At 64.9% G+C, this 56,932-nt stretch carries 48 protein-coding genes (1 of these 48 running past the window's edge); 26 read left to right on the top strand and 22 right to left on the bottom strand.

Annotation, left to right across the window (positions count from 1 at the left end):
- Both LQ232_RS08295 and LQ232_RS08290 read right to left on the bottom strand, forming a co-directional pair.
- A protein-coding gene (locus LQ232_RS08295; RefSeq protein WP_230179853.1) for a potassium channel family protein crosses the window boundary here: on the bottom strand, positions 1-72 show its beginning. It extends 666 nt beyond the left edge of the window; 72 of the gene's 738 nt are visible here — the first part of the coding sequence; its start codon is at positions 70-72; its stop codon lies off the left edge, out of view.
- Between the two features lie 78 nt (positions 73-150).
- Entirely contained in the window at positions 151-1,134 is a 984-nt protein-coding gene (locus LQ232_RS08290; protein WP_230179852.1) for an SDR family oxidoreductase, read from the bottom strand.
- Positions 1,135-1,288: 154 nt separating this feature from the next.
- Between LQ232_RS08290 and LQ232_RS08285 the strand changes: the two genes are divergently transcribed.
- On the top strand, positions 1,289-2,809 hold the full coding sequence (locus tag LQ232_RS08285; protein WP_230179851.1) for a phosphatidylserine/phosphatidylglycerophosphate/cardiolipin synthase family protein: 1,521 nt from the start codon (positions 1,289-1,291) through the stop codon (positions 2,807-2,809).
- Positions 2,810-2,811: 2 nt separating this feature from the next.
- Here the strand turns inward: LQ232_RS08285 and LQ232_RS08280 are convergent, their stop codons facing one another.
- Positions 2,812-3,273: a hypothetical protein gene (locus LQ232_RS08280; protein ID WP_230179850.1), complete on the bottom strand. Its 462-nt coding sequence runs from the start codon at positions 3,271-3,273 to the stop codon at positions 2,812-2,814.
- 174 nt (positions 3,274-3,447) lie between these two features.
- Positions 3,448-3,633 (bottom strand): hypothetical protein, encoded by a 186-nt coding sequence (locus tag LQ232_RS08275; RefSeq protein ID WP_230179849.1) that lies wholly within the window; start codon positions 3,631-3,633, stop codon positions 3,448-3,450.
- A gap of 166 nt (positions 3,634-3,799) precedes the next feature.
- Between LQ232_RS08275 and LQ232_RS08270 the strand changes: the two genes are divergently transcribed.
- The 4 genes from LQ232_RS08270 (at position 3,800) to LQ232_RS08255 (ending at position 7,692) form a co-directional block, all read left to right on the top strand.
- Positions 3,800-5,665, top strand: coding sequence for a DUF3857 and transglutaminase domain-containing protein (locus LQ232_RS08270; RefSeq protein ID WP_230179848.1), 1,866 nt, complete (start codon positions 3,800-3,802; stop codon positions 5,663-5,665).
- Between the two features lie 65 nt (positions 5,666-5,730).
- Entirely contained in the window at positions 5,731-6,015 is a 285-nt protein-coding gene (locus LQ232_RS08265) for a hypothetical protein (protein ID WP_230179847.1), read from the top strand.
- A gap of 72 nt (positions 6,016-6,087) precedes the next feature.
- Complete coding sequence (locus LQ232_RS08260; protein WP_230179846.1) at positions 6,088-7,005, top strand: MBL fold metallo-hydrolase; 918 nt, start codon at positions 6,088-6,090, stop codon at positions 7,003-7,005.
- Between the two features lie 33 nt (positions 7,006-7,038).
- Positions 7,039-7,692 (top strand): TetR/AcrR family transcriptional regulator, encoded by a 654-nt coding sequence (locus tag LQ232_RS08255; protein ID WP_230179845.1) that lies wholly within the window; start codon positions 7,039-7,041, stop codon positions 7,690-7,692.
- A 690-nt stretch (positions 7,693-8,382) separates the two neighbouring features.
- Here LQ232_RS08255 and LQ232_RS08250 read toward each other — a convergent pair.
- Positions 8,383-9,288 carry a LysR family transcriptional regulator gene (locus LQ232_RS08250; RefSeq protein ID WP_230179844.1) on the bottom strand — a complete coding sequence of 302 codons (906 nt, stop codon included), beginning with the start codon at positions 9,286-9,288 and terminating at the stop codon, positions 8,383-8,385.
- 71 nt (positions 9,289-9,359) lie between these two features.
- On the opposite strand from LQ232_RS08250, the gene LQ232_RS08245 reads away from it, so the two are divergent.
- From LQ232_RS08245 to LQ232_RS08230, 4 genes are all read left to right on the top strand, one after another.
- The gene (locus tag LQ232_RS08245; protein WP_230179843.1) at positions 9,360-9,974 is read left to right on the top strand and encodes an HD domain-containing protein; all 615 of its coding nucleotides are present in this window, start codon (positions 9,360-9,362) and stop codon (positions 9,972-9,974) included.
- A gap of 2 nt (positions 9,975-9,976) precedes the next feature.
- Positions 9,977-10,477 carry an SET domain-containing protein gene (locus tag LQ232_RS08240; RefSeq protein ID WP_230179842.1) on the top strand — a complete coding sequence of 167 codons (501 nt, stop codon included), beginning with the start codon at positions 9,977-9,979 and terminating at the stop codon, positions 10,475-10,477.
- Between the two features lie 146 nt (positions 10,478-10,623).
- Positions 10,624-12,501: an ATP-binding protein gene (locus LQ232_RS08235; protein WP_230179841.1), complete on the top strand. Its 1,878-nt coding sequence runs from the start codon at positions 10,624-10,626 to the stop codon at positions 12,499-12,501.
- Positions 12,502-12,547: 46 nt separating this feature from the next.
- On the top strand, positions 12,548-13,582 hold the full coding sequence (locus tag LQ232_RS08230; protein ID WP_230179840.1) for a putative solute-binding protein: 1,035 nt from the start codon (positions 12,548-12,550) through the stop codon (positions 13,580-13,582).
- Positions 13,583-13,651: 69 nt separating this feature from the next.
- Here LQ232_RS08230 and LQ232_RS08225 read toward each other — a convergent pair whose 3' ends face one another.
- Positions 13,652-14,053, bottom strand: a complete 402-nt coding sequence (locus LQ232_RS08225; RefSeq protein ID WP_230179839.1) for a hypothetical protein — start codon at positions 14,051-14,053, stop codon at positions 13,652-13,654.
- Positions 14,054-14,808: 755 nt separating this feature from the next.
- On the opposite strand from LQ232_RS08225, the gene priA reads away from it, so the two are divergent.
- Positions 14,809-16,908 (top strand): primosomal protein N', encoded by a 2,100-nt coding sequence (priA, locus tag LQ232_RS08220; RefSeq protein ID WP_230179838.1) that lies wholly within the window; start codon positions 14,809-14,811, stop codon positions 16,906-16,908.
- Between the two features lie 18 nt (positions 16,909-16,926).
- Here the strand turns inward: priA and LQ232_RS08215 are convergent, their stop codons facing one another.
- Positions 16,927-17,754 (bottom strand): HDOD domain-containing protein, encoded by an 828-nt coding sequence (locus LQ232_RS08215; protein WP_230179837.1) that lies wholly within the window; start codon positions 17,752-17,754, stop codon positions 16,927-16,929.
- Positions 17,755-17,969: 215 nt separating this feature from the next.
- Between LQ232_RS08215 and LQ232_RS08210 the strand changes: the two genes are divergently transcribed.
- The 6 genes from LQ232_RS08210 (at position 17,970) to cynS (ending at position 22,560) form a co-directional block, all read left to right on the top strand.
- Entirely contained in the window at positions 17,970-18,671 is a 702-nt protein-coding gene (locus LQ232_RS08210) for a hypothetical protein (RefSeq protein WP_230179836.1), read from the top strand.
- A 74-nt stretch (positions 18,672-18,745) separates the two neighbouring features.
- Positions 18,746-19,693 (top strand): alpha/beta hydrolase, encoded by a 948-nt coding sequence (locus LQ232_RS08205; protein ID WP_230179835.1) that lies wholly within the window; start codon positions 18,746-18,748, stop codon positions 19,691-19,693.
- 35 nt (positions 19,694-19,728) lie between these two features.
- Complete coding sequence (locus LQ232_RS08200) at positions 19,729-20,931, top strand: PAS domain-containing sensor histidine kinase (protein WP_230179834.1); 1,203 nt, start codon at positions 19,729-19,731, stop codon at positions 20,929-20,931.
- Positions 20,928-21,596, top strand: coding sequence for a response regulator transcription factor (locus tag LQ232_RS08195; protein ID WP_230179833.1), 669 nt, complete (start codon positions 20,928-20,930; stop codon positions 21,594-21,596). The genes LQ232_RS08200 and LQ232_RS08195 overlap by 4 nt, the downstream gene beginning before the upstream one ends.
- 82 nt (positions 21,597-21,678) lie before the next feature.
- Positions 21,679-22,095, top strand: coding sequence for a nuclear transport factor 2 family protein (locus tag LQ232_RS08190; protein ID WP_230179832.1), 417 nt, complete (start codon positions 21,679-21,681; stop codon positions 22,093-22,095).
- A gap of 21 nt (positions 22,096-22,116) precedes the next feature.
- Positions 22,117-22,560 (top strand): cyanase, encoded by a 444-nt coding sequence (gene cynS / locus LQ232_RS08185; RefSeq protein WP_230179831.1) that lies wholly within the window; start codon positions 22,117-22,119, stop codon positions 22,558-22,560.
- A gap of 4 nt (positions 22,561-22,564) precedes the next feature.
- Here the strand turns inward: cynS and LQ232_RS08180 are convergent, their stop codons facing one another.
- The 3 genes from LQ232_RS08180 to apaG all read right to left on the bottom strand — a co-directional run bounded on the left by LQ232_RS08180 (position 22,565) and on the right by apaG (position 26,355).
- A complete protein-coding gene (locus LQ232_RS08180; protein WP_230179830.1) occupies positions 22,565-23,728 on the bottom strand; it encodes a murein transglycosylase A in 1,164 nt (387 codons plus the stop codon).
- Positions 23,729-23,873: 145 nt separating this feature from the next.
- Complete coding sequence (locus tag LQ232_RS08170; RefSeq protein ID WP_230179828.1) at positions 23,874-25,895, bottom strand: site-specific recombinase; 2,022 nt, start codon at positions 25,893-25,895, stop codon at positions 23,874-23,876.
- Positions 25,896-25,980: 85 nt separating this feature from the next.
- Positions 25,981-26,355, bottom strand: coding sequence for a Co2+/Mg2+ efflux protein ApaG (apaG, locus tag LQ232_RS08165; protein ID WP_230179827.1), 375 nt, complete (start codon positions 26,353-26,355; stop codon positions 25,981-25,983).
- 140 nt (positions 26,356-26,495) lie between these two features.
- Between apaG and LQ232_RS08160 the strand changes: the two genes are divergently transcribed.
- Positions 26,496-26,840 carry a hypothetical protein gene (locus tag LQ232_RS08160; protein WP_230179826.1) on the top strand — a complete coding sequence of 115 codons (345 nt, stop codon included), beginning with the start codon at positions 26,496-26,498 and terminating at the stop codon, positions 26,838-26,840.
- On the opposite strand, the gene LQ232_RS08155 is transcribed toward LQ232_RS08160, so the two are convergent.
- Positions 26,788-27,813: a PEP-CTERM sorting domain-containing protein gene (locus tag LQ232_RS08155; RefSeq protein ID WP_230179825.1), complete on the bottom strand. Its 1,026-nt coding sequence runs from the start codon at positions 27,811-27,813 to the stop codon at positions 26,788-26,790. The genes LQ232_RS08160 and LQ232_RS08155 overlap by 53 nt on opposite strands.
- A 119-nt stretch (positions 27,814-27,932) precedes the next feature.
- On the opposite strand from LQ232_RS08155, the gene LQ232_RS08150 reads away from it, so the two are divergent.
- Both LQ232_RS08150 and LQ232_RS08145 read left to right on the top strand, forming a co-directional pair.
- Positions 27,933-28,634 carry a glutathione S-transferase family protein gene (locus LQ232_RS08150; RefSeq protein WP_230179824.1) on the top strand — a complete coding sequence of 234 codons (702 nt, stop codon included), beginning with the start codon at positions 27,933-27,935 and terminating at the stop codon, positions 28,632-28,634.
- Positions 28,635-28,783: 149 nt separating this feature from the next.
- Entirely contained in the window at positions 28,784-29,908 is a 1,125-nt protein-coding gene (locus tag LQ232_RS08145) for an SUMF1/EgtB/PvdO family nonheme iron enzyme (RefSeq protein ID WP_230179823.1), read from the top strand.
- Between the two features lie 7 nt (positions 29,909-29,915).
- On the opposite strand, the gene LQ232_RS08140 is transcribed toward LQ232_RS08145, so the two are convergent.
- Both LQ232_RS08140 and LQ232_RS08135 read right to left on the bottom strand, forming a co-directional pair.
- A complete protein-coding gene (locus LQ232_RS08140) occupies positions 29,916-32,318 on the bottom strand; it encodes a hypothetical protein (RefSeq protein WP_230179822.1) in 2,403 nt (800 codons plus the stop codon).
- 137 nt (positions 32,319-32,455) lie between these two features.
- On the bottom strand, positions 32,456-35,500 hold the full coding sequence (locus LQ232_RS08135; protein WP_230179821.1) for a type VI secretion system Vgr family protein: 3,045 nt from the start codon (positions 35,498-35,500) through the stop codon (positions 32,456-32,458).
- A 265-nt stretch (positions 35,501-35,765) separates the two neighbouring features.
- On the opposite strand from LQ232_RS08135, the gene rpe reads away from it, so the two are divergent.
- Entirely contained in the window at positions 35,766-36,449 is a 684-nt protein-coding gene (gene rpe, locus LQ232_RS08130; protein ID WP_230179820.1) for a ribulose-phosphate 3-epimerase, read from the top strand.
- A 71-nt stretch (positions 36,450-36,520) separates the two neighbouring features.
- Positions 36,521-37,678 carry a pyridoxal phosphate-dependent aminotransferase gene (locus tag LQ232_RS08125; protein ID WP_230179819.1) on the top strand — a complete coding sequence of 386 codons (1,158 nt, stop codon included), beginning with the start codon at positions 36,521-36,523 and terminating at the stop codon, positions 37,676-37,678.
- Here LQ232_RS08125 and LQ232_RS08120 read toward each other — a convergent pair.
- A complete protein-coding gene (locus LQ232_RS08120) occupies positions 37,668-38,261 on the bottom strand; it encodes a Crp/Fnr family transcriptional regulator (RefSeq protein WP_230179818.1) in 594 nt (197 codons plus the stop codon). The two genes, LQ232_RS08125 and LQ232_RS08120, sit on opposite strands and share 11 nt — an antisense overlap.
- A 61-nt stretch (positions 38,262-38,322) precedes the next feature.
- Between LQ232_RS08120 and LQ232_RS08115 the strand changes: the two genes are divergently transcribed.
- Positions 38,323-39,768: an aldehyde dehydrogenase family protein gene (locus tag LQ232_RS08115; protein WP_230179817.1), complete on the top strand. Its 1,446-nt coding sequence runs from the start codon at positions 38,323-38,325 to the stop codon at positions 39,766-39,768.
- A 4-nt stretch (positions 39,769-39,772) separates the two neighbouring features.
- Here LQ232_RS08115 and LQ232_RS08110 read toward each other — a convergent pair whose 3' ends face one another.
- From LQ232_RS08110 to LQ232_RS08100, 3 genes are all read right to left on the bottom strand, one after another.
- Complete coding sequence (locus LQ232_RS08110; RefSeq protein ID WP_230179816.1) at positions 39,773-42,361, bottom strand: response regulator; 2,589 nt, start codon at positions 42,359-42,361, stop codon at positions 39,773-39,775.
- Positions 42,362-42,459: 98 nt separating this feature from the next.
- Positions 42,460-43,788 carry an Hsp70 family protein gene (locus tag LQ232_RS08105; RefSeq protein ID WP_230179815.1) on the bottom strand — a complete coding sequence of 443 codons (1,329 nt, stop codon included), beginning with the start codon at positions 43,786-43,788 and terminating at the stop codon, positions 42,460-42,462.
- 45 nt (positions 43,789-43,833) lie between these two features.
- Positions 43,834-44,838: an AraC family transcriptional regulator gene (locus tag LQ232_RS08100; protein WP_230179814.1), complete on the bottom strand. Its 1,005-nt coding sequence runs from the start codon at positions 44,836-44,838 to the stop codon at positions 43,834-43,836.
- Positions 44,839-44,999: 161 nt separating this feature from the next.
- On the opposite strand from LQ232_RS08100, the gene LQ232_RS08095 reads away from it, so the two are divergent.
- On the top strand, positions 45,000-46,547 hold the full coding sequence (locus LQ232_RS08095) for an NAD(P)/FAD-dependent oxidoreductase (protein WP_230179813.1): 1,548 nt from the start codon (positions 45,000-45,002) through the stop codon (positions 46,545-46,547).
- On the opposite strand, the gene LQ232_RS08090 is transcribed toward LQ232_RS08095, so the two are convergent.
- The 3 genes from LQ232_RS08090 to LQ232_RS08080 are packed head-to-tail and all read right to left on the bottom strand — an operon-like array spanning position 46,523 to position 50,800.
- The gene (locus LQ232_RS08090) at positions 46,523-47,608 is read right to left on the bottom strand and encodes a lipocalin-like domain-containing protein (RefSeq protein WP_230179812.1); all 1,086 of its coding nucleotides are present in this window, start codon (positions 47,606-47,608) and stop codon (positions 46,523-46,525) included. The two genes, LQ232_RS08095 and LQ232_RS08090, sit on opposite strands and share 25 nt — an antisense overlap.
- Positions 47,608-50,148, bottom strand: coding sequence for an ABC transporter permease (locus LQ232_RS08085; protein WP_230179811.1), 2,541 nt, complete (start codon positions 50,146-50,148; stop codon positions 47,608-47,610). Before LQ232_RS08085 ends, LQ232_RS08090 begins: the two co-directional genes overlap by 1 nt.
- Complete coding sequence (locus tag LQ232_RS08080; RefSeq protein WP_230179810.1) at positions 50,138-50,800, bottom strand: ABC transporter ATP-binding protein; 663 nt, start codon at positions 50,798-50,800, stop codon at positions 50,138-50,140. Before LQ232_RS08080 ends, LQ232_RS08085 begins: the two co-directional genes overlap by 11 nt.
- A gap of 64 nt (positions 50,801-50,864) precedes the next feature.
- On the opposite strand from LQ232_RS08080, the gene minC reads away from it, so the two are divergent.
- The 3 genes from minC to minE are packed head-to-tail and all read left to right on the top strand — an operon-like array spanning position 50,865 to position 52,736.
- Positions 50,865-51,635 (top strand): septum site-determining protein MinC, encoded by a 771-nt coding sequence (gene minC / locus LQ232_RS08075; RefSeq protein ID WP_230179809.1) that lies wholly within the window; start codon positions 50,865-50,867, stop codon positions 51,633-51,635.
- Positions 51,636-51,655: 20 nt separating this feature from the next.
- On the top strand, positions 51,656-52,471 hold the full coding sequence (minD, locus tag LQ232_RS08070; protein WP_230179808.1) for a septum site-determining protein MinD: 816 nt from the start codon (positions 51,656-51,658) through the stop codon (positions 52,469-52,471).
- Between the two features lie 4 nt (positions 52,472-52,475).
- Positions 52,476-52,736 (top strand): cell division topological specificity factor MinE, encoded by a 261-nt coding sequence (gene minE / locus LQ232_RS08065; RefSeq protein ID WP_230179807.1) that lies wholly within the window; start codon positions 52,476-52,478, stop codon positions 52,734-52,736.
- 18 nt (positions 52,737-52,754) lie between these two features.
- On the opposite strand, the gene LQ232_RS08060 is transcribed toward minE, so the two are convergent.
- Both LQ232_RS08060 and alaC read right to left on the bottom strand, forming a co-directional pair.
- The gene (locus LQ232_RS08060; RefSeq protein WP_230180689.1) at positions 52,755-55,460 is read right to left on the bottom strand and encodes a bifunctional acetate--CoA ligase family protein/GNAT family N-acetyltransferase; all 2,706 of its coding nucleotides are present in this window, start codon (positions 55,458-55,460) and stop codon (positions 52,755-52,757) included.
- Between the two features lie 160 nt (positions 55,461-55,620).
- Positions 55,621-56,841, bottom strand: a complete 1,221-nt coding sequence (alaC, locus tag LQ232_RS08055) for an alanine transaminase (protein WP_230179806.1) — start codon at positions 56,839-56,841, stop codon at positions 55,621-55,623.
- Between the last annotated feature and the right edge of the window lie 91 nt (positions 56,842-56,932).

Genomic DNA, 56,932 nt, shown 5'->3' with positions numbered 1-56,932 from the left:
GGTGGCCAGCAGGGCCAGCAATTCACCGCGCCGCCAGGGGCTGAGAGACGAAAAGGTGACAAAGGGGCCCATGCCTCAGCTTAAGCAGCCCACACATGGACGGGCTTGATCCGCGTCAAGCGTGGCGCATGGGCCCCAATGCGTTTTTATTCATCCGCCCTGGCGTTTGCGCGACATGGCCCACCACCCCGCGCCCAGCAAGGCCAGGCCTGCAGCCACGGGCAACACCACATCGCGCGCCTGGAGACCGCGGTAGCGGCCATCGATGCTGGCCGGCGCGCTTGATGGTTCGAACAGGTTGCCAGCGGTTTTGCGCACGGGCACGGCTTTGCGCCAGTAAGCCCGGATGCTGCGCGCCATCAGGCTGGACACGAGGTTGGGCGCCAAGCCGTGCCCCCATTTCACGGCCGAAGCCGCGGCCCCCACGGTCACCGAATCGCGAGGCTGCCAGGCCAGGCGCACCATGGCCCGGGCGACGCGCCGGGGATCGGCCAGCGGCCCGGCTGGTTTGATCTCTCGACCGGTGTAGTTGCCAGCGTGCGACAAGCCGGGCGTGTCCAGCATGGCCGGGAACACATCGCACACATGGATGCCCTCGTGCTGGCTCAACTCGCCGCGAAGGGATTGTGAAAAGCCGACCAGACCGAACTTGCTGGCGCTGTAGGCCGCCGAGTAAGGCGCCGGCGCCCACGAGCCGATGGACAGGGTGTTGATCAATACACCGGCCCGGCGCTCCTTGAAATGCGGCAACACCGCATAAGCGCCGTTGATGTAGCCCAGCAGGTTGGTGCGGATGACGCGCTCGTGCGCGGCGATGGGCGTGTCGGTGAAGTCGCCTACGGCGCCCACGCCCGCATTGTTGACCCACACATCAATGCCACCAAAGCGCTCGATGGCTTGCGCCGCCAGCGTCTTCATCGCCTGCGGGTCGCCCACATCGGTCAGGACCACGTCGGCCTCCACGCCAAGGGCTCGGCATTGGCGGGCCACATCGTCCAGGGCATCTTGCCGGCGTGCCGCGAGGACGACATGTGCCCCGGCTTCGGCAAAGGCCAGTGCGGCTGCGCGGCCCACGCCGCTGGAGGCGCCAGTGATGACCACGGTTTTCTGGCTCAAAGGGTGTGCATGCTTCATGGAATCTCCTTTTTTCTGGGCGCGGGGGTTTCCAGACTGGTCAGCAATCGGCGCGCCTGCACCATTTCAGCGCACGGTTGGGGTCCGTTCTGCTACGCTGACCATTGCACATGACTCAGCGGTAAACCGAATGATTTCACTCACTGGCCGATGGATGCGACACCTGTTGTGCTCGCTGAGCGTGGCCACCTTGACCACAGGCTGTGCGACCCTGCCCGAGCCCGTGCCCCGCGCCGACACCCACGCCCTGGCCGACTACAACACCACCGACCTGGGCCGCTTGACGACCACCAGCGCCCCCGGCCCCGACGTGTCGGGACTGCGCCTTCTGGCATCGGGCGATGACGCCCTGGGCTCCCTGGCCGCCCTGGCCGACAACGCCCGCCACACGCTGGACCTGCAGTACTACCTGATCCACAGCGATGGCTCGTCGCGCGCCTTGATGCAGAGGGTGCGTGCGGCCGCCGACCGGGGTGTGCATGTTCGGCTGCTGCTGGACGACCTGAACACGGCCGGGCAGGACAAGGGCCTGCTGCGCCTGACGGCCCACCCCAACATCGAGGTGCGCCTGTTCAACCCCTTCCCGGCGGGGCGGATCGGCACCATCAGCCGCTTGCTGGCGTCCATCACGGACATGAGCCGCATCAACCACCGGATGCACAACAAGATGTTCGTGGCCGACAACGCCCTGGCCATCACGGGTGGACGCAATCTGGGCGACGCCTACTTTGTGCAAAGCCCCGACAGCAACTTCCTGGACATCGACATCATCGTGGCGGGGCCGGCGGTGCGGGCCTTGTCCACCACGTTCGACCGGTTCTGGAATGACCCGATGGCCTACCCGGTGACCGCGGTGGTGGACCCGTCCATCTTGAGCGCCGCCGCTTCGTCGGCCGATGGGGCCAGCAAGCCCACCATCGTGCCGGCGGTGATCCCCGACACCGAATTCGCGCGCGACTTGAAGCAGGGCCGATTGAAACTGGTGTGGGCGCGTGCCACGGTGTTGGCCGACAAGCCTTCGAAGATCCAGAGCGAGGGCCAGCCCACCAAGGCTGAAGCCATCGCAGATGACGTTGACCGCATCATCCGCTCGGCCCGCCAGGAGTTGATCGTGATCTCGCCTTACTTCGTGCCCGGCGTGCGGGGCGTGGCGCTGTTCAAGGAGCTGCGGGACCGGGGTGTGAAAGTGCGCGTGCTGACCAACTCACTGGCCACCACCGATGCCCCTGCGGTGCACATTGGTTATGCCCGCTACCGGCCCCAGTTGCTGGCCATGGGCGTGGAGTTGCACGAGCTGCGGCCCTTGCTGAATGCCAAGCAGGCCAAGCTGGGTTCGTTCGGGTCCTCGCATGCGTCGCTGCATGCCAAGGTCGTGGTCGTGGACCGGGAGAGCGCCTTGGTCGGGTCCATGAACCTGGACCCGCGCTCAGCCCGGCTCAACTCGGAAATGGGCGTGTTGATGCGCAGCCCGGAGATCGCGCAACAACTGGCGCGCTTGTTCGAGGAGGTGAGCAAGGACAGCTACCACCTGTCTTTGAGCGAGGGGCAGCGGGTGCAATGGAACACCACGCCGCCCAACCCAGGCTTGCTGCGTCAAAGCGAACCCGAGGCCAGTGCGTGGCTCAAGTTCGGGCTCAAGCTGCTTTCGCCCTTTGCGCCCGAAGAGATGCTTTGACCTCAGTCGCGGCCGTGCTTGCCGTGGCCGTTCCCGTGACCATGGCCATTCCCATGACCGCGGTCATCGCGGTCGTTGTGGTCATGCCGATCGGGGCCATTGCGCCAGCCGGGGCGGCCATTGCCGGGGTGCTCATGCTGCCAGCGGTTGCGCACCCATTGTTCTTGCACGAAGTAGACGGGTTGGCCGCAAGCCTGGTAACGGCCGCAATAACGACGCCAGTTTTGCTGGTGAGCCGGGGGCACATACAGGTAGATGGGGCGGCGTTCATAGACCACGGCGGGCGGCGCGATGATCACGGGCTGTGGGTACACCAGCTGAGGCGGACCGTAGCCGTCGTTGCCAATGTCGATCCGGCCATACACACCAGGTTGGTTGATGCCGATGGACACCCCCACATTGGTTTCGGCCATCACGGGGGTCATGGCACACGCGGCCAGCGCCAGAGCAATCAGTTTTTTCATGTGGGTCTCCTACAGTCGTTCATGTTGTCTCAACGCGGCCGGGCGCCGTGCCGAGGACAGGGTCATCCCCTGATGCCAGCATCTTCACAGATTTTGACCATGGGGGCCAAGTAACAAGCGCACACAAAAAAAGCCGGAGTTCAATCCGGCTTTTTCCAGGTCATGCAATGCCGATCACTTGGACGCGGCAGCCGAAGCGGCGTGCGCGGGCACCTCGTGCTTGTGGGCCTTGCCGTCGTGCTTCTTGACAGCGGCGCCGCTGGCCGCCACGGCGGGTGCCGAGGCCTTGGCAGCGGGTTGTGCAAAAGAGGTGGCAGCGAAGGCGGTCAGCACGGCGGCGATGGCGAGGGTCTTGTTCATGGTCAGTCCTTGATGGGTTGAAGATGCAGGTTCAACGCGCCCTGCGCATGCCGCGTTGACGTGAAGAAAGGTAAACACTTGTCTCGGGCCCCGCACTGATCCCTAGCCCATGCGCCGGGCCAGTCGGTTAGATTGCGGGCTTGCACGGGCTCCAACGGAACACACTTTGAAATCCAATCATTTGCAAGCCATGGTTTTGGTGGGCACGCTGGCCATGTCCAGCGGCCTGTGGGCTGCCGAGGCCGCGTCGGCGCCAAGCCCCACCTCGCGCGTGACGCACTACGCCGTCAGCTACACCGTCAACCCCGATGGCACCTACCTGGAAGACCGGGCCTGGTCCATGGCCGCATCGACGCCTGAGCTGGTGGCCGGTGCCAGCCGGACTTCGGTCTCTTACGACCGCCAGTTGCAGAAGGTGAAGGTGATCGAGGCCTACACGCGCAAGGCCGATGGCCGGCGTCTGAAGGTGCCCAAGTCGGGCTTCAAGGACGCCCCCGATGCCACCTCGGGCCAGCAGGACCTTGGCATCGAATTCCCCAATGTCGAGGTGGGCGATACCGCGGTGCTGGCCTACCGCGTGACCACCCGCAAGCCTTGGTTGGCGGGGCATTTCTCGATCAACGAGAGCTTTCCCAAAACCGATTCTTACGGTGACGTGAGGATCAAGGTCGACGTGCCCGTCAGCATGTGGTCACAAGACCAGGCGCGTGATTTCCGCGAAGTGCGGCGCAGCGAGAAAGCCGGCCGCAAGGTGGTCGAATGGGCTTGGCGCAACGAGCAGCCGCTCAAGAGTGCACCGCCCAGGTTGTCGGGCCACGAGCAAGAGGACGAGGCCGGCGTGCTGTTCTCCACCTTCCGCAGCCAGGGCGATCTGGCCAAGGCCTATGGCGGGCCAGCCCAGGCGAAGGCCATCGTGACGCCCAAGGTGCGGCAACTGGCCGACCAGATCACACAGGACAGCCAGGCCAAGGCACCGGCCGAGGTGGCCAAGGCCTTGTACGAGTGGGTGACGCTGAACATCGCCACCACCGCGCCTTGCCTGCGCCTGGGCTCGATGGTGCCCCGAGATGTGGACGTGGTGCTCACCCAGCGCACTGGCGATTGCAAAGACCACGCCACCGTGCTGCAAGCCTTGTTGAAGGCCAAGGGCATCGCCAGCACCCAGGCCTTGATCAACGCGGGCACGGCCTATGCCTTGCCCAAGGTGCCCGTGGTGTCGGCCGTCAACCAGGTGATCAACCACATCCCCAGCCTGAACCTGTTCCTGGACACCACCTCCGACAGCGTGCCCTTTGGCATGCTGCCCTTTGGCGATGAAGGCAAGCCCGTGCTGCTGGTCGACGGCCACCAGGATGGGCTGAAGACGCCCGTGTCCCCGGTGGGCTTCAACCAGCAGATCATGAAGACCGAGGTGATCGTGCAGCCCGATGGTTCGGCCTCTGGCACGGTGGACGTGGCCTTGCGCGGCCTGTTCGCGGTCAACGCCCGGATGCGCCTGCGCCAGTTGACGCAGGTGCAGGCAGCCAACATGGTCAAGACCTTCTTTGAATCGGGCGGCCAGAAAGGCAGCGGCAGCATGGTCAAGGACAACGCCCGTGCCTTGCGCGACACTTATGGCTACCGAACGCAGTTCAAGGTGGACCAATGGGTGAAGCTGCCGGGCCCAGGCAGCTTTGCCATCACGCCCATGTTCTACAGCGAAAGCCCGGTGGCGGACTACGTGGCGGCAGCCAGCCAGCCCGTGACCGAAGGGGCCGAAACCTCCTGTTCCAGTGGCCATTCGATCGAGGAATACCGCTACCAGTTGCCGGCCAACATGACCATCGAGCAGGTGCCCAAGGACGTCAAGCTGGACAGCGACAAATTGTCGTACAGCGCCACCTACCAGTTCAAGGACCAGGTGCTGACCGTGAAACGCGTGTTTGACGACCGCACGGTGGGCAACGTCTGCACGGCGGCCCATGCTCAGGTTTACAAAGACTTTGCGGCCCAAGCTGTGCCGGATTCCACGACCAAGGTGGTTTTCAAGTAGGCGGGGCTCAACCTGAAGGGCCTGTGAGCCGTTATCCGAAGTGAAATCACTCACGGAGAAAGCTCATGGGTCAAAAGACCACCGCTCAAACCCTGCGCGCCCAATTGATGGCGCCCGAACCCATCCAGCGCGTGCATGCCCTGCATGCCCTGGAGCTGGAGCTGGTCGAGGCCCCGCACGCGGTGGCCGAAGAACTCGAAGCCTTCGCCGCGCGTGGCATCCCCTACTACGCGCCTGAAGAGCCCGCCTACCGTGAATGGGTGGGCAAGGCCGTGTCGTACTGGGAGCAGCTGCACGCGCCCAAGTCGGTGCCGCGCATGACCAGCGTGCGCGCCCGCCGCGCCGCCTGAATCCCGCTTGACCACGGCAGGCCTGGCCCTGCCGTAAGATCGCCCCACTGCACGGTGGCAGGGTTGGGGTGAATGGGTATGCAATTGCCGGAGGGCATCCAGGTGCTGGAGCGGGGTTGGCTGTCGTCCAACCACATCGTGTTCCTTGACCCCGAGTTGCCCACCGTGGTGGACACCGGCTATGGCAGTGAGCGCGCCAAGACCCTGGTGCTGATCCAGGCCGCGCTGGGCGGCCAGCCGCTGCGGCGCATCATCAACACGCACCTGCATTCCGACCATGCGGGCGGCAATGCGGTGTTGAAAGCGCATTACCCTGATTGCCAGATCGTCATCCCGCCCGGCCTGCAAGATGCCGTGACTGTGTGGGACGAAGCCCGCCTGAGCTACACCGCCACCGGCCAGCACTGCGAGCGCTTCATGCACGACGCGGTGCTCACCGTGCCCGGCACCCTCAGGCTGGGCGCGAATGAGTGGCAGGTGCTGCCCGCCGCCGGGCATGACCACGACATGGTGATGCTGTGGTGCGATGCCTTGGGCATCCTCATCTCGGCCGATGCCCTGTGGGAGAAGGGCTTTGGCATCATCTTTTCGGAGCTGGTGGGCGAGCCCGGCTTTGGCCGCCAGCAGGCCACCCTGGCGCTGATCGAGCAACTGGCGCCCAAGCTGGTCATCCCCGGCCATGGCGCGCCTTTCACCGATGTGCAGGCCGCGCTGGCCACCGCCAACTCGCGCATCGAATGGCTGATGGACGACCCCAAGCGCAACGCCGACAACGCCATCAAGGCCTTGCTGGCCTTCAAGCTGATGGCCCACCAGCGCCTGAGCCTGGCCGACATCGCCCAGCTGATCCGGCAAAGCCAGATCTTCAACACGGTGGTGCACGACCATTACCCGCACGATGCGGCAGAGCTTAGCGAGCGGTTCGCCCATCAGTTGGTGAAGGTGGGTGCCGCAACCCGCGATGGCGACGATCTGGTGCTAAAAAGCTGAACAAGCCCATCAACAAAAACGGAGGCCGCATTCGTGACCCAGAGCGTCAAGGAGCTGCGCAAGCAACGTGAGGCGGAGCAGCGCCGCAAGAGCATCATCAAGGTCGTGCGCAAGCTGATCAAAAAAGGCGGATTGGGCGAAATCTCGCTGCGCAAGGTGGCCGAGCTGGCGGGCTATTCCACCACCGTGGTCTATTCCTTGTTCGAGGACAAGGCCATGCTGATCTCGCAGGCCATGGGCGAAGACCTGCAAGAGCTGACCAATGCCATGCGCCGCGCTGGCAAGGCGCACAGCAAGCCGCTGGACCGCATCCGCGCCATGGGCCGCGCTTATGTGGACTTTGGCCTGAAGCACCCGGATGAATACGCCTTCGTGTTCATGCAGAAGCGCCCGCACGCGCCCAACGAGGTGGCGCGTGTTCAGCATGGCGATCCGGCCGAAGACCCGTATGCTTTTTCACGCACCCTGTTCGTGCAATGGGCCGCCACGGGCGAGGTGTCCAACGTTGACACCGACATCGACCTGATGACCCAGATTTACTGGGAAGGCATCCATGGCTTCACGGCGCGTCAGCTGGTGATGGGGCCGGATGATCCCTGGTTTCCCGAGGTGCCCAACGAGCGGCATCTCACGGCCATCATTGAGGTGCTATTGACGGGGCTGGTGCGGCACTTTGCTGTGAGGTAGGGGTGGGTTGCTTTGTCTTGGCAGCGCGGGGCGGGGATGAGTCGGAGGCGGACGGGGCTCCTATGGTGGCGGTCCACCGCGTAGCGGCGGACTGCGCTCGGTGCTCGGCCACGGCGGGCGGCTGCGGAACTCGCTGGCCTGCGGCCAGCTCAAACAGTCCTCGCCGACCCCTCGCTGCGCGAGGGGCAACCCGCCGCGGCCTGCGCGCCTCGCCGCCCCCGAAGTCGCCCCGCCCGCCTCCGACTCATCCGTGATCGCCCCGCTGGTGGCGGGCCACGGTTGGGGGCGGTGGCGTGGCGATCAGTGTGGCGTTGGCAGCCGTCGTGCGGTTGGTGCTCGTTGACGCGGCGGTTGGTCAGCCACCGATTGCAGCCGTGCCATGCCACCAGCGGGGCGAAAAAAGGGCTGGGCGGGCATCCGGTGGGGGCGCCTTGTTGGTGCTGAGAAGCGGAATGCCGAGGTGGGCACGCGCAGCGTGCATCAACATCTGACCGGCCGTGGTTGTTTGAACGAAGCGGATGCAATCCGCGCAGTGAGTTCCACGGCCCCACCTCGGCATGAGCATCGCAAGGCAGTCCCGCTGAAAGCGGGACCACCAACATGAAGCCCTGACGGATGCCCACCCAGCCCTCGCCCCGCGCTGCAAAGATAAAACAACCTACGCGGGCACCGCAGCCGCAGCCCGCAACCTCAAGCGCCAATCACCGCACTGGCATCCAGCAGGATCTCCCGAGCCCGCTGCGCAATCGGCGACAGGTAGCCGCGCCGCCGCAAGATGCCGATACGCCGGTGCACCCCCGGCAGATCGAGCGGCACCACCACCACGTTGCGCGGCAAGGCCGATGGCGAGCCAAAGCGGGCGTTGAACAGGCTGACCATCTGCGTGCGCGACACCACCGTGTACAGCGACTCCAGTGAATTCACCTCCACCGGGATGTTCAAACGCGGCAGGCCATGCCGGGCCGCCGCCTGCTCCAGGCTGCGCCGCGCCACCTCCTGCTTGCCCGAGCCCACCCACTGGCAGCCGATCAGGTCGTCCATGCACAGGCGCTCGCGCTGGGCCAGGGGGTGGCGGTCGTTCATGATGGCACTGAAGGGATCGTCGTACAGCTCATCCACCTCCACACCCGCGGGCAAGTCGTCCGGCAAGGGGCACACCGCCAGGCCCAGCTCCTTGCGATCGATGGCGCCCAGCAGCACGTGATTGAAGGCGGTCGTCACTTTCACGTGGGCAGCGGGCCGCTCGGTGGTCAGCGTGGGGAACAGCGCGCTCAGCACAAAGTGCGACACCGCCGGGGTGATGCCCAGTCGCAGCAGACCGGCGTGGCCCCCGCCCAGGTCGCGTGCCTCCATCACCGCGTCGTCCATGGCATTGGACAAGGTGCGCACCCGGCCATAAAAAGCCCGGCCCGCCTCGGTCAGCTCCGAGCCGCGTGGCGTGCGGTTGAACAACACCACGCCCAGGTGCTTCTCCAGGCGCTTGATGGATTTGCTCAGCGCGGGCTGGGTCAGCCCCAAGCTTTGCGCAGCCCGCACCAGGCTGCCCTCGGTGGCCGCGGCGATGAAATAGTGGATGTCCGGATCCAGGGTAGCCATGACCAATGGTAATGGACAAAGGCAATCACGGTTATTTGCTTTCATGGCCCAAGCCGCCCAAACTGACGTGCATGAGCAGTCACCAGCCGCAGAACCACGCCACCTTCAGCCACATGCGAGATGGCACGCCCGAAGACTGGGCCGCCATCGCCCGAGAGTTCGTGCCCTACGCCCGCCAGTTGCCCGACCGGGTGCTGGATCACCTGAACCTGCTGAAAGGCGATTGCGGCGGCTTCCCCATCGACCGGCTCAGCCATTGCCTGCAAACCGCCACCCTGGCCCACCAGGATGGGCGCGACGAGGAGTACGTGGTCTGCGCCCTGCTGCACGACATCGGCGATACCCTGGGCAGCTACAACCACGCCGACATCGCGGCGGCCATCCTCAAGCCCTTCGTCAGTGAAGAAAACCACTGGATGGTGGCCCAGCACGGCATCTTCCAGGGCTATTACTTTTTCCACCACCTGGGCATGGACCGTGACCTGCGCGATCGCTTCAAGGCGCAGGCGGCCTTGTACGACCACACGGCCGAATTCTGCGAGCGTTACGACGCCGCCGCTTTCGACCCCCAGCGCGAGACCCTGCCGCTGGAATTCTTCGAGCCCATGGTGCGCCGTGTGCTGGCCGTGCCCAAACAAAGCCTGTACGCCAAGATCGTGGTCAGGGAGTCGGTGCCAGAATCCTGACCATGCCCACCCTTCGACCTTTGCCCGCCGCGCCCGATCCTTCACTGGACCGGGCTGTCGTGGTGCCTGCCAAAGGCCAGGTCGCCAATCCCCAGAAGTTTGCCGTCGAAGTCAAACCCAGTGCCATCGACGGCCTGGGGGCCTTTGCCCTGCAGGCCGTGGCCGCCGGGCGCAAGATCGGCGAGATCCGGGGCGAGTCCGTCAGCACGGCCGAGGCCTTCAAACGCGCCAAGGCGGCCGACAAAAGCACGGGCCGCGTCTTCATGATCGCGGTGTCGAACGCGAGGGCGGTGGATGCCACCCATTCGGCCGATCCGCTGCGCTTTGCCAACCATTCCTGCGCGCCCAACATGGTCCTCAAGGTGCAGCAGGGCCGGGTGGCCTTCTACGCGCTGCGCGACATCACCGTGGGCGAAGAACTCACCGTGGCCTATGGCCCCACTCACCACGCCGGGCGCCTGGCCTGCCGCTGCGGCGCACCAGGTTGCGCGGGCAGTCTGTAGAAAACCCTGATACGCCGACCCTGGCCTCCCCCTGAAGCGAGGGGGGCTTGCCAGGCATAACGGCGCCTTGTCGGCCCTGGATCGGCCCCCAACGCACCCCACGCGGCAGCGACTTCACGAATACTGTGTTCGTCAGGAGTCCTCCCATGAAAGCCTCAGTGAATGGCCGTTTTTGGCGGCCCGGCAAGCCGGTCCCCTTGGGCGATGTGCAGTTCAATGTGCTCCAAGCGCGCATCCGCATGCTGTTTGCGCACATGCCTGCGGCCTGCCTGGTGGCCACCGGTTTTTCCTGTCTGCTGGCCTGGTTGCTGTTGCCCACCATGGGCGGCCAGCGTGTGTGGGCCTGGTTGGCGGTGAAGGGCCTGGTCGCGGTGCTGCTGTTTGGCCAGTCACGCCTGTTCAGCCACAGCGCTGATCCGGTGCACCCCAAGTGGTACCGGGGCTTCCTGATCCTGCTGGTGATCGACGGCTTGGTGTGGGGCTCGGTGGGTTGGTGGATGACACCCCTGGCGCGCCTGGACCTGATGGCCGTGACCCTGGCCTGCCTGCTGGGCGTGGGGTCCATGGGCACCTTCATGCTCAACCCTGATGCGGGGTCGGCACGTGCCTTCATCATCCCCATGCTGGTGCCCAACGCGGTGTTCTACCTGACGCGGCAGGACTCGTTCGGTTTGTTTGGCGGGGGGTCGGTGCTGGCCTTCGTGGGCCTGCTGTTCATGGAAACGCGCTGGGCGCAGAACCGCATCGAGGAATTGCTCTTCCTGCGCTACACCACCGAAGAGGTGGCGCAAGAGCGCGCCAAGGCCCTGGCGCTGGCCCAGCACCACAGCGAAGCCAAAAGCCGTTTCCTGGCCACCATGAGCCACGAAATGCGCACGCCCCTGCACGGCATGCTGGGCCTGACCCGCATGCTGCGCGACGAAGAGTTGCGCCCGCTGGCCCAGGAAAGGCTGGACTTGGTGGAGCGCTCTGGCGAGCACCTGTTGTCGGTCATCAATGACGTGCTGGACACCTCCAAGATCGAGGCCGGCCACGTGCATGTGGAGCGGCGCCCCTTCGACCTGAGCGCCGTCATCCACGACGTGGTGGCCATCTCCACGGTCAACGCGCAGGCCAAGGGCTTGCAAGTGCTGCTGGAATCCACGCTGCCGGCCCTTCACGAGGTCACGGGGGACGCGGCTCGCGTGCGGCAAGTGCTGCACAACCTGCTGGGCAACGCCGTCAAGTTCACCGACCAGGGCCGCATCACCGTGCGCGTCTCGCGCGTGGTGGGGCATGACATGGTGACCTTGGCGGTCGAGGACTCGGGCATCGGCATCCCCAGTGACGAGCTGCCCTTCATCTTCGAGGCTTTTCACCAGGTTGAAAGCTCGATGGAGCGGCGCCATGGCGGTGCTGGCCTGGGCTTGACCATCTCCCAGAAACTGTGCCGCGCCATGGGCGGCGATCTGCGCTGCAGCAGCACGCCCGGGCGAGGTTCGGTGTTCGTGGCCAGCTTCGGCCTGCCCGTGGTGGCGCGGGCCCAGCCGGTTGCCGCCTCGGCCCGAGGGCCGAGTGATGAGACGCAGGCCCTGTCGCGCGCGGATGGCCGGCGTGGACTGGTGCTGTTGGTCGAAGACAACCCCATCAACGCGCTGGTGGCCGACGCCGCGCTCAAGCAGTTCGGCCTGTCGGTGGTGCTGGCCGAAGACGGCCACAAGGCCTTGAGCTGGCTCCATGAACACCAGCCCGACCTGGTGCTGATGGATTGCCAGATGCCCGGCATGGACGGCTATGAAACCACCCAGCACATCCGCGCCCTGGAGCGCCAGCAGGCGCGCCCCCGAGTGCCCATCGTGGCCCTGACGGCCAATGTGCTGCCCGAGGAGCGGCAACGCTGTCTGGACGCCGACATGGACGACCACCTGCCCAAACCTTTCCACCGCAACGACCTGGCCCATTTGCTGACGCAACACCTGTCCCGTGGCAACAGCTCGCCGGCCCAGGCCACGGATGGGCAGACCGCGCTGCAGCGCATGGCATGATCGCCGCCGACTCCATCAAGGGGGCCGCTGGCCGGCCCAACCGCTCATGAAAAAATCTCTCTTCGCACTGGCCATGGCCGGTGCCGCCTTGGCCCAACCCGCTTTGGCGGCCAAGCAAAAAGTCTGCATCTTCGACATCCTGGGCACCGGTGGCGACGGCTTCAACGCTGCCAAAGACTACGCCGTCGAGATGCAGAAAACGGGCGTGGACCTGGAACTCAAGGTTTACGTGGACGAGCGCGTGGCGGTGGAAGACTTCCGCACGGGCCAATGCGATGCCGTGATGGCCACCGCCTTGCGCACGCGCAGTTTCAACGCCCTGTCGGCCGCGATCGACTCGGCCGGCGTGTCCACCATCGTGCGCAATGGCAAGGTCGACATGGCGGCCAGCTACGAGGTCGTGCACAAGACCATCCAGACCTTTTCGTCGCCCAAGGCCGCTTCCTTGATGGTGCAAGGCCAGTACGAAGTCGGCGGCATCATTCCCCTGGGCGCCGCTTACGCTTTTGTCAACGACCGCCAGATCAGCACGCTGGAGGCGGCTTCCGGCAAGCGCATCGCCGCCTTTGACCACGACAAGGCCCAGGCCCAGTTGATCCAGCGCGTGGGCGCCCGCCCCGTGGCCGCCGATGTGACCAACTTTGGCGCGATGTTCAACAACGGCAGCGTGGACGTGCTCATCGCACCGTCCATCGCCTTCAAACCGCTGGAACTGGCCAAGGGGGTGGGCACCAAGGGCGCCGTGTCGCGCTACCCCATGACCATCCTGACCTACCAGATGATCATCAAGCGCGACCGCTTCCCCGAAGGCTTTGGCCAGAAGTCACGCGAGGTGTGGCTGAGCCGCTTCGACTACGCGTTGGACATCGTCAAGCGCTCCGACGCCTCGATCCCCGCCAAGCTGTGGATGGACCCCAGCCCCGCCGACACCGACCGCTACACCGTGCTGATGCGCGATGGCCGCATCGACATGGCCGAGCGAGGCTTCTACGATAAGAAGGGCCTGAAGATCATCAAGCGCATCCGCTGCGATGTGAACCCCTCAGCGCCCGATTGCTCCGAAGCCACCGAAAACTGGTGAGCATGAAAAAAGCCCGCGGACTTCGCGGGCTTTTTGTTGGCCGCCAGGGCCAGCGGGAGGATCCGTGGATCAGCCCAGAGCTTTCAGCTCGGTGTCGACCTTGGCCAGCAGGTCGTCGGTGATCAGGCCACCGGAGAACTTGGCAACCATGGACAGCGCAAAGCCCTTGCCCATCGCGATTTGCGGGTGGGTGGAAATGCCGGGCAGGTGTTTTTCCAAGATGGCCTTGGTGGTTTCGTTGTCCAGCAGATCGCCGAGTTTGGATTCGATCGAGAAGCTCATTGCAATGTCTCTCAACAAAGATGGAAGAAGGTGGGAAGGTGAAGGCGTAAGCATAACTGCTTCAAACGCTTGTTTACCGCTTTCCGGGTTTTCCTTGTGCGGTGCTGCATAGCACAAAACCGGCGTGTGCCAGCGTGGGTTCTCGGAAGGTTTTGTGATAAGCGGGGCCCACTTATCCCCAAAATCCATGCACCTTAAAAGCGCCTGTTGCATTTTATAATCACCACCCCGGATACGCCGTGTTCATGTGCTAAGTCATTGATTTAATTGCATTCTTTGCCCGTGCCTCAAGTTTGGGCAGAACAGGGGAAACCCTCTGCTGACAAAGAGTTAGCGCGGGTGTGCAGAGGTTTCCCACAAAGTTATCCACAGGTTTGGTGGACAAGCTCGGGCCTATGTGAATCAAGGACTTAGCGTAGGCTGTTGCCGATCAACTTTGAGACAACGCAGCAAGCGCCAGAAATCCGTGGGTGCCCCACGCCCCCTGAATATTCAGGCGAGCCCTGAGCGTGGAACAATGCGCTCTGCCCGGCTTTGCAAATTTCGGAAGGATGACAAGGCTTGTAGGATTTTGAGCAACTGGGTTAAACCCTTAGTTTGTCTTCCCGAAAGATCAGTTATCCCCATTTCCCGCAGGCCCAATGCACAAGCATGGGGCGCGGTACCTGCCCGTGAACCCTGTCGGTGCCACGCTGCTAAGTCATTGATTCATATAGAAAGACCATGATTGCCTCATCTTGTGGCAATTTAAGCCAAACCACGGTGCGACAAGCATTTAGCGCACATCTGCGTGGGTTTCCCACAAAGTTATCCACAGACCCCGTGGATAAGGGTTTGATGCCCTGAAATCAAGCACTTGCGTGCATCCTTTCACACCTTGTCAGAAGTTCGGAGACACGATTGCCCTGGCCCGCCATCCCTTGCCGCCCCTTTTGGAGCCTGTTTTGACCGCCGACACGGTGCTGCACCGGGTCCGCGTGGTGGTCGAGGCGCCTCAGCACAGCGGCTTGTGGGGTGCCCTGGATTACGCCAGCGAGGTGGCCCTGCTGCCCGGTGAACTGGTGCGCGTGCCCCTGGGCCGCCGGGTGGTCACCGGGGTGGTGTGGGACGAGGCGCCCGAGGGCGAGGTTTCGGCCTTCGCGCAGGCCGATCTGAAAGAGGTGGCCGAGGTGCTGTCGGGCCTGGCGCCCCTGCCAAAGGCCTGGCGTCAACTGGTGGCGTTTGCCGCAGCCTACTACCAGCGCAGCCTGGGCGAGATGGCCTTGATGGTGCTGCCCCCCGAGCTGCGCCAGCTGGACGCCCTGCAATGGCAGCGCCGCCGCAAGCGCCTGGACAAGGCCTTGCTCGAGCCCCTGCCACCGGCGTCATTGCCACCACTGCCGGAGCTGACCGAGCAGCAAGCCCAGGCCCTGGCGGCGCTGGCCCAGCCCGGCGAGCAGCCCTGCCTGCTGTGGGGCAGCACCGGCAGTGGCAAGACCGAGGTCTACCTGCGCCAGACCCAACGCGCACTGGACGATGGCAAGCAGGTGCTGATCATGGTCCCCGAGATCAACCTGACGCCACAGCTGGAGGCCCGTGTGGCCGAGCGCTTCGCTGGCCGGCGCATCGTGTCGCTGCACAGTGCCCTGACGCCAGCCCAGCGCCTGCGCAACTGGCTGATGGCCCACCTGGGTCAGGCCGACGTGGTCCTGGGCACGCGCCTGTCGGTGTTCACGCCCCTGCCGCGCCTGGGCCTGATCGTGGTCGACGAGGAACACGACCCCAGCTACAAGCAGCAGGATGGGGCCCGTTACTCAGCGCGTGATCTGGCCGTGTACCGCGCCCGCCTTGAAAAGGTGCCGGTGATTTTGGGTTCGGCCACGCCCAGCCTGGAGAGCTGGTTCAACGCCCTGCCCACCAGCGAAGGCGGCGCGGGCCGCTACCTGCGCCTGGCCATGCCGGCCCGCGTGGGCGATGGCGTGATGCCGCGCGTGCGCGTGCTGGACCTGTCCAAGGTGCTCAAGCCCACCATGGGCCAGGAGCCGCCGCCCGTGGCGCAAGAGCTGCTGCACGCCATCGAAGAGCGCACCGCGCGCGGCGAGCAAAGCCTGGTGCTGCTCAACCGCCGGGGTTATGCGCCGGTGCTGCATTGCAGCGATTGCGGCTGGAAAAGCGGCTGCCCGCATTGCAGCGCCTGGCGTGTCTTTCACAAGCAGGACCGCACCCTGCGCTGCCACCACTGCGGCTTCACCGAACGCGTGCCGCGCGCCTGCCCCGATTGCGGCAACACCGACATCCAGCCTGTGGGCCGGGGCACCGAGCGCCTGGAAGAACAACTGGCCGCCGCCATGCCCAATGCCCGCATCGGCCGCATCGACGCCGACGTGACCCGCCTGAAAGGCGCGCTGGAAGAACAGCTGGCCAGCGTGCACGCCGGCGAGATCGACGTGCTGGTGGGTACGCAGATGGTGGCCAAGGGGCACGACTTCCGCCGCATCACGCTGGTGGCGGCCGTGAACCCCGACGCTGCCTTGTTCGCCAGCGACTTCCGCGCGGCTGAGCGCCAGTTTTCGCTGTTGCTGCAGGCTGCAGGACGCGCCGGGCGGGATGCCGAAGCCGCTGGCCGCAGCGAGATGTGGGTGCAGACCTGGCACCCCATGCACCCGCTGTACCAATCACTGCGGGCGTATGACTACCCCACCTTCGCGGCCAGGCAACTGGAAGAGCGCCAGATGGCAGGCCTGCCGCCGTACGCCAGCCTGGCCATGCTGCGCGCCGAGGGCAAGACGCAAGAGGCGGCACAAGCCTTCCTGCGCGATGCGGCAGACGCAGCCAAACCCTCGGCCGACGCTGTGGGCTGCGTCACGCTGTACCCGGCCGTGCCCACGCCCGTGCAGCGCGTGGCCAACATCGAGCGGGCGCAGATGATGATCGAGTCGCCCCACCGCGCCGCCTTGCAGCGCTTTCTCACCGACAGCCAGCCGCTGTGGCTGGATGTGGCGCAAAAAAACCGCCGCAACGGACTGGTCCGTTGGGCGGTGGATGTCGACCCTTTGTCGATCTGAGCGGCTAAGCCGGCAGGATCAACCCAGCAGGGCTTCCATGCCCTCGCACAATTCGGACAGCGGCGGCATCTCGGTCAGCAGTGTCTCGGGCTTGAGGCCGAGCTTGACACAGACCTCGGCCGGGATGGTGGCGGCCAATTCGTCGCCTTCCAGGCCGTTGTGCTCGGCGCGGGCACGCCAGGCCGACAGGTGCAGCACCGCCGCCACAGGGTCGAACGGCGCGTGCGACAGGGGGTCGGGGAAATTGGCGATGGCCTCGCTGAAGGCCGGTGGGAACTTCCATTGGCGGGCCAGTTCGGCGCCCACATTGGCGAAGCTGTAGCCGAACGAAGTGCGCTCCATGTCGATGCGGCGCGGGTCCAGCGGATTGGCCAGCTTGTCCAGGTGCAGCATCTGCTCGGGCATGCCGGCATGCATCACCAACTGGCCGATGCCGTGCATCAGCCCCACGGTGAAGGCCAGGTCCACGTTCTGGTGGGCGGCTTTGGCCACCCAGCGCGCCACCGCAGCGGTGTGCATGCTGTAGCGCCAGAATTTGTTCAGGTCCATGCCGGGCATGGATTTGTAGCCACCGGTCAGGCCGGAGCTGATCACCAGGGTGCGCACGGTCACGAAACCCAGCATGGCCACGGCGTCATTGACGGTGCCAATGCTGCGCGACACATGGTAGTAGGCCGAATTGCCCAGCCGCAGCAGGCGGGCCGACAACACCGGGTCGGCGGCGATCTTGCGCACGATGACATCGATGGAAATGTCGTCGTTGTTGAAACTGTCGATCAGTTCGTGAACGATCTTGGGCACGGCCGGCAGGGCCTGGGGTTGTTTGAAAAGTGCTTCGAGCTGCATCGCCAGCCTCCATCTCGATTGAAACCATGTGGACACTGTCTCCAGAAGCGGAAGACAGCTCAGTCTGCTTATCGACCTTTGGGGTCAAGACTTGAGCATCGGGCACGGCGGGCTTTTTCAAGCCGTGGAAAAGCGCGGGTGCAACCCCGCACTTGCCGGCATTGGCGGCCAGGACGATGATGGACAGCGAATTTCTTCATCCGGGGACACATGACATGGTGAACAAGACAAGAGCCTGGGGTTGGGTGCTGGCCTGCCTGGTGGGCGGGGCCCAGGCGCAGACGGCCTCGCTCCCGCAGCGCAACCTGCTGGTGGAGTGGCGCATGAGTTCGTCCAGCGACCAGCAGCGCCAGGGCGGGGGACTGCGCACGGGCGAGATCATCGTGGACAGCCGGGGGGGCGTGCAGGGCCGCGCGGGGGCGGTGGTCACCTCGACCACCCGCTCGCGCAGTGAAACCGGGCTGCAGCAACTGCAGGTGCTCAACGGCGGCAAGGCGCGCATTTATCTGGGCAACAGCCGGCCGGTGACGCAGTGGCAGTTTGGCGTGGGCGGCCCCGGCGGCACCAACCTGGTCAATCCGCAGGCGGCCCCCGGTGGTGCGCCCGCCTGGCAGGCATGGTCTTCCACCACTTTGGTGGACACCGGCCGGGGCATCACCGTGCGCCCACGCTGGACCGGCGGGCAACTGGTCACGCTTGAGCTGGAAGCACGGGTGGCCCAGCAAAGCCCCTACGGACCCGACGGCCAGACCGAATCCACCGAGGTCATGACCACGGTGCAATTGCCCCTCGGCAGTTGGACGGCGGTGGCCCAGCGCGGCGGGCAAGTGCAGCAAAGCCGGCGCGGTGTGCTGTCCACCGAAGATGTGAGCCGCGATGAGCAGGAAGTGCTCGAAATGCGCGTCTCCGCGCCCTGACGGGGCTTTGGCTTCTCCGTGACAATGCGGGCAGGCCGCGCTGGCCTGGAACGCCGAACACGAAGGACTTGCCCATGGCCAACGCCGCCAGTTTCCTCACCGAGATGACCCGCAAGATGCTTGACAAGGTCGAGCGCGCGGGCTTGCCGCCCCTGCACCAGCAACCCGTGGCCCAGGCCCGCCTGTCCTACCGCATGGGCGTGGGTGCCATGGAGGGCGAGCGGGTCGAGGTGGCGCGGGTCGACAACTTCAGCATCGCGGGCCCGGCCGGCCCCATTCCCGCCCGCCTGTGGGCGCCCAGCCACGATGCCTGCCTGCCGGTGCTGCTGTACCTGCACGGTGGCGGCTTCGTGGTGGGGGGCATCGACACCTGCGAAGGCATGTGCCGCCGCATCGCCCAGCAAAGTGGCGCTGCCGTGGTCGCCATTGATTACCGCCTGGCCCCCGAGCACCCTTTCCCTGCCGGGCTGGAAGACGCTTTCGCGGCCTTGCAATGGCTGGTGGCCGAAGGCATCTCCATGGGGCTGGACCCGACCCGCATCGCGGTGGGGGGCGACAGCGCTGGGGGCACACTCAGCGCTGCGCTGGCCCTGATGGCGCGCGACGCCGGCGTGGCCTTGGCACTGCAGGTGCTGTTCTACCCCTCGGTCGAGCCCTCGGCCGTCACCGAGTCCTACAAGGTCTTCTCGTCGCAAAAGCTGATGCTTGACGAGCCCCTGATGCGTTGGTTCGAGACCCAGGCGCGGGGGGCGGGCTTCAAATCCGACTGGCGGCGTGAACCCATGCTGGCGGCAAGCCACGAGGGCGTGGCCCCGGCCTGGATCGGCCTGGCGGAATGCGACCCCTTGGCCGACGAAGGCCGCAAATATGCCCAACGCTTGCAGGCGGCCGGCGTGCCTGTGCAACTCACGGTGTGGCCGGGCGTGGTCCACGACTTCATCAACATGGGGCGCTTCATCCCCGAGGCTTACCAGGCGCACGCCGCGGTGGCCCTGGCGCTGAAAACCGCGTTCGGTCTGTGACAGCGGGTGGCATGGGCCTTGCACGCGCTGAGCCCATGTCCACCTCATCCCATGTTCCCAGCGGTATCCAGGCCTCTCGCGCGGCGGCCGTCTGGCGCGACCGGCTGAGCCTGCTGCTCGAGTCCACCGGCGAAGGGGTCTATGGCATCGACACCGATGGCCTGTGCACCTTCATCAACCGTGCGGGGGCCCACATGCTGGGCCATGAGCCCGAAGCGGTGCTTGGCCGCAACATGCACGAGTTGATGCACCACACCGATGCCGAGGGCGGCCACTACCCGGTCGATTGCTGCCCCATCTACAACGCCTTCCGGGCGGGGGTGCCTTGCCGCATCGACAGCGAGGTGCTGTGGCGCAGCGATGGCACGTCATTCGCGTCCGAATACTCCTCCTACCCCATCCTGGATGGCGGGCAAGTGCTGGGCGCGGTCGTCACCTTCGTCGACATCAGCGAGCGCCGCGAGCAGGCGACGCGGCTCAAGCGGGCGCACGACGAACTGGAACACCGCGTGGCCGAGCGCACCCAGGCCCTCAGCCAGGCCTTGAGCCAGTTGCGCGAGTTGCAGGCCCACATCGACGGGGTGCGCGAGACCGAGCGCCAACGCATTGCCCGCGAAATCCACGATGAGCTGGGCAGCTTGCTGGTGGGCTTGAAGATGGACGTGAGCTGGTTGGAAAAGCGCGTGGCCGACCAGCCCGCCTTGCATTGCAAATGCCAGGACATGCGTGGTCTGATCGATGGTGCGGTCGACAATGTGGGCCGCATCATCACCGACCTGCGCCCCTCCATCCTGGACCACCAGGGCTTGTGGCCCACGCTGGAATGGCAGGCGCAAGACTTCATGGACAGCAGCGAGTTGCGTTGCCGCTGGAGCATGGAGATCGCGCCCGGCCTGAATGCCCCCGAAGGACCCTTGGCCACGGCGGTTTTCCGCATTTTTCAAGAGATGCTGAGCAACGTGGCGCGCCACGCCCAGGCCACTGAAGTGGAGATCCGCATCTGCGCCATGCCCAGCGACCTCACCGTGCGCGTGAAGGACAACGGCCGCGGCGCCCCGCCCAGCACCTTCAACAGTCCCCATGCCTATGGCGTGATGGGCATGCGCGAAAGGGCGGGCCACTTCGGCGGCTGGCTGCACATCGACAGCCAGATGGGCAAAGGCACGCAGGTCATTTTGAGCATGCCGCTGTACCAGCAGGCCTTCGCACAGGCCGCCACGCAGGCGCGCGCCGCATGAGCGCCCCCATCCAGGTCATGCTGGTGGACGACCACCTGATCGTGCGCCAAGGCCTGCGCCAGGTGCTGGGCGATGTGGACGACCTGGCCGTGGTCGCCGACGCGGCCGATGGTGTGCAGGCGCTGCAGCGGGTGCGCCAGTTGATGGACGCACAAGGCGGCCCGGGCCTGGACGTGGTGATGCTGGACATCGCCATGCCCGGGCGCGATGGGTTGGACGTGCTCAAGCAACTCAAGGCCGAATACCCCAAGCTGGCCGTGCTGATGCTCAGCACCTACCCCGACAAGCAGTTCGCCGTGCGATGCCTGCGCGCGGGCGCCTCGGGCTACCTCAACAAAAGCGCCGACCCTGACGAGATGGTGATGGCCCTGCGCAAGGCCGCTGCCGGTGGCATCTACCTGACGGCCAGCGTGGCCGAGGCCCTGGCCACGTCCTTGAGCGAAGTGCGCGACAAGCCCGCGCACGAGGCCTTGTCACGGCGCGAGCACCAGGTTTTCCTGCTGCTGGCCGAAGGCCGCAGCGTGGGCCAGATTGCCGCGCAGCTGGCCCTGTCGTCCAACACCGTGTCCACCTACCGGGCCCGCATCCTGGACAAGACCGGCGCACGCAACGACGTGGAGCTGGCCCTGTATGCGGTGCGCCAACAGGTGGTCAGCATTGTTTAACCGAGGCCTGTAGGGCCAGCCCTACAAACGAATCACAGATGCCGTGATGGCGTGATGTGCCCGGCCTGTCTACAGTGAAGCCATGACAACGATCACCCGCCCACCCCTGCCGCCTTTCACCGAAGAGACCGCGCGCTTGAAGGTCCAGATGGCCGAAGACGCCTGGAACTCCAAAGACCCCGAGCGCTGCGCCAAGGCCTATACCGAGGACTCGTGGTGGCGCAACCGCAGCGAGTTCCTGCAGGGCCGCGAGGCCATCAAGGACTTCCTGGCCCGCAAGTGGGCCAAGGAGCACCAGTACAAGTTGAAGAAGCGCCTGTTCGCCTTCACCGCGAACCGCATCGCCGTGTGCTTTGAATACGAGTACCACGACGATGCCGGCCAGTGGTGGCGCGCCCATGGCAATGAGAACTGGACCTTCGACGAAAGCGGCTTCATGGCGCGGCGCGAAGCCAGCATCAACGACGTTGCCATCCTTGAATCCGAACGCCAACTGTGAATGAACGAAAGAAGCAGCACCATGAACCGCGAAGACGTGACCGACCTCATCATCGAAGCCAAAGTCCGCAAGGGCTTGAAGTGGTCTGATGTGGCCACCAAAGTGGGCCTGAGCAAGGAGTGGGTGACTGCTGGCTGCCTGGGGCAGATGACCTTCAGCGCCGAGCAGGCCGCCACCATCGCCGAGGTCTTCGGCCTGCCCGACGAGGCCAAGCTGTGGTTGCAGGAAGTGCCCTACAAGGGCTCACTGCCCACGTCGGTGCCGACCGATCCGCTCATCTACCGCTTCTACGAACTGATCAGCGTGTATGGCACCACCTTCAAGGCGCTGATCCACGAGGAGTTTGGCGACGGCATCATGAGCGCCATCGATTTCAAGATGGACCTGCAGCGCGAAGCCAACCCGATGGGCGACCGGGTCAGCATCGTGATGTCGGGCAAGTTTTTGCCGTACAAGACCTACTGATCCATCAGCGGGGCCACAACACCCAGGCCGACATGGGCTGTTTGGTGCGGCCTGCCTGTGCCAGGGCCTCGTCGCCCCAACCCCAGAAGTAGTCGGCCCGCACGCCGCCAATGATGGCCCCGCCCGTGTCTTGCGCCAGCACCAGGCGCTGCAGGGATTGAGGTGCGGGTGGGGTCGGGTTCCACGGTTGAGGCACCGTCGAGTCCAGCCACATGGGGGTGCCCAGCGGCACGGCCTCGCGGTCCACGGCCACCGAACGGCCAGGGATCAAGGGCACGCCTTGCGCCCCGACCGGACCTGCTTGCGGATCGACCAAAGCCTCTTCCTTGAAGAAGACCATGCGGGGATTGGCGCGCAGCATCTCGGGCACCCGCTGCGGGTTCTGCAAGGCCCAGGCTCGGATCGCGGGCCAGGAAGCCTGCTCCAGCGAGAAGGCGCCTTGGTCTACCAGCCAGCGCGCCACCGATTGGTAAGGCTGGTCGTTGTGGCCGGCAAAGGCCAGGCGCACCGTGCGGGGCTGCCCCTGGGCCGTCAACTCATCTTGCAAGCGCACGCGGCCTGAGCCCTGCACCTGGATCAGCAAGGCATCCAGCGGGTCGGCCAGGTAGACCACCTCGCGGCCCGCGACCGAGGCCCGCGCTTCAGGCAAGCTGTCCAGCTCTGCGCGTGTGAAGTGCGGCTTGCGCACGCCCAGGTCGGCCGGGGCGCGGTAGAGCGGGTATTGAAAGCGCGCATCGGGCTTGCGGCGCGCGTCCAGCAGGGGTTCGAAATAACCCGTCAGCAAACCTGTGGTCTGGCCATCCAGTGTGTTCAGGCGCCAGGGGCGCAGATGCCCTTCCAGCCATTGCCGTACAAAATCATCGGCCACCTGGCGGCCCCAGTCGGCCCCCAGCTCGCGCACCTCGGCGCACACCGTGGCCCAGCCTGGGCCGGGCCGCTGGCAGCTGTGCCACAAAGCCGGCCACGACTCGCTCACGCGGTCTTGCGACCAGCCAGGCAGATCGGTGTACTGGGCCGGGGTCCACAAAGCGCGAGGCCGCACCAGGTCGCCACGCCCATCAGGTTGGGGCAAGACCGTGCCCGGCGCCACGGCCGGTGCGCGCGCGACAATGGGGGCCGAGGAACGCAGTGAAGGACCACTGCCGCAAGCCGCAAGGCTGCCTACCATCAGGGCCGCCGTGGCCCGCTTACAAAACTGGTGAACCGTCATATGTGGCTGATTGTGTTGGAAGCCGTGGGCGCACTGGCCCTCTTCTTGTTTCTCATGTGGTGGACCATGTTCTCGGGCCGCGCCAAGGGCGAGCTGCCCGAGGTCAGCGAGGCGGCACCAGAAAACTCAAAGGATGGCGACGAAGCCGGCGCAGCAAGGCCGCCTGCAAGCGCGCCCGGTCCTTGATGCGCACGCCGCGCGAGCGCATGGCCACGCGCAGGGCCAGCACGAAGCTCACGCCCACGTTCAACAGCCCGGTCAGGGGAATGGCCGCCACGCACCACCAGAACTCAGGGTGGTGCAGCACCGCCGGGCCCAGGGTGCCCGCTGCCGCCGCCAGCTGACCGGTCGACAAGGTCACGTGCCGCACATCCAGCGGCAGCGCGAAGAAGCCCGCGATCACCGGCACCAGGCCCAGCATCAAGCCCAGCGACACGTTCGAGCCCAGGCTTGAGATGTTGCGGCGCCACCAGGCCGCCCACCGTACCGCACGCTCTGGCCCCAAGGCCGCGCGGATGCGCGGGTTCCAGCGCAAGGCGCTGTCCAGCCGGTGCAGCACGAACCAGTTCTCCAGCCAGCCTGCGAACAAGCTGGAACAGAACAGCAGCACGCCCGTGAAGCCGGCATACCAGAGCGATGGCCCCAGCAAGGTCAGCGATTCGAGCACGTGCTGCGCTGAATGCACATCGATCAGTGGCCGCTTGAACACCCACCAGGCCAGCGCCTGAAGGGCCAGCACCACTGGCGCCACCACCAGCACATTGCCCAGGATGCCTGCCACCTGTGAGCGGATCAGGTTGGCCACCTCGTCCACGAACCCTTCCACCGCTTCATCGCTGCGGGTGTCGGCCAGCTTGGCCGCCATGGCCGGTGCCGTCATGGCCGGTTGCTTGGTGGCCACGGTGAAGTGCAACAGCAGGATCACCACGAAGCTGATGGCGTAGTTGGTGCCAGCGGCCAGGCCGCTCCAGAAGGGCGACAAGCCCAGCGCCAGGATGGCGAACTTGAGGAAGGTGGTGATCGACATCACCGCGCCGCCGCCCGCCGCGCGCTTGAACATCTCCAGATAGGCGGCCCGATCACGGGTGATGTAGTGCTCACCGGTTTCGGCGCTGCGTTCGGCCACCTTGCGCGCCAGCAGCGAGTAATGCTGCGTGAACAAGGCGCGCAGGCCACTGCGTTTGGCCCCCACCTGGATCAGGTCGACGATCAGCGTGCGCAGGTCGGACGCCGGTTGGCTGGACAGCACACAATCCAGCAATTGCTCGATGCGCCGGCAGCGCTCGCTCAGCTGGTCGATCTGGAACACGATGTCGATCGAAATGCCGTTGGACTCCAGGTGGTCGTGGATGCCCTGGGCCGCCTTGACACAGGTGTCCAGCAAGGCGCGCAGGTACTGCGCTTCTTGCAGCAAGGTGCTTTGCACTTGCTCATCGGGCGCGGGCCCGATGGTGGTCTTCAGGGCCAGGGTGTGCAGGTTCTCGGCCACGTGCACCAATTGCCTGAAGGCCTGGCGTGTGGGCGTGGGGGCGGCCACTTCGGCCCCCGACTCCACGCCATCGAAATCCACGTCGACCCGCATGCCCATGCGCCCGCGCAACTCGCGCGAAAAGCCTTCGGCCCGCACCTGGCTGGACAGGAACATGATCGCGTCGTAGAAAGGCTCGTGCCAGCCCAGCGGCTCGGATTCGATCGCGTCAATGGCCTCACGCCACAGCCCGGCCAGCCCGGCCAGCACCGCGTCGTCCAGCTGCACCAGCCACTTCGCGTCCTTGGGGTCGCTGAACAGCAGGTTGAACAGGCTGGCCAGGTCGGTGGTGGCCGGGCTCATGGGCAACAAGCGCGCGCGAAGGCGTTCACCCAACTCGTCGGTGAACGAGGTGCGCGCGGCAAAGCCATAGTCGGCCAGCAATGCGGCCACATCGATGTCGCGCCAGAACGCCGACAGCAAAGCCACGACCCCGGCACGGCGCTCGGAGGGCGGCGCCAACTGCCGCACGATGTACTTCACGCCCGAAACCGGCTCGCCAGAGCGAACCCAATCCATCAATTGCACCAGCCACAGGTGGCGCTCGGCCAAGGGCAGGTCGCCACTGGCGGAATCCAGCAATTGGCTGATGTCCACGGGGCCGCCGGGCTGCGGCAACCACCGCCGTTTTGTTTTTGGAATCGTCGTGTCCTGAGTCAAACGTGGGTCCTCATCACATCAATCAATGCAAAGACTGCGACCGCGCCAGCGAGAAAGGCTCGATGGGCGCGTCAAAAGGTTGTGCTTCGTCGGTCATGCAAAAGAAGGTGCCTTGCATCAGCCCGTGCGGCGTGCTCAGCCGCGTCCAGCTGGTGTACTCGAACTTCTCGCCGGGTTTGAGCATGGGCTGGTGGCCCACCACGCCCAGGCCGCGCACTTCCTCCACATGGCCGGTGGCATCGGTGATGACCCAATGCCGGCCGATCAACTGCGCGGCCACATCGCCGCTGTTGACGATGGTGACCGTGTACGAAAACGCATACTCTTGCTGAGCAGGGTTGCTTTGTTCTTCAAGGAACTGCGGAACCACCGCACAGGTGAATTGGGGATGACTCATTCGGCCCATTCTAGGAAGGCAAAGCGCAATCTTGGTGAAACGGCGGTTGAATAACCCCTGATCATCGCGGGGATGCCGCCGTTCAAGCAGACCAGCATGTTGGCACGAAAAGCCGCTGGCACTTTGAGGTACAACATCGCATGACCGACGAGTACCAAATCGAGATCCCGCCTTCGTTCTACGACCTGCACACCGATGCACGCCACCGCTTGACCGTGCCCATGGCCCTGGTGCGCGAGCGCTACGAGGTTTGTGAGGACCTGGCCAGCCACATGGTCGAGCATTGCCAGGGCGTGCAACGCGAGATCGGCGTGGCCGAGGACGAGGTGCTGGTGCGCTGCCACCGGGGGCTGCTGTCGCCTGAATCGGGCGTGTCGCCCGCCGAGGCGGGCTGGGTGGTGACGCGCCTGGCCGAACTGCTGGGCTGGGACGCTATCGAGCTGCCTGCAACGCCATCTGGCGACGGCGCACCCCCCACCCTGTGACGAGCAATCCGCCCAACACCAGGGCCCAGGAGCCAGGCTCAGGCACGGCCGCCAAGCCTTGGGGCCCGATGTGCGCGCCCGACCCGGCGGTCACCTCGAAATCCGTGACCTGGCCACCTGGCCCATAGGCATCAATGCCCTTGAGCACCGCGGTGTTGAGGAAGTCCGTGCTGGAAGAACTGCCATGGCAGCAGGGATAGACGCTGGTGAGCAAGGCCACTTCGACGGTGAAGGGCACGCCCCACTGGATCTCGAAATTGGCCGTGCTGTTGACCAGCGCCGACCCGCTCAAGCTGCCCGGCCCCGACATGAATGATCCGGGCAGGCCGGTGGACCCGCCGCGCACATAGGGCAGATTTTCGTTGACCACGGTGGCGCGGAAGGAATCCCAGATGTACTTGCCATTCACCCGAATGGACAGCTGCACATCGGCCTGTTGCGTGTAAGGCGGGTTGGCGGCGCTGCTCATGAGGCCTTCAACCAGGAAGGCGAAATTCGTCCAGCCTGCGGTGCCCGTGGCGATGCCCGCCTTTTGATAAGTCAGGGTGTCGGTGAAGCTGGCGAAGGCCGCCGCCTGGTGGTAGGTCGATGAGGACGTGCCCCCAGTGGCCGTGCCATTGGCCGCCACGCCCAGTGACCAGTAATCGGACCGGGCCTGCGCCGAACCGGTGAAACTGCTGCCCGGGGTGGCCATCGGGCCGGTGGCGCTCTGGCTGGCCGTCAAAGGGCCGGATGGGCCCTGCTGGTCATCGATGCCGCCGTTGAGGTTGCAGGCGGTGAATCCTTCGGTGGGCAAGCTGATGCCCGCGAACCAGCCATTGCCAATGGTGGGACCCGAGGTGGCGCAGGCGAAGATGCTGCCCGTGCCCTGCGCATTGCCCGCGACCACGCCAGCATAGGCGCGCAGGTTGGCGGCGCTGGCGGGGCCCATGAGCGCGAGTCCGAACATGACGGCGGTGAGGCGAATGACCATGGGGCGCTCCTGTCTTGGCTGAGGTTCGGGTGGCTTTGGCAACGCTCAAAATAAGAGGAAGCTGGCGTGATCACAACCCCTAGTTTGTGGACTCGGAAGGCATCGCTAGACTCGCGAACATGATCATCTTCTACGCTTTCGGGGCCGCCTTTGGCCTGCCCGACGCCAGCCCCTTCGTCATGAAGGCCGAGATCTTGCTGAAGATGTCCGGCCAGCCTTACCAGGTCAACACCAAGGGCATGTTCAAGGCGCCCAAGGGCAAGCTGCCCTACATCAATGACGATGGCACTGTGGTGGCCGATTCCACCTTCATCCGCTGGCACCTTGAACGCAAATATGGCATTGACTTTGACCAGGGCCTGAGCGCAGAACAACGCGCCACGGCTTGGGCGGTGGAAAAGATGCTGGAAGACAACCTGTATTGGATCGGCGTGCACTGGCGCTGGGTGGACGATGCCAACTTCGCCAAGGTGGCCGCGGTGTTTTTCAAACCCGTGCCCTGGTGGGTGCGCGCCCCGGTGGAAGCTTTCGTGAGGCGGCGCGTGCGCAACAGCTTGCATGGGCATGGCATGGGGCGCCATTCAGTGGCCGAGATGCAAGCCATTGGCAACCGCGGCTTGACCACGCTGGCCACGCTGTTGGGCGACAAGCCTTATCTGATGGGTGATCAGCCTTGCGGCACCGACGCCATGATGTTCGCGATCTTGACCTCAGCGCTGTGCCCGCATTTTGAAACGCCGATGAAGGAGGAGGTGAAGCGGTATGCGAATTTGGTGGCGTATGAGGGGAGGATGCGGGGGAGGTTTTTTGGGGCGAAGTGAGCAGCAACAGTCACAGCGTTGATTGGGTATCGTTCACGGTGGACTGCGGGTGAAGCTGAGCCCGTGCGACACGCTTGGTGACAAGCGAGCATCGTGAATGTCGGTACCATCATGGCCAAATCAGTGCGGAACCGAGTTACAGGGTGGACATGAAGATCAACGTTAAGAACATGAGCCAGTGGATCGCACTAGTGGCCATGGCCCACAGCTTGGTGGCGTGCAGCCAAACAGTACCGACTGCCAAGACGGCTGTAGAACCAGTCGGGGGCCATGCCGCAGGCTCAACTGGGGCCTTGTCCAAGTCAGAAGCACCCACGCTGGCCACCGTCAAACCGCCAGCCGTCCCCAAGATCAATCACCACTTCATCAGCGAGAAGAAGCTGGCCGCATTGCCCGTGCCGCAACAGCCACCAGAACTGGCCAAGGCTTTGGCAGACTTGCAAACCGGCACGCTGGATGAGCGCAAGGCACGGCTCAAGGCCAAGGTTCTCGCCGACATGGTCTATGTGCGGGGGGGCAGCTTCATGCGGGGTGACTTCGCCAAGCTCATGGGCATTGAAGGTGTGACCCGCATGACCTACAACGAGGACGACAAGGTGGTCAAGGAGATCACGCTCAGTGATTTCTGGATCGGCAAGTACAAGACCACCTACGCGGAATTTGATGTTTTCACGGATGCGACGGGAAGGTCGAGGACCGGGATCGGGTATAGCTACGTTCATAGGCACCCCACCATTCCCGCCCGCGCCTACTGGCAGGAGGCCAAGGACTACTGTCAATGGCTGGGTAGGCTGACTGGCCTACCGATTGACCTGCCGACCGAAGCGCAATGGGAGTATGCAGCCCGCAGTCGCGGGCAGTTTTTCATGATCCCAACGGATGACGGGTCCATTGAATATGGGCGAAACGTGCCTTACGGAAAGCAAGCACGATTGCTATCACCGGTGGAGAGCATGGATCGTTATCCGATCGCCCTCTTTCCTGCGAATCCACTTGGTTTGTTTGATATGAGCGATAACGGTCAAGAATGGGTTAATGACTGGTATGCGGAAGATGCGTATGCCAAGGCGGAGAACCGAGACCCGAAAGGCCCGATCAGCGGTGCACGCAAAGTCACTCGTTCTTGGGGCGGGGATAGCCTCAAAATTGGCGTCGCCGTCTGGCGACGCTCTGCGGAACCTAAACCGGTTGAGAAAAATGAGGAAACAGGTAAGCTGGAGCCAGGCTCATCAGCTTACATGCCGGCTTTGCGTTGCGCGGTTAATCCACGCTGACCAAACCCTAGCCCACGTTGCTGTAGAAGCCACCCGTGGTGGATGCAAACAACGGGTGATCCTGCTGCGTGCCATCTCGCAGTAATGTGTAGCCGGGGTCCGAACTGGCAAGAGCTGCCTGGCCGCGCACCGGCTCCTCCATCAACGTGGGCAGCACGGCTTCATACCACCGCTCGAAATCACCGTTCATAGCCAGCATGTCCACTCGGCCGGCTGGCCCCATGGCGATAAAGTGAGAATCAAAGCTGCTACGTACCATGTTCTGGAAGTCATCTTGATATTGCGTGCGGGTACCGGGCACGTCAAATCCACGTGGGCCTTCGGCTGCGAAGAAGCGCTTGAGTTCACCGAGATTGCTTTGCAGGCTGGCCCTAGCTCCCTCCGGGCCGATGTGCTGAATAACGTTTTTCAGATCGTTGCCGATATGCGCTTGTCGAAGAACAGTCAGCACGGCCTTGCGCTGGGTTGGCAGGTAATTGCTGCCTAGCCCACCTCCATCTAAGGCCCAGCTCACTGCACCGAAGCGGGTGAGCTGGTAAATTAGCATGCCCTTGCTTTCGGGCGTGGTGAAGCGAACGCGCGTAGGGTCGGCCAAGATGCGTTGAGCTAGAGCCAGAGTTTCCGCTTCTTTGCGCAACTTGGCGTCCAACTGTTCTACAGTTTTCGAAAGGCTGGTTTGAACGCTATCCAGTTGCCTGCCAAAGTACGCCGACACCTCGCACCCTTCGACGACAAGTAGATAGCCTAAGTACTTCAATGCCTCGAAAGCTTCGTCGGCAATAAACGCCAAGCTCCTGAACCCCGCATTGAGCAGGTTGTAGTACATCCAGTACACAAAGCTTGCCAGTTGTTTGGCTCCCACGGCGAGGGTCACGGTGCCCTCCGCACCCAAGCCGAAGCAAATGCCCGCGTGCGCCGTGATGCGGAAGATGCCATCCACATACTCGATGTTGAGCTTGGCTTCCCCTGCGATGCCAACCATGCCTTGCAGTTCAGGCGCGATGCTGGCAAATATTTCGAACTTCTTGTCCTTGTTGTGTGGGTTGCGCCACTCAACAGCGCCTTTGATGCCGAGCCCGCCCTTGGCGCCAGCAAAGAAATTCACTTCTGCTGCCACCCCGGCCGTGTTCTTCCAGTCGTCGGCTTGCCCTGTCACATCCACTGCATTGCTGCGTTTGGCCTTTTTTCGAGAGCCTTTTAGCCTGGGCATCTTGCCGCTCTTGGTCTTGCCGTCCACATCGGCAGTTTCAAGGTCCTTCATCTCCACGCCGATGGACACTTCGCCTGCCAGGCTTACGCCCACCACACCCTTGAGTTCGGCGCTGCAAGCCAAGCGGATGGCGCCCAGGTCGTACTTGCCGGTGTCTGCGCTCTTGCCCTTGGCTAGATCGGTGATCTGTTCCAGATCGAGGTAGTACAGCATCACCCCTTCTTTGCTGGGCAAGTAGAGGTTGCCGCCAACCTTGCCTTCGGCAAAGGCCACCTCAACGCCCCCTTCCGCCTTGATGTTCACATTGCCCTTGAGGGGCGCAAGCTCTCCGCTGAGGCTGCCGCCACTGTAGTAGCGCATGGCGGCCGCTTCAGCGCTGAAGTCCACGTCCCCCAACTGAGTGTCCCCCCACACCAACTTGCCTTCGCCACTGGCTTGCAGGTTGGCGTTCCATTTCTCCAGAGCTTCAGGTCCCAACGTGCCGACATTGCTGACCTCCAGCTTGACGAAGTCACTGCTGGAGAGTTTCGCGGCCATCACCTGTTCACCCAGGTAGTGCTTGAGCTTGCTGCGGTCAACTTTGCGTTTGCCGCTGGCGTCAGGTTTGTAAACGTCGGCCCATTTCACACCAGCCGCCTTTTTATCCTTGAACTTGGGCCAGTTCTTCGTCTTGAGCGTGTCTGAATTGACATAACGCAGAGGCCCCAGCCCGCGGTACCGGGCTTCCTGCTCAAAGCGGCTCTTGATCCCTGCCGCACCTTTGACCTCCCACTTTTTGGAAAGATCAAGGCCCTTGCGCTTCCACTCGCCATTGTCCTTCCCGGCCTCGGCCTTGTAGGGCTTGTCACCGGCCTTGTCCATCAAGGGCATCATCTCGATCAAGGTCTTGCCGGTGCTGCCCAACTTGTCCAGCACTTGCATTTCCTTTCTGGTCGCTTCGGTCGCATTTTCGCGCCATTCGATGGCGAAACGCTGTGCTTGCCGGGCATCCTTTTCGATGTCTTGCATGATGCTCATAGGAGCCTGGGCTTTGGCCGACGCAATCAAAAGCAGGCGTTCGTCGGCCAGCGCCAACACCTCATTGGCCAGCAACTGTTCATGCATCAGCCGGTTCCATTTGTCGAACTCGTTGTGCAAGCCCGGCACGTCCTGGGCCGGCACCGCATAGACCTCACCCGTGTCCAAACGCAGGTAGGTCATGGGCTCAGGCGCCACAGAGACCGGGACCTGACTTCCCTTGGTGGTGTTGACGGTGCCTTCACCCAAGGCTGGCGGACATTCAGAGGTCAAAGGGGCTGTCATGTTTGATGATTTGGTCTGGGCTTGGAATGCAAGGCTCAATGGCCCCAGTGAATCGTGAGCTTCTCGGCTTTGGCGCTGGTGACGCGAATGGTTCGCCCCTGCTCATCCGTCACGCCGGTGGCCACGACTTTGCCTTGAGGGTTTTCAATGCGGTAGGGCGTGCCCGCCAGCGGAACTGAAGTAATTTGGTCTTTCAGCACAAACTGCTCATCGAATAACTGCTTGCTCTTGGCCAAGCTGACATCGCTGGCCGAGGCCGAACTGCCCCCCGTCAACTCCTTCATCGCCCCCCTGAACGCCGCAGTCCCACTCGTCCCCACCTCAATGTCCCCACCTTCGATCTTGATGTAGCTCCCGCCCCCATTCAGCACGATCTTGTTGGGCGCGGTGATGACGACGCTGCCCGCGGTGCTTTGCAAATCAATGCCCTTCTCCGCCGTCAAGGTGAAGCGATCGCTCTGCGCCTGGGTGTTCACATTGCCGCTGGCCGCGTGCAGCTTCAAGCCAATGTCTTGCACCGCGCGCTGCCCATCCTTGGCCTCGCCGCGGGTGAACAAACTGATGCCATCCTTCACCGCCCAAGCAGCATGCCGCTGGCTCAGCAGATTGGCATCCTGCCCGGTGGTGATCGTGGCGGTCTGCCCTGCGCTGATGACAGTGTGGGCCGGTGTGGCGCTGCTGATGGCAGCCACGGCGCTCAAGACCAGGTCGGGACGTTCGGTGATGGGGATGCTGCCATGGCCGCCATCGATGGCCAGGATGGCGCCCTCCTCCCCTGAAGCATCAGCCCGCTGATCATCGCCGCCCGAGGACTGTGTGCCTTTCAAACTGGCCAGCGCGGCCTGCAAGGCCTTGTGCGCGTTGAGCTGTTCGGCGGCGGGCTCATTGGGCAGTTTGGCCAAATGGGTCTGCGCGTTTTCGCTCAAGGATTTGACCATCTCCGCATGGTTTTGCAGCTGGCTTTGGGCCTCGCGCATTTGGGTGGGCTGGCCTTGCGAGCCACTGGTGCCACCGGCCCGGCCAAAGGTGCTGATGTGCAAACCACTGCCAGCGCGCACCGCGCCTTGCGCTTGCGTGTGCAGTTCCAGGCCATGGCCGCGTCGCGCCAGGCGTTGGTTGTCGTTCTGTTGCAGCAAGTGACCGATCTGCAGCCAAGTCTGGCTTTGGGTGGTGTGTGCCAGCACACGGCCTTGGCCCGGGGTGTCGTCAAACACCAGTTGGTTATGGCAGCCACCGCCGCTTTGGCTGGTGTCCAGCGCTTGGCTTTTGAAGCCGCTCAAAGTCGCAGTGTGGGCATGGCCTTCTTGCTCACCATGCCGCTGGTCGCCCGGGAACCACGCTGGCGCATTGCCGCTGGCTTGGGCCGCGCCCGCATTCACTTCATTGCCTTGCGCATTGCCCGAGCCCTGGCCGTTGTAGGCTGCCCCGATCACCACGGGCCGGTCGATGTCGCCTTCCAAAAAGGCCACCACCACTTCCTGGCCCAAGCGAGGGATGAAGCTGATGCCCCAGTTGGCGCCGGCCCAGCCTTGCGCCACGCGCACCCAGGTGCCCGAGGCATCGGAGGCGGGGGCGTTGTCGGCATCGGACGTGGGCGAGGTGTGGCCCAGGCGGTGGCTGCTGTTGGCCCCACGTTGCCAGTGGAACTGCACTTTGATGCGGCCATCGCGGTCGGTGTGCACGGGCTCGCTCAGGCCCACCACCAATGCGGTTTGCGTGCCATCCACCGAAGGACGCGGGTGCAGTCGGCAGCCCTGCTCATCCACCAGCAAGGGGCGAACGGGGATGCTGACGCGTTGCGCGGTGAACCGTGCTTCGTACAAGGGCTCGTCGCTGGCGTTGGCCTGTGGGCGCTTGGACAAGGGTGCAAGGTGGCCCAGCAGGTGCTGCAGGCCGGCTTGCGCATCAGCGCTGAGGTTGTTGCGCGCCCGGTGCGTCACGCTCAGTACGACGAAGCGGTTGGCATCCTCGCCAGCCGAGGCCATGTCCATGTCGTGCTCGCTGTGCTCGCGCAGGACAAAGGTGGTGGCGGGCGCCAAAGTGCGCACTGTGCCGCGCCCATGGAACTGCTTGCGGCGGGCTTCCAGCGCTTGCAGTTGGGCTGTGGCCAGGCGTTGCGCTTCAGCAGGCGTTTCGAAAGCGTAGACGCCGGGTTGGTCGTGGTGCGCCAAAGAAAATGGCTGTGCGTGACCAGCATCGACCTGCGCGCTGGCGTGGTGGTTGTCCACGCTGCGGTAGTCCCAGCTGGCCAGGCTCAGGCTGGAGGTGCCCACGCGACGGTGGCCATGCCATTGAGTGATGCTGTCTTCCTTCATCACCGTGCCGGCCTGCGTGAAGCGGATGCTGGGCTGTGCATTGGGCTTGAGCGCGCCGTTGTGGTCGGCGATGACCAGCGTGTGGCTGCCCAGCGTGGCTGGATCGCCTGGGTTGCCGGTGTGCTCCCACCAGCAGAACAGGCCGTTGTCCGCCAGCAGCCGGTTCACGAAATCCAGGTCGGACTCGTTGAACTGGCTCAGGGTGGACAGCACCGGGTAGGCGGTGGGCTCGGCGATCTCGAGGCGATGCGCGGCGTGCAGCGCGCCTTGGCCCACGTAGTCGGCGAACACGGCCTCCAGGATGCGGAGCACGCTCAGGTTCTGGAAGGTCCACGAATCAACGCGGGCGCGAAGGAAAGCCAACCAAGGTTCAATGATGAGCTGGTAGCGGGCGTAGCCGCCGTCGGAGCCCAACAGGCGGAACTCGGTGACGTGGCCGTGAAAGGGGCGCAGTGCGGTGCGGCTTTGCGCGGTGAGCAACTCCAGCAGCACGGGTTGGCCGAGCAGGTCGGGGGCCTGCAGGTGGGCGTTGCGGCTCAGGGCCAGCAGTTCGATGCGGTCAGGGGCGCCGCCACCAGCCGGGCCGATGGTTTGTGTGATCTCGGCGCGCTCGGCCATCAGCACATCGGGGCCCAAGGGGGTGTGCAGCCGCAACAGGCGCGTGTGCTGTCGCGCGCCGAGTGACGACAAGTCGGCCAACAGTGAGTCGAACAAGTCGTGCGCGGCGCTGGCCAAGGAGCTTGGCAAAGCGGAGAGGTCGGTCATGCGGGAGTCCCTGAATTCTTGTGGCGCCCGGTGCAGCAAGGCAACGGCGCAGAGTCGGGAAGTTATCGCAAAACCAGTCCGTGAATCGGGGCCAACCCCCGCATGGGGGCCTGCGTGGCGGCCCAAAAGTGCAAGCAAATGTTGCGATCTGAGCGCATGCGGGCCCTGTTCATCAGAAGTTCAAGGCGGACGCCCTGGCCGAACTGCCCAGTCTCCATAAAATGCAGGCCTGACCTTCAACCGGCCTTTGACGAGGTCCTTGCCCATGTCGCGCACCTTCCGCATCGCCCCCAGCCTCTTGTCCGCCGACTTTGCCCGCCTGGGCGAGGAGGTCCGCCACGTGATCGACGCGGGCGCCGACTGGATCCACTTCGACGTGATGGACAACCATTACGTGCCCAACCTGACCTTCGGGCCGATGATCTGCCAGGCGCTGCGCAAGCACTCGGTGAAGGCCGATGGCACCAAGGTGCCGATCGACGTGCACCTGATGGTGCAACCGGTCGATGCCCTGGCCCAGGCCTTTGCCAAAGCGGGCGCCGACATCATCACCTTTCACCCCGATGCCAGCGCGCACGTGGACCGCACCTTGCAGCTGATCAAGGCCGAAGGCTGCCAAGCCGGCCTGGTGTTCAACCCCGCTGCGCCGCTGGACGTGTTGGAGTGGGTGCTCGACAAGGTGGACGTGGTGCTGCTGATGAGCGTGAACCCCGGCTTCGGTGGCCAGAGCTTCATCGACAGCACGCTGCGCAAGGCCGAGAAGGTGCGCAAGATCATTGACGCCTCGGGCCGCGACATCCGCCTGGAGATCGACGGTGGCGTGAAGGTGGACAACATCCGCCGCGTGGCCGACAGCGGCGCCGACACCTTCGTGGCGGGCAGCGCCATCTTCGGGCAGAAGGATTACAAGGCGGTGATTGACGCGATGCGGGCGGAATTGGCGGGCTAAGTTGGCACGCTGAGCCAGCGCGCTGTAACGGCTGCACACGTGGCGTGAGACGCCGCGGCTATGCTGGGCGCATGCCGTCCACGCCTTTCCCCCTCGAGTCCCGCCTGCCGCAAGTCGGCACCACCATCTTCACCGTGATGTCGGCCCTGGCGCAGCAGCATGGCGCCATCAACCTGTCGCAGGGCTTCCCGGATTTCGACGCGCCGCGCGAGCTGCTGGATTTGCTGGACCAGCACGCGCGTGCCGGCCACAACCAGTACGCGCCCATGGCGGGTGTGCCGGTGCTGCGCGAGGCCATCGCGGCCAAGGCCCAGTCGTTGTATGGCGCCACCTACGATCCGGACACCGAGGTCACCGTCACCGCCGGGGCCACGCAGGCCATTTTCACGGCGGTGGCCAGCCTGGTGCGCAAGGGCGACGAGGTCATCGTGTTCGAGCCGGTGTACGACAGCTATGGCCCGGCGATTGAACTGAATGGCGGCAAGGCGGTGTACGCGCGCCTGGCCTTGCCCGACTACAAGCCCGACTGGGCCCAGGTCAAGAAGCTGATCAACAAGCGCACGCGCATGATCATCATCAACTCGCCGCACAACCCGACGGGCGCGGTGTTGTCGAGCGATGACATGTTGGCGCTGCAGGCCTTGGTCAAGGACACCAACATCGTGGTGCTCAGCGACGAGGTCTACGAGCACATGGTGTTCGATGGCGCACGCCATGAAAGCGTGATGCTGTACCCCGGCCTGGCCGAGCGCAGCTTCGTGGTGTCCAGCTTTGGCAAGACTTACCACATCACCGGCTGGAAGATCGCCTACTGCCTGGCCCCGCGCGAGTTGATGGCCGAGTTCCGCAAGGCCCACCAGTTTGTGGTGTTCACGGTGCACGCGCCGTCGCAATATGCCCTGGCGGATTTTTTGAAGAAGCGCGATTGGTATGCCGAGCTCCTGGCGCTGTACCAAGGCAAGCGCGACATCTTCCGGCAGGCGATCTCCGGCTCGCGCTTTGAATTGATGCCGTGCCAGGGCACCTACTTCCAGTGCGTGAAGTACGGCGCCATCAGCGGCGAGGGCGACCGTGCTTTCGTCGAGCGGCTCACCACCGAGCATGGTGTGGCGGCGATCCCTGTGTCGGCCTTCTACAAGAACCAGGACGACTTTGGCGTGATCCGCTTTTGCTTCGCCAAGTCGGCGGCCACGCTCGAAAAGGCGCTGGACCGCTTGATCAGGCTTTGAGCCGCCCCCGGATGCGGCTGAGGGAGACCGGCGTCACGCCCAGGTAGCGCGCCAGGTCCTTCTGCGGCACGCGTTGCGCCAAACCGGGGTGCGTGCGCACGAAGGCCTCGTAGCGCTGGGGCGGGGTCAAGGTCAGCAGATCGCGCTCGCGCAGCTCTTTGCGGGTGGCGTAGTCTTTCCAGCCGCTGAGCAAGGCCTGTTGCCAGGCTTGTTTCTGGCTGGCCGTCTGCTCCAGCCAGGGGTAATGCAGGCGCTCAAGCTCGCAGGCTTCAAGCGCTTCGCAGGCGTAGCTGCTCAGGCCGCCCACCAAGGCGGTGAGGCTGCAGAAGAAGGCGCCTTCGGCCACGAAATCCTGCACCCACTCGTCGCCATTGGCTCCCCGGTACAAGAGCTTGAGGCAACCTTGGCGCACCACGTACAGGTAAGGGTGCGGCCGGCCGATCTCGAACAGCACCTGCCCCTTGTCCAGGCTCATCAGGTGGATGTGCTCCTCGGCGTCGTCGGGCCAGGGCACCTCGCCGCCGGCCAGGGCGCACAGCACGCGCCAGCTGAACAGGTCGGTCTTATCGAAGGTTAATGACATGGTGCGTGCGGTGCCCGAGCATGGCGCCATCGATCACAAAACCGACAGTATGACCATGAACATGGCTGACCCACCGCAGCTGGCCGACAGCCCGACCGACTGGATCGACGAGACCTTCGCCGCGCAATGGCCGGCCTCGCTGGCCTTGCGTCAATCGACGGCGGCGCAACGCATTGCCAAGTTGCGCCGTTTCGCCGACGCGCTGATCGCCCGGCGGTCGGCCTGGTACGAGGCCTTCGCGCAGGACTTCTCCAAGCCGCCGGCCGAGGTGGAATCGACCGAGCTGTTGCCCGTGATCGAAGAAGTGCGCCATGCGGTGAACCACCTGCGCCGATGGATGAAACCCGTGCGCGTTCGTGCGACCTGGTTGACGCTGGGCACGCACTCGCGCATCGAGGCTCAGCCACGCGGCCGCTGCCTGATCCTGGGGCCCTGGAACTACCCGGTCAACACGGTGTTGTGCCCCTTGGTCTCGGCCATCGCGGCGGGCAACACGGTGATGGTCAAGCCGTCGGAGTTGACGCCCGCGGTGTCCCGGCTGGTGGGCGAGCTGATCGCCGAAGTCTTTTCGCCCGACGAAGTGGTGGTGGTGCCGGGCGGTGTGCGCACGGCCCAGCACTTGTTGGGCTTGCCTTTCGATCACATCTTCTTCACCGGTTCGCCCGCCGTGGGCAAGCTGGTGATGAAGGCCGCGGCCGACCACCTCAGCTCGGTCACGCTGGAGCTGGGTGGCCAGTCGCCCGTGATCGTGGACGAGACGGCGGACTTGCAAAAGGCGGCCGAGGTGGTGATGTGGGGCAAGCTGATCAACCTGGGCCAATCGTGCGTGGCCCCGGACCATGTCTTCGTGCACCGCAGCGTGCGCGTGGCGTTCGTGCGGGCTTGTGCCGAGGTGGTGCGTGCACGCTTTGGCCACAGTGGCGCTGATCAGCAGGCCAGCCCTGATCTGGCCCGCATCATCAACCTGCGGCACACCGGGCGGATTGCACAGCTGGTGTCGCAGGCTGAGCAAGCGGGCGCGACGATGGCCCTGGGCAGCCCGGTCGACCATGAGCGGCGTTTCATCCCGCCCACCTTGCTGACCGACCTGCCGGCCAGCGCCGAGATCCTGGACGAAGAGATCTTCGGCCCGGTGCTGCCCATCATCGACTACGACTCGCTGGACGAGGTGATCGCGCGCATCAACGCCAAGCCCAAGCCGTTGGCACTTTACATCTGGAGCCGGCGCGAGGCGATCACGCGGCGCCTTGTCGATGAAACCAGTTCAGGCGGCGTGTGCGTGAACCACTGCATGCTGCATTACGTGCATGGCGGCCTGCCCTTTGGCGGCGTCAACAACTCGGGCATGGGCAGCTCGCACGGGCACTTCGGCTTCAAGGCTTTTTCGCATGAACGTGCCGTGCTCAGGGCCGGCTGGACCTTGCCGGCGCGTTTCATGTTCCCTCCCTACACGCCTTTCAAGAGCCGCCTGGTGCAAGGCTTGGTCGAGGTGTTGCGGCGGCTTTGACGGGCTATGGCGGGAGCCAGCGGTCCAGGGCGGCCCACAGCTGCGGCAGCCGGATCGGCTTGGCGATATAGTCGTTCATGCCACAGGCCAGGCAGCGTTCGCTGTCCTCGCGCATGGCGTTGGCCGTCATCGCGATGATGGGCAGCTGCGCCTTGTCAACCTGTTGGCGGATCTCGACCGTCGCGGTGATGCCGTCCATCACCGGCATCTGCATGTCCATGAGGACGAGGTCATAAGCTTCGGACAGGACTTTCTGGACGCCGATCTGGCCGTTCTCGGCAAAGTCCACGGTCGCGCCCAGACTGGCCAGCAGCTCGCTCATGAGCATCTGGTTCAAGGGGGTGTCTTCCACCACCAGGATGCGCGAGCCCCGCGCCTTGTCCTTCAAGGACTGGTCAGCCTCGGTGGGCAGTGCTGCCACTGAAGGCGTGTGGTGCCGTCCGCCCACCACCACGCTGACGATGTCGCGGAGCATGGCCGCGTGCACAGGCTTGATCAGCACGTGCTCAAGGCCCTCCTGGCGCGCTTGCTCGATCAATTGGTCGTGGCCATAGTTGGACAGCAGGACCACCTGGGGCGGTGCTGGCAACGCGCGGATCTGCAGGGCCGTGTCCACGCCCGCCAGGCCGGGCATTTGTGCATCGATCAGGGCCAGCACAAAAGGCCGGCCTGAATGGGCGGCCTGCTCGGCGGCTTCCAAAGCCTGCTCGCCCGTGGCCGCGTTGCTGACCTCGAAGCCCTGCTGGCTGAGCATGTCGTGCAGTGCCTGGCGGGTACGGGCATTGTCGTCCGCGACAAGTGCGCGTTGCCCCGGGAATGGCGGCTTGGTCGGGCGCGCTTCGTCCGGGCCGACTTCCAGTGCCACCGTGAACCAGAAGGTGCTGCCCGTGCCGAGCACGCTGTCCACGCCCACCTGGCCGCCCATCTGCTCGGCCAGGTGTTTGGAGATCACCAAGCCCAGCCCCGTGCCGCCATATTTGCGGGTGATGGAGGTGTCGGCCTGCTGGAAGCTCTGGAACAGCCGGGCCTGCTGCTCTGCGCGCAGGCCGATGCCGGTGTCGCGCACCTCGAAGCGCAACTGCACTTGCCGGTCTTGGCGCTGGTGAACGCGCACGCTGATGCCCACCTCGCCTTGCTCGGTGAACTTGATGGCGTTGGAGCCATAGTTGAGCAGCACCTGCCCGATGCGCAGGGCATCGCCCACCAGGTGGGCGGGTACGTCGGGCGCCACGTCCAGGATCAGTTCCAGGTTCTTGCTGCTGGCCATTTCGACCAGTTGGGCGCAGATGTTGACCAGCAGTTGTTCCAGCTCAAAGGCGCGGTGCTCGATGTCCAGCTTGCTGGCCTCGATCTTGGTGAGGTCCAGGATGTCGGTGATGATGCCCATCAGGTGGTCGCTGGCCCCGGCGATCTTTTGCAGGTAGTCCCGCTGCTGGGGTTTGAGCTCGGTCTTCAGGGCCAGGTGCGTCAGCCCGATGATGGCGTTCATCGGGGTGCGGATCTCGTGGCTCATGTTGGCCAGGAAATCCGACTTGATGCGCGCGGCGGCCTCGGCCACTTCCTTGGCCTGGCGCAGGGCCTGCATGGCTTCCCGCTCGGTGGTGATGTCTTCGATGATGCCCAAGGTGCCGCGGTCAGGGTGGTCCTTGTCGATCAGGCGGGCACTGATCCGGCCCCAGAACAAGGTGCCATCCTGTTTCACGAGCTGCTCTTCGCGCACGTGCGTTTCGCCCGTCATCATCTGCGCGTAGACCTTGTCGCCGGCGGCCAGGTAAGCCTCTTCGCTGGGGTAGAAAATGCGGGTGGGTTGGCCTGCCAGCTGGCCGGGCGCCATGCCCAAAATCTCTTCCATGCGCCGGTTGCATCGCATGATCACCCGGCCGCGCAACAGCCCGATGCCCACCGTGGCCGCGTCAAACAGGGCCTGCTGCTCGATGTTGGCCTTGCGCAGCGCATCGGCCACTTCGGCCAGTTGCGCCGTGCGTTCGTTCACCAGCTCCTGCAGGTGGTGGCGCAAGCCTTCCAGTTCCTGGGCGGCGATCTTGCGTTCGGTGATGTCGCGCGCCACGCCCAGCACACCAATGGGCTGGCCTTGCGCGTCAAAGACCGGGGCTTTCAGGGTCTCGAACAATCGGGCTTCTGCCTCGCCGTGGAACTTCAACCATTCCTCGTTGGCGCGGGGGGCCCCTGCGACCAGGGCCAGGCGGTCCTGTTCACGGAACAGGTCGGCCTGTGCCTTGTCGGCGAAGTCGTGGTCGGTCTTGCCGATGATCTCGGCCTCGGTGACCCCGAAGAGCCGCTCGATGCCGGGGTTGCAGGCCATGAAGACGCCGTCCACGCTTTTGAGCCATACCAGATCAGGGATGTTGTTCACCAGGGTCTGCAGGTGCGCCTTTTGCAACAGGGCTTCGGCGGTGCGCCGCCGCACGACGTGGCGCAAGCTGGTGATCCACGCCAGCAGCAAGAAGCCCAAGCCCAGGAGCACGAGCACGCCAATGCCCAACTGCTGCGCGTAGGGGGTCAGGTCCATGGGCTTGTCGACCTGCGGAGCGGCCGTGGCCGAGCAGGCCAGCGCGCACAGCCACGCGGTCAAGAGCACTCTGCTTATCCTGAAAAGTGCAACGAAGCAGCGCGTCAACGGCACAAAAAAGGTCTCCCCACGCCTGTGTTGATGGCGCTTTGTAGTGTGACTTACGGGCCTCGTCCGAACAAGCGACCCGCGTGCAAACCCAGGCCGGTGGCCACCGAAGCCAGGCGGTCGCCGCGCACCGCGCGGGTTCCGGGGAAGGCCGCTTCGAGTTGGTCGGTCAGCAGCTTCAGGCCAGTGGAGCCGCCCGTGAAATACAGCGCGTGGATGTCCGAGGGCTGCAGACCGGCCATGCGCACCGTGTCCAGCGCACAGGCCGTGATGCGGGCCAGGTCTTCGCGGAAGGCCTGCTCGGCTTGCGCTTCCGTCAAGGGTGAATGCAGGCCGGCTTCGATGATGGACAGGTCGATGTCGAAATCACCCCCGGCGGCCACGGCGATCTTGGCGGCCTCGGCGCTGCCCACCAGGGCGTGGCCCAGGCGGTCGTTCACCACTTTCATCAGGCGCTTGAACTGGGTCTGGTCGGCGTAGAAGCCGCTCATGCTTTTCAGCTCGGCCACGCGCGGGGCCTGGTAGACGTTGTTGATCAGGTGCCAGGTGGCCAGGTCGAAGTAGACGCGGCTGGGGACGGGGCGCGGCGGTTGGCCACCGATGCTGGGGCCCATGCCGCCGTGGCCCAGGGGCGGCATCACGCAAGACAGGGAGACGCGGCGGTCGAAGTCGGTGCCGGCCACGTGCACGCCGTGGCTGGCCAGGATGTCGCTGCGGCGGTCGAGCAGGGCGGCACGCTGCGGGCCCACGCGCACCACCGAGAAGTCGGAGGTGCCGCCGCCAATGTCGGCCACCAGGGCAAGCTCTTCGCGCGTGGCCTGCTGCTCGTAGTCGAAGGCGGCCGCGATCGGCTCGTACTGAAAGGCGACATCCTTGAAGCCCACGGCATGGGCGGCGGCGGCCAGCGAGGCCTGGGCCTGCGCGTCGCGTTCAGGGTCGTCGTCCACGAAGAAGACAGGGCGGCCCAGCACCACGTGGCTGAGCACCTGGCCGCTGGCGCGCTCGGCGCGGCTGCGCAGGTGGTGCAGGTAGCCGGTGATGATGTCGATGTACTTGACGCCGAAACCGTGGCCCAGGTCGGTGGTCTGCTCCACCAGCGGGCTGCCCAGGATGCTCTTCATGGAGCGCATCAGGCGGCCTTCGTAGCCTTCGATGTAGGCCTGCACGGCGGCGCGGCCAAAGGTGCGGGGCAGCTCGGCGCCAGCGCGGCCGGTGGCCTTTTCAAAACCGCTGGGCAGGTCATCGCTGTCGGTGCAGTAGAACACCGCCGTGGGCATGGTCAGGTTGTCACCTTCCAGCGGCACCAGGCGCATGCCCTGCTCGGTGGGGATGGCGATGGCCGAATTGGAGGTGCCGAAGTCGATGGCGCAATAACTACTCAAGGGGCGGTTTCTCTGGCGGGGCGGACGGGGCGCACACTGTATCAGTCAGGGGCGGCTTCGGAAAGCGGCGGGCGTTTTGCCGCTCCAGCGCTGGAAGGCGTGGATGAAAGCGGCGGACTCAGCATAGCCCAGCTCCTGGGCAATCGCTTCGATCGACAACGTGGTGCTCTGAAGCAGGTGCTGCGCCTTGTCGTAACGCACACGGCTCAACAGGTCGCGGAAGTTGTGGCCTTCTTCGCTCAACTGGCGCCGCAAGCCGCGCTCGGACAACTGGAAGGAGCGGGCCACCTCTTCCGCGCTGGGGTAGCCCTGCGTGAACATCGCCAGGTGGGCCTGTACCCGGTCGCTCAAGGTGCTCAGCGACACGTTCTGCGCCACCAGCTGCTGCTCGCACATGGCCCGGTACATGCCATGGGCCACGAGGTCGGCCGAGGCAAAACGCAGTTGCAGGTACTCGTTGCGCATCCACAGGCGGGCCACAGGTTCGCCAAAGCGCACGGGACAGCCGAAGTGGGCTTCATAGGTGGCGGCCTCGGGCGGGCGCGGGTAGGGCATGTCGATGCGCTCGGCCCGCAGGTCCAGGCCCAGCGAGGCCTGCAGGTCGCGCATCATCTTGTAGGTGCCCGAGACCTCGCCATCCACCCGGAAGCGAAACACCTTGGCGGGCATGGGCAAGGGATCGAGCACCAGGGCGCTGAGCTGTTCGCCGGGTTCGAAGCGCAGGGTGCCGTAGTTGTAGGTCAGTCGCTGGTAGCGGATGCCCATCTGAAAGGCTTCGTAGGCGTTGGGGCAGGTCAGCAGAAGCATCACCAGCGGCCCGTAGCCCGCCAGGTTGTAGAACTGCCCAAGGCGCAATCCGATGGTCGGGTCGTGCAGGTGCTGGGCCAGATCGGCGTAGATGCGCAACTCGCGGGCGCGGTCGATGGGCGTGCCGGGGTTCAGCTGTTCCAGAACAAGCCCGTGCCGCGCCAGCACGGGCGCGGGATCTTCGCCCAGCTGCTGCAGGCCTTGCAGCATGTAGATGAGGCCCAGGACGGGACGTGTACCCATGGTGTGCTTGGTTTGATCTGCGTCAAGGCGCGGCACGGTGGGGCGGAGGCAGCACCCGTTTGGCCGAAATAATCAATTGGACGGGCAAATCTAGCATGGCGGCCCGGGCAGCGCCCACGCACCATGGCCTGGCGTTCGGAGACAAATCAACAAGGTGCCGCATGACTTCACAGAACACGACCATTTCCTCCTCCCCCCGTCCCCGCCAGGTTGAAGTGGCGATCGCCGGCGTCGGCTTTGGCGGCTTGTGCATGGCGGTCAAGCTCAAGATGGCCGGCATCCACGACTTCGTGATCCTGGAAAAAGCCGGCGAGGTGGGCGGCACCTGGCGCGACAACACCTACCCGGGCGCCGAGTGCGATGTGCAGTCGCACATGTACTCGTACTCGTTCGAGACCAAGCCCGACTGGACCAAGCGCTATGCCCCCTGGGACGAGATCCAGCAATACATCCTGCACGTGACCCAGAAGTACGGCATCCGCCCGCACATTCATTTCAACCAGGAGGTGATCAGCGCGGTGTTCAATGAAGGCACGGGGCGCTGGACCATCAAGACCGCGGGTGGCGAGGTCATCAGCGCGCGCCATTGGGTGCTGGCCTCGGGCCCGCTGCACGTGCCGGCCTTCCCCGACATCAAGGGGCTGGACACCTTCAAGGGCAAGGTGATGCACTCGGCCCAGTGGGACCATGGTTACGACCTGCGCGACAAAACGGTGGTGTCCCTGGGCAGCGGCGGCAGCGCCATCCAGTACGTGCCGGAGATCGCGCCCCTGGTCAAGAAGCTGCACGTGTTTCAGCGCACGCCAGCCTGGGTCATCCCGCGCGACACGCGCAAGTACTCCGAGTTCCGCAAGAAGCTATTCGCGGCCCTGCCCATCACGCGCACGCTGCACCGCTGGCGTTGTTACTGGACCAACGAGTCGCGTGTGTGGCCCATCTTCAATCCCTGGATGGCGCGCATTGGTGGCTCGGCGCTCAAGAAGTTCATTGCGCACCAGGTGAAAGACCCGGCCCTGGTCAAGAAGCTCACGCCCGACTACACCCTGGGCTGCAAGCGCATCCTCATTTCCAACAAGTGGTACCCCACCTTCAACCGCCAGAACGTGGAGCTGGTGACCAACGGCATCCAGGAAATCCGCGAGCACAGCATCGTCACCCGGGATGGCGTGGAGCGGCCCATGGACTGCCTGATCCTGGGCACCGGTTTCATCGTGGACCCGCGCATCTACATGAAGAACTTCGAGATGCGTGGCCGCCATGGACATACCTTGCAGGAAGACTGGAAGACCAGCCCCACGTCTTACCTGGGCATCACGACGGCCAACTACCCCAACATGTACCAATTGGTGGGGCCGCACACCGGGCTGGGCCACAACTCCATCATCTTCATGATCGAGGCGCAGGCGGATTACATCGTCAAGTGCATTCAGCTGGTCAAGGCCAAGGGCGTGGACTACCTGGATGTGAAGCCCGCCGCCATGACGCGCTTCCTGGGCGAGGTGACGCAGGCGCTCAAGGGCACGGTGTGGTCGTCAGGCTGCAAGAGCTGGTACCAGACCGCCGAGGGCATCAACTTCGCGATCTGGCCCAACTCGACCTGGAAGTACTGGCTGCAAACGCGCAGCATCAACGAGTCGGATTACGAGTTCGTCAAATGCGTGGCCACTGCGCCTGTGAGCGTGCCTCAAAGCACCATGGGGTTGGCGTAGCCGGTCATCTCCAGGTAGCCCTCGCCGACCACGCGCTGGTCGGCGTCACGCAGTTCGCTCAAGCCTTCCCAGTAGACGGTGCCGGTGCTTTGCTGGCCGGCCAGTTCTTGAGCGTCGAGCAAGGCGCGCACGGTGAAGCGGCCGGCGGGGGTGTCCACCTGCCATTCGACCGGGTAGGTGGCGTGCGTGGCGGGGCTCTGCCAGGTGCGACCTGGGATGAAGCGAACCTCTTCAGGTTTGAAGATGCGGGCGGCTTGGCCAGGCGCGCGGAAGCTGCCGCCAGCCCATGAGGTCGAGCCATCGGCCCGGCGCACGCGAAAGGCCATCAACGCGCTGCCATCGCGCAGGTTCATGCCGATCCAGTCCCAGCCCACGGCGTCGGGGGCCAGCAAGCCTTCGCCGCACTCGTGGTCCATCCAGGCCTGGCCGGTGACGGCTTGCGCCTGGCCTTTCAAGGTGACCTCGCCGGTGACCGCCAGTTGTGGTTGCGAGTAGTAGCGGGTGGCCTGGCTGGGCAGAGGGCCTTTGCGCGAATAGCCGGCCTGGCCCTGCACCAGGGGTGCTTGTGTGCTGCGCATGTCCAGCTTGAAGCCAAATGACGTTGCCTTGACTTGCGCCTGGTAAAGGCTTTGCGTGGCGCTGCCGCTGCGTTGCAGGGACCAGTCTCGCAGGTACACGTGGGTGTCGGTCGTGCTGGCACCGGCCAGGCCCAGGCCTTCGCGGGCGATGCGCTGGTCGTGCAGCAACTGGCGGCTGGCCACGTCGGTGAGGGCGGCGTGCGCCAGGATCAATTGCTTCGCGGCGAACTGGCTGGGGTTGTCTTGGGCCGTGTCCACGCGCGATCGGAAGAACGTGACCTGGAAGCCCAGTGTTTGCCGATCCGCTGTGCGCAGGCGGCCGGTGATGTACCACCACTCGGTGCGGAACTCGGGGTGGGCGCCGAAGTCGCGCGGGAAGCGCAAGGCATCACCAGGTTTGATTTCGGGGTGGGCGGCGACAGCTGGCAGGGCCAGGTAGGTGCCCAGACTGCCCAGCGCTTGCAGGCAAAAGCGCCGGTCCATCACCAGTCCTCCTTCACCGCCATCACGGCATCGCGCGCGATGGCTTGTCGGCCCGCGACCAAAGCGGTCACCGTGCCGGCCAGCACCACGCCCAGGCACAGCAGGCCCAACCGATCCCAGGGTGCCAGCAGGTCCATGGTCCAGTGGAAGCTTTGCGGGTTGACCACCTCGACCAGCACCACGCTGACGGCCAGGCCCAGGCCCAGCCCCATCAAGGCGCCGATGCCAGTCAACACGAGCCCCTCGCCACCGACGATGCCCAGCACTTGCCTGGGCGTGAAGCCCAGGTGGCTGAGCAGGCCGAACTCTTTGCGCCGCGCCAGCACCTGTGCCGAGAAGCTGGCCGCCGTGCCGAACAGGCCGATGCCGATGGCCACGGCCTGCAGCCAGTAGGTGACGGCAAAGCTGCGGTCGAAGATGCGCAAGGTGGTCTCGCGGATCTGGCGTGGTTCGGCGAACTCGATCAAACCCCCCGCCAGGCCGCGCGCTTCTGCGGCACGGCGGATGGCGCTTTGCACGTCGGGCGTGCGCGCTTCGGGGGCCAGCCACAAAGCCAGGTCGTTGATGCCATGGTCGCCGGTCAAACGCTGGTAGTCGGCCTGGTCGATCATGATGGCGCCTTGCTGGCGCGCGTAATCACGCCACACGCCACGAACGAAAGCTTGAACGGGCGCCTGGCCCGCGCGCAAGGGCAGCAGCAAGGTGCGGCCCGGGGCGGCACCGTGCAGGTCCACCATGGCCTCGCTCACATAGATCGACACCTGGGCGGGCTTGGGCGGCAGCAGCTCGCCCACCAGGGGCAGGCTGCGGTCGGCTTGGCCCACCGGGCGCGACAGCAAGGCCACATCGCCCAGCGATGGGTTCAAGCTCAACGAGGTCACGCGGATGCCCACGGCGCGCTGCACGCCGGGCACTTGCCGCATGTCATCGAGCAGGTCCTGGCCCAGGTTCAAGGTGTCGCTGCCCGCGCCGCTGCTGGCGCGGGCATACAGGTCGGCGGGCAGGACCACGTCCAGCCAGGCGGTGACCGAACCCCGGAAGCTGGCCACCATCACCGTCAAGGCGACCGACAAACTCAGGCTGGCCACCACGCCTGCGATGGCCACCGTGGCGGTGTGCCGCATGCGCCGTGCGCGTTCAAACGCGAGCAGGGGCGCGGGCCGTTGCGGCGTGGGCCACAGGCTCAGTAGCAATCCCACCGTGCCAGGCACACAGGCGATGCCCCCCATCAACAGACAAGCCACGCTGAGGTAAGCCCACAGCGGCACACCGGCCACGGGCGGCAGCATGGCCAGCGCCACGCCCAGCAGCAACAGCACGGGGCCCGACCAGGGCAGGCGCGATGCGCGGTGCGTGTCGCCCAATCCCTTCAGGGCCTGGGCGGGCGGCAAGTCTTGCGCAGCCTGGGCGGGCAACCAGCCCCCCAGCATGGCGGCCAGCACACCCAGGCTGCCATACAGCGCGGCCGCCCAAGGCGACCACCGCAAGGTGGGCGCAATCCCCGGGAAGTAGCCGCCACCCAGGTCACCCGCCAACAACTTGAGCGCGGTGTAGGCAAGGCCTGTGCCCGCCGCGATGCCCAGCACCGAGCCCAACAGACCGATGGCGGCTGATTCGCACATCACCAATGCCAGCCGCTCACGCGCGCTCAGGCCCAGCACGCCCAGCAGCGCCAAGGACTGCTGCCGCTTGGCCACCGACAGCGACAAGATCGAGAACACCAGAAACGCGCCTGTGAACAGGGCCACCAATGCCAGCACCGTCAGGTTGACTCGGTAGGCGCGCGACACGTTGGACACCCGCTGCGTGGACTCGTCGCCCGAGTCACTGACCACCCCGTCGGGCAATTGCAAGGCTTTCAACACCTGCGCGGTTTGTGCCCCGCCCACCAGCTTGATGTCGATGCGGCTGAGCTGGCCCAGGGTGCCCAGCACGGTTTGCGCGCCCGCGATGTCCATCACGCCCAGTGCCTCACCGCCCGCGATGACCGCGCCCACCACACGCAGCTTCTTCAAGGCCAGGCCCGACTGCACTTGGATGGTGTCGCCGGCTTGCACCCCCAGCTTCTGGCGGGCCTGCGCGTTCAGTGAAATCGCCTCGGTGGCGAACAGCGCGAGGCGGTCCTCGCCTTTGGCCAGGTGGGGGATCATGGCGGGGGCCAGAGGCGCGGCCACCAGCGGGTCCAGCCCCAGGATTCTCAGCGACTGCTTCTGGCCACGCGGGCCGATGGCCAGCGTCGTCACCTCGACCACGGGGCTGGCCAAGGCCACATCGGGGTGTCGTGCCACACGCGGGTACAGCGATTCGTCAAAGCCTCCGCGGGCCGCCCGCAAACTCAGGTCAGCTTGCCCATTGACCGATCGCACCGCCGAGCTGAACTCGCTCAAGGCCGACTCGTTGATCAGGTGCACGGAAAACGCCAGCGCCACGCCTAGCAGCACGGCCAGCACCGCCGTGGCATGGCGCAGGCCATGGTGCCGCAGCTCCGGCCAGGAGAAATGACGCAACAGCGTCGCTACCGGCGAAGAATCAGGCCGCATCCTGCAAGCCTTGCCGGGTCAGGCGCAGCACGCGGTCGGCGCGTTGCGCGGCCGAGGGTGAATGAGTCACCATCACGCAGGCCGTTTGATGCGAGCGGATCTGGGCCACGAAGGCGCTCATCACTTTGTCGGCGGTTTCGGGGTCGAGGTTGCCGGTGGGTTCGTCGGCCAGCAGCAGCGCCGGTCGGTGGATCAGGGCGCGGGCGATGGCCACGCGCTGCAACTGCCCGCCAGACAGCTGTTGGGGCAGGCGTTCGCCCAGGCCGTCCAGCCCGACCGAGGCCAGTGCCTGAATCAAACGGCCTTCATACCCCGTGCTTTTGTTCTCGCCCAGCAGCATCAAAGGCAGGCCCACGTTCTGCGCCACGCTCAAATGCGGCAACACGTGAAAGGCCTGGAAGACAAAGCCCAGGTGCTGCCTGCGGAAATGCGCTTGCGCGGTCTCGTTCAGCGATTGCACGTCCGCGCCTTTCAGGGTGACATGCCCTTCGTCGGCCCGGTCCAGGCCCGCCAGGCAGTTCAGCAAGGTGGATTTGCCTACCCCCGATTCGCCCACGATGGCGACGAATTCGCCGGCTTGCACATGCAGATCGACGTGGGCGAACACGGGCTCGGGGCCATAACGTTTGGTCAAACCTCGAACTTCAAGCATGCGGATTCAGGGCCGGGAGCGAACGAACCGGTAAACTGTATCCCTTTCGAGGTCTCGCTGCCCCATGGCTGTTGTCTCCAAAGGGAACACCCCGCTCATCGTCGATCTGAAAAGTGCCACGCTGACCTTGGTCGCGGTGGTGCTGAAAACCACCGACCTGGCGGCCTTGGCCGCTGAGCTGGGCGAGCGCTTTGGTGCGTCGGCGGACTTTTTCAACCAGGACCCGGTGGTCATCGACCTGACGCCCGTCCAGGGTGATGACAAGGCCATCCCTTTCAACCACCTGATCGCCTTGCTGCGTGAGCACAGCATGGTGCCGGTGGCCGTCAAGGGTGGCAGCCCCGCGCAAATGGCCGCGGCTCAAGCGGTAGGCCTGTTCGAGGCGCCCGATGGCCCCTCGGCCAAAGTGCCGGTGCGCGTTGAAACCGTGGTGCAGGAGGTCATCCGCGAGGTCGAGGTGATCCGCGAAGTGCCTGTGCAGGTGCCCGGCCCCGCCGTGCCCACCATGGTGATCCACAAGCCCTTGCGCTCCGGCCAGCAGGTTTATGCCAAGGGCGGTGACCTGGTGGTGCTGGCGGCCGTCAACAACGGCGCCGAGGTCATCGCCGATGGCCACATCCACGTTTACGCACCGCTGCGCGGCAAGGCCATCGCCGGTGCGCGCGGCAACCTTGATGCCCGCATTTTCACCACCTGCCTGGAGCCCGAACTGGTCTCCATCGCAGGCACTTACCGCACCTCTGAAACGCCCCTTTCACCCGATGTTCTGGGCAAGCCCGCCCAGATCCGCCTTGAAGGCGACAAGCTGGTGATGGAAGCGATCAAACTCAATTAACTTAGAAGGACTCGATACCGATGGCCAAAATCATCGTGGTGACCTCCGGCAAGGGAGGGGTGGGCAAAACCACCACCAGCGCCAGCTTTTCGTCAGGTCTCGCCCTTCGTGGCCACAAGACCGTGGTGATCGACTTCGACGTCGGCCTGCGCAACCTCGACCTCATCATGGGATGCGAGCGGCGCGTGGTCTATGACCTGATCAACGTCATCAACGGCGAAGCCAACCTGAACCAGGCGCTGATCAAGGACAAGCAGTGCGACAACCTGTTCGTGCTGCCCGCCTCGCAAACGCGTGACAAGGACGCGCTGTCCAAGGAAGGCGTCGAGAAGGTCCTGAACGACCTGGCGGCGATGGACTTCGAATACATCATCTGCGACTCGCCCGCGGGCATCGAGACCGGCGCCCTGCTGGCCATGCATTTCGCCGACGAAGCGCTGGTGGTGACCAACCCCGAAGTTTCATCCGTGCGCGACTCCGACCGCATCCTGGGCATGCTGGCCTCCAAGACCAAGCGCGCCATCGAGGGGCAAACGCCCATCAAGGAGCACCTGCTGATCACCCGCTACAACCCCGCCCGGGTTGAAGAGGGCCAGATGCTGTCGCTGCAAGACATCCAGGAGATCCTGCGCATCCCCCTGATCGGCGTCATCCCCGAATCCGAATCGGTGCTCACTGCCTCGAACCAGGGCCTGCCCGCGATCCACCTGGCCGAGTCGGACGTGTCCGAGGCCTACAAGGATGTGATCTCGCGCTTCCTGGGCGAAGACAAACCCATGCGCTTCACCGAGGCCGTCAAGCCTGGGTTCTTCAAGCGCATGTTCGGGGGGAGGTAAGCAGATGTCCTTCCTGTCCTTCTTCCTCGGTGAAAAGAAAAAAACCGCCACGGTGGCCAAGGAACGCCTGCAGATCATCCTGGCGCACGAGCGCAATGGTCGGCATGGCAACCCTGACTACCTGCCGGCCCTGCAGCGTGAACTGGTGGCGGTGATCACCAAGTACATCGCCATCAACCCGGACGACATCAAGGTGAGCCTGGAGCGCCAGGACAACCTCGATGTGCTGGAAGTGAAGATCGAGCTGCCTGACGGCGGACGTTGAGCGTGGGCGGCGCGGCGCTCACAGGCTCCGCGTCACCAGCTTGAAGTCGGGGTCTTCGGGGAACGGCTTGACGGCAAAGCCCAGGCCCTTCATGCGCTTGAGCATGCCGCGGTTGTGCGCCAGCACCAGCCCGATGATCTCTGACAGGCCCTTCTCGCGGGCCACCTCCATGATGCTTTCCATCAAGCGCGAACCCACGCCTTTGCCGGCGTAGTCGTCGGCCACCAGCAGCGAGAACTCGCAGCTGCTCTGGTCGGGGTTGGTGATGTAGCGCGAGACGCCGATGATGCGTTCGGTCTGGACGGGCTCGCCGTCGTCGCCCACATGGCGCTCCTTGAGCACGGCCACCAGGGCCATCTCGCGGTCATAGTCGATGAGGGTGAAGCGCGCCAGCATGGAGGGCGGCAACTCGGTCAAGGCCGATGCAAAGCGGAAGTAGCGGCTCTCGGACGACAGCCCTTGGACCAAGGTCTGCAGCATCTGCGCATCGTCCGTGTGAACGGGCCGCACGGTGAACTCGCCCCCGCCCCCCAAGGGCCACACCTGCTCGTGTCGCGAGGGGTAGGGCAGGATGGCCAGGTGGCTGTAGTGGCCGCTGGGCCGGCCCGGGTGGCCGCCCAGCACCGGCGGCGCGCTGTCGACCACGATGCGGGCGTCCACCGCCACGGCACCCGACTCGTCCACGATGATGGGGTTGATGTCCATCTCGCGCAGCTGGGGCAACTCGCACACCATCTCGGACACGCGCAGCAGCACTTGCTCCAGCGCTTCCCGGTCCACGGCGCTGGCGCCGCGCCACTCGGCCAGGGCTTCGGCGATGCGAGATCGGTCGATCAGCCGGCGGGCCAGGAACTGGTTGAGCGGCGGCAACTCCATGGCACGGTCGTTGATCAGCTCGATCATGGTGCCGCCCGCGCCAAAGACGATCACGGGGCCAAAGGGGTCGTCGGTGACCAGGCCGATGTTGATCTCGCGGCCGCGCCGGTGGCGGGCCATCTTCTGCACCGTCACGCCGTTGATGCGCGCCTGGGGCCTCAGCCGCCGGACCCGGTCGAGCATGTCCTCGTAGGCGTCCCGGGCGCTGGCGCCCGTCTTGATGTCGAGCACCACGCCCTGCACGTCGGACTTGTGGCTGATGTCGGGCGAGTCGATCTTGAGCGCCACCGGAAAGCCCAATTGCATGGCGATCATCATGGCCTCGTTGGCATGGCGCGCCAGGACGGTCTGTGTCACCGGAATGTGGAAGGCAGACAGCAGGGTCTTGGACTCCATCTCCGTCAGCACCTTGCGGCGCTCGGCCAGCACGTTTTCGATGACCAGGCGCGCGGCGTCGATGTCCGGCTTGGCCAGCGCGCTCAAGGGCGGGGGGGTCTGCTGAAGCAGCAATTGGTTTTCAGCGAAGCTGGCGATGTTGCCAAACGCCCCCACGGCCGCCTCGGGGGTGCGGAAGGTCGGGATGGCCGCGTCCTTGAGCACGGCCCGACCCGCCGCCACCGAGGTGTCGCCCATCCAGCACGACAGCAAGGGCTTGTCCACCGTTCGGTTGGCGTCCACCAGGGCCTGGGCGACTTCGATCGAGTCAACACCCGGCTTGGGCGAGAAAATGGCCAGCACGCCGTCGATCCGCCGGTCCGCGCCGGCCGCGTGGATGGCGGCCTTGAAATGGTCGGCATTCGCCTCTTCGCTCAGGTCCACCAGGTCGGACAAAGACGCCAGTTCGGGCAGCCTGGGCTTGAGCTCGGCGGCGGCCTCGGGCGAGAGCTTGCCCAGCTCCAGCGAAATCTCGTTGATCCAATCGGCCGCCAGCACACCGGGGCCGCCGCCATTGGTGATGACGGCCAGGCGCCGGCCCACCGGCCGGTAGCGGGAGGCCAGGCACTTGGCCGCCGAAAACAGCTGCACGAAGGAGCGCACGCGCACGGCGCCCGCTCGGCGCAGGGCGGCGTCAAACACATCGTCGCTGCCCACGGTGGCCGCGCTGTGCGTTTGGGCCGCTTCGTTGCCTGCGGGCTGGCGACCGGATTTGAGGATCACCACCGGCTTGGCATGGGCCGCCGACCGCAGGGAGCTCATGAAGCGGCGGGCGTTGGTGATGCCTTCCATGTAGACGACGATGCTGCGCGTTTGCGGGTCGAAGGCCAGGAAGTCCAGCACATCGGCGATGTCCACCGCGGTGTGCGAGCCCAGCGACACCACGGAAGAAAACCCCACCGCGTTGTTGCGGGCCCAGTCCAGCATGGACGAGGTCAAGGCCCCCGACTGGGAGACCAGCGCCAGCGATCCGCTGGCCGCGAGCGGCCCGAGCACGCTGGCGTTGAGCTGCGAATGGGGCCGCTGCAGGCCCATGGAATTGGGCCCCAGCAGGTGAACGCCGGCCTGCCGCGCGGCTTTCTTGAAGGCGTCCGCCTGCTCGGCGCCGATGCCGCTGGTCATCAGCAGGGCCGAGCGGCACGCCATGCGACCGGCCAACTCGATGGCTGCGGCGACGTCGGGTGCGGGCAAGGCGATCACGGCGAGATCGGCCCGGGACTGCACCAGATCGGCCAGCGTGCCACTGCTGGTGTGGATGTTCAGCAGCCGCAAGGCGCCGCTGTAGTGCTGCGCGGCCAGGGCCTGGTGCAGCGCCCGGGCTTGGGGCGTCAGGCTGGCGGGATCGTCGGCCTGACCGGCGAACACCGCGACCGATTGCGGGGCGAAGAGAGGTGAAAGGTAGTGCTTGTCCATGGCCTCAGGCGATGCCATGGACATGGGTGAGGTGGGCTGCAAGCAAATTCATCTCCTGCGGCTGGGCGCCATCCGATGCAGCATAAGGCGTGAACGGAGACGAGTACAGTGCGCTTTCGCACCAATGCGCAAAGGATATGCGGGGGGTCAAAGCGCCGCCTTAAGCCGGCGCTTTGAGCGGCTTCACCCCATCCGCCTTGAACATCGCCTTGATGCCCCGCACCGCCTGGCGGATCCGCGCTTCGTTCTCGATCAAGGCGAAGCGCACATGATCATCACCATGGTCGCCAAATCCGATGCCGGGTGACACACACACCTTGGCCTTCTCCATCAGCTGCCTGGCGAACTCCAGCGAGCCCAGCGCACGGTAGTGCTCGGGGATGCGCGCCCAGATGTACATCGAGGCTTTGGGGCATTCAACGTCCCAGCCGGCTTCGGTCAGGCCCTTGAACAGCACATCGCGCCGGCTCTGGTACTGCGCGCAGATGTCTTTCACGCACTGCTGATCGCCTTCCAGCGCGGCAATGGCCGCCACCTGCAAGGGCGTGAAGGTGCCGTAGTCGTGGTAGCTCTTGATGCGCGCCAGGGCGGCCACCAGATCGGGGTTGCCGACCATGAAGCCCACACGCCAGCCGGCCATGTTGTAGCTCTTGCTGAGCGTGAAGAACTCGACCGCGATGTCCTTGGCGCCGGGCACCTGCATGATCGACGGCGCCTTCCAGCCATCGAACACGATGTCGGCATAAGCCAGGTCGTGCACCACGAAGATGTCGTGCTTGCGCGCCAAGGCAATCACGCGCTCGAAGAAGTCCAGCTCCACGCACTGCGCCGTGGGGTTTGATGGAAAGCCCAGCACCATCATCTTGGGCTTGGGGTAGCTGCCGCGGATGGCCTTTTCAAGCTCGGCAAAAAAATCCACGCCCGGCACGATCGGCACGGAGCGGATGTCCGCCCCCGCGATCACCGCGCCATAGATGTGGATGGGGTACGAAGGATCAGGCACCAGCACCGTGTCGCCCCGGTCCAGCGTGGCCAGCATCAGGTGCGCCAGCCCTTCTTTCGAGCCGATGGTGACGATGGCCTCCTTGTCCGGGTCGATGTCAACGGCATACCGGTCCTTGTACCAATGCGAGATCGCACGCCGCAAGCGCGGGATGCCTTTCGACGCCGAATAGCCGTGTGTGTCGGGCCGCTGGGCCACTTCGGTGAGCTTGGCGACGATGTGCGGTGGCGTGGCCCCATCGGGGTTGCCCATGCTCATGTCGATGATGTCTTCGCCACGGCGGCGCGCGGCCAGCTTCAGTTCGGCCGTGATGTTGAAGACGTAGGGGGGAAGGCGATCAATGCGCGCAAAGCGGCGCTTGCCTGGAGAAGCAGACATGGGGATGACTTTCACGTGAGCGCCCGGAACCGTCCGAGCGACGTGGCCACACGATGGGGTGCGGCCCGGAGGAATGGTAACCGAAGCGCGG

This window comes from Aquabacterium sp. CECT 9606 (assembly GCF_918741295.1).
GTDB lineage: Bacteria > Pseudomonadota > Gammaproteobacteria > Burkholderiales > Burkholderiaceae_C > Aquabacterium.
The sequence above is the reverse complement of the archived record's forward strand: the minus strand, read 5'-3'. Positions and strand labels throughout refer to the sequence as shown.

What these genes read in the sequence shown, in the direction of transcription:
- LQ232_RS08290 (WP_230179852.1), bottom strand. Translation starts at nt 1,134, where the DNA reads ATGAAGCATGCACACCCTTTGAGCCAGAAAACCGTGGTCATCACTGGC.
- LQ232_RS08285 (WP_230179851.1), top strand. Translation starts at nt 1,289, where the DNA reads ATGCGACACCTGTTGTGCTCGCTGAGCGTGGCCACCTTGACCACAGGC.
- LQ232_RS08280 (WP_230179850.1), bottom strand. Translation starts at nt 3,273, where the DNA reads ATGAAAAAACTGATTGCTCTGGCGCTGGCCGCGTGTGCCATGACCCCC.
- LQ232_RS08275 (WP_230179849.1), bottom strand. Translation starts at nt 3,633, where the DNA reads ATGAACAAGACCCTCGCCATCGCCGCCGTGCTGACCGCCTTCGCTGCC.
- LQ232_RS08265 (WP_230179847.1), top strand. Translation starts at nt 5,731, where the DNA reads ATGGGTCAAAAGACCACCGCTCAAACCCTGCGCGCCCAATTGATGGCG.
- LQ232_RS08260 (WP_230179846.1), top strand. Translation starts at nt 6,088, where the DNA reads ATGGGTATGCAATTGCCGGAGGGCATCCAGGTGCTGGAGCGGGGTTGG.
- LQ232_RS08250 (WP_230179844.1), bottom strand. Translation starts at nt 9,288, where the DNA reads ATGGCTACCCTGGATCCGGACATCCACTATTTCATCGCCGCGGCCACC.
- LQ232_RS08245 (WP_230179843.1), top strand. Translation starts at nt 9,360, where the DNA reads ATGAGCAGTCACCAGCCGCAGAACCACGCCACCTTCAGCCACATGCGA.
- LQ232_RS08240 (WP_230179842.1), top strand. Translation starts at nt 9,977, where the DNA reads ATGCCCACCCTTCGACCTTTGCCCGCCGCGCCCGATCCTTCACTGGAC.
- LQ232_RS08235 (WP_230179841.1), top strand. Translation starts at nt 10,624, where the DNA reads ATGAAAGCCTCAGTGAATGGCCGTTTTTGGCGGCCCGGCAAGCCGGTC.
- LQ232_RS08230 (WP_230179840.1), top strand. Translation starts at nt 12,548, where the DNA reads ATGAAAAAATCTCTCTTCGCACTGGCCATGGCCGGTGCCGCCTTGGCC.
- LQ232_RS08225 (WP_230179839.1), bottom strand. Translation starts at nt 14,053, where the DNA reads ATGGATTTTGGGGATAAGTGGGCCCCGCTTATCACAAAACCTTCCGAG.
- LQ232_RS08215 (WP_230179837.1), bottom strand. Translation starts at nt 17,754, where the DNA reads ATGCAGCTCGAAGCACTTTTCAAACAACCCCAGGCCCTGCCGGCCGTG.
- LQ232_RS08210 (WP_230179836.1), top strand. Translation starts at nt 17,970, where the DNA reads ATGGTGAACAAGACAAGAGCCTGGGGTTGGGTGCTGGCCTGCCTGGTG.
- LQ232_RS08205 (WP_230179835.1), top strand. Translation starts at nt 18,746, where the DNA reads ATGGCCAACGCCGCCAGTTTCCTCACCGAGATGACCCGCAAGATGCTT.
- LQ232_RS08200 (WP_230179834.1), top strand. Translation starts at nt 19,729, where the DNA reads ATGTCCACCTCATCCCATGTTCCCAGCGGTATCCAGGCCTCTCGCGCG.
- LQ232_RS08195 (WP_230179833.1), top strand. Translation starts at nt 20,928, where the DNA reads ATGAGCGCCCCCATCCAGGTCATGCTGGTGGACGACCACCTGATCGTG.
- LQ232_RS08190 (WP_230179832.1), top strand. Translation starts at nt 21,679, where the DNA reads ATGACAACGATCACCCGCCCACCCCTGCCGCCTTTCACCGAAGAGACC.
- cynS (WP_230179831.1), top strand. Translation starts at nt 22,117, where the DNA reads ATGAACCGCGAAGACGTGACCGACCTCATCATCGAAGCCAAAGTCCGC.
- LQ232_RS08180 (WP_230179830.1), bottom strand. Translation starts at nt 23,728, where the DNA reads ATGGTAGGCAGCCTTGCGGCTTGCGGCAGTGGTCCTTCACTGCGTTCC.
- apaG (WP_230179827.1), bottom strand. Translation starts at nt 26,355, where the DNA reads ATGAGTCATCCCCAATTCACCTGTGCGGTGGTTCCGCAGTTCCTTGAA.
- LQ232_RS08160 (WP_230179826.1), top strand. Translation starts at nt 26,496, where the DNA reads ATGACCGACGAGTACCAAATCGAGATCCCGCCTTCGTTCTACGACCTG.
- LQ232_RS08155 (WP_230179825.1), bottom strand. Translation starts at nt 27,813, where the DNA reads ATGGTCATTCGCCTCACCGCCGTCATGTTCGGACTCGCGCTCATGGGC.
- LQ232_RS08150 (WP_230179824.1), top strand. Translation starts at nt 27,933, where the DNA reads ATGATCATCTTCTACGCTTTCGGGGCCGCCTTTGGCCTGCCCGACGCC.
- LQ232_RS08145 (WP_230179823.1), top strand. Translation starts at nt 28,784, where the DNA reads ATGAAGATCAACGTTAAGAACATGAGCCAGTGGATCGCACTAGTGGCC.
- LQ232_RS08140 (WP_230179822.1), bottom strand. Translation starts at nt 32,318, where the DNA reads ATGACCTACCTGCGTTTGGACACGGGTGAGGTCTATGCGGTGCCGGCC.
- LQ232_RS08135 (WP_230179821.1), bottom strand. Translation starts at nt 35,500, where the DNA reads ATGACCGACCTCTCCGCTTTGCCAAGCTCCTTGGCCAGCGCCGCGCAC.
- rpe (WP_230179820.1), top strand. Translation starts at nt 35,766, where the DNA reads ATGTCGCGCACCTTCCGCATCGCCCCCAGCCTCTTGTCCGCCGACTTT.
- LQ232_RS08125 (WP_230179819.1), top strand. Translation starts at nt 36,521, where the DNA reads ATGCCGTCCACGCCTTTCCCCCTCGAGTCCCGCCTGCCGCAAGTCGGC.
- LQ232_RS08120 (WP_230179818.1), bottom strand. Translation starts at nt 38,261, where the DNA reads ATGTCATTAACCTTCGATAAGACCGACCTGTTCAGCTGGCGCGTGCTG.
- LQ232_RS08115 (WP_230179817.1), top strand. Translation starts at nt 38,323, where the DNA reads ATGGCTGACCCACCGCAGCTGGCCGACAGCCCGACCGACTGGATCGAC.
- LQ232_RS08100 (WP_230179814.1), bottom strand. Translation starts at nt 44,838, where the DNA reads ATGGGTACACGTCCCGTCCTGGGCCTCATCTACATGCTGCAAGGCCTG.
- LQ232_RS08095 (WP_230179813.1), top strand. Translation starts at nt 45,000, where the DNA reads ATGACTTCACAGAACACGACCATTTCCTCCTCCCCCCGTCCCCGCCAG.
- LQ232_RS08090 (WP_230179812.1), bottom strand. Translation starts at nt 47,608, where the DNA reads ATGGACCGGCGCTTTTGCCTGCAAGCGCTGGGCAGTCTGGGCACCTAC.
- LQ232_RS08085 (WP_230179811.1), bottom strand. Translation starts at nt 50,148, where the DNA reads ATGCGGCCTGATTCTTCGCCGGTAGCGACGCTGTTGCGTCATTTCTCC.
- LQ232_RS08080 (WP_230179810.1), bottom strand. Translation starts at nt 50,800, where the DNA reads ATGCTTGAAGTTCGAGGTTTGACCAAACGTTATGGCCCCGAGCCCGTG.
- minC (WP_230179809.1), top strand. Translation starts at nt 50,865, where the DNA reads ATGGCTGTTGTCTCCAAAGGGAACACCCCGCTCATCGTCGATCTGAAA.
- minD (WP_230179808.1), top strand. Translation starts at nt 51,656, where the DNA reads ATGGCCAAAATCATCGTGGTGACCTCCGGCAAGGGAGGGGTGGGCAAA.
- minE (WP_230179807.1), top strand. Translation starts at nt 52,476, where the DNA reads ATGTCCTTCCTGTCCTTCTTCCTCGGTGAAAAGAAAAAAACCGCCACG.
- LQ232_RS08060 (WP_230180689.1), bottom strand. Translation starts at nt 55,460, where the DNA reads ATGGACAAGCACTACCTTTCACCTCTCTTCGCCCCGCAATCGGTCGCG.
- alaC (WP_230179806.1), bottom strand. Translation starts at nt 56,841, where the DNA reads ATGTCTGCTTCTCCAGGCAAGCGCCGCTTTGCGCGCATTGATCGCCTT.